The 44,714-nt window shown below is 74.1% G+C and carries 39 protein-coding genes and 1 pseudogene; 14 read left to right on the top strand and 26 right to left on the bottom strand.

Features of this window, described 5'->3' with window-relative positions:
• Both AB0F11_RS28720 and AB0F11_RS28715 read left to right on the top strand, forming a co-directional pair.
• The coding region (locus AB0F11_RS28720) for a CAP domain-containing protein (protein WP_362179650.1) at nt 1-971 on the top strand (971 nt) is incomplete at its 5' end.
• A gap of 148 nt (nt 972-1,119) precedes the next feature.
• Nucleotides 1,120-3,636, top strand: coding sequence for a Helicase associated domain protein (locus AB0F11_RS28715; protein ID WP_362179647.1), 2,517 nt, complete (start codon nt 1,120-1,122; stop codon nt 3,634-3,636).
• A 33-nt stretch (nt 3,637-3,669) separates the two neighbouring features.
• On the opposite strand, the gene AB0F11_RS28710 is transcribed toward AB0F11_RS28715, so the two are convergent.
• Both AB0F11_RS28710 and AB0F11_RS28705 read right to left on the bottom strand, forming a co-directional pair.
• Nucleotides 3,670-4,512: a hypothetical protein gene (locus AB0F11_RS28710; RefSeq protein ID WP_362179644.1), complete on the bottom strand. Its 843-nt coding sequence runs from the start codon at nt 4,510-4,512 to the stop codon at nt 3,670-3,672.
• Between the two features lie 19 nt (nt 4,513-4,531).
• Nucleotides 4,532-5,923, bottom strand: a complete 1,392-nt coding sequence (locus tag AB0F11_RS28705; RefSeq protein ID WP_362179641.1) for a glutamate decarboxylase — start codon at nt 5,921-5,923, stop codon at nt 4,532-4,534.
• A gap of 258 nt (nt 5,924-6,181) precedes the next feature.
• Between AB0F11_RS28705 and AB0F11_RS28700 the strand changes: the two genes are divergently transcribed.
• Nucleotides 6,182-6,583: a tyrosinase cofactor gene (locus tag AB0F11_RS28700; protein ID WP_362179639.1), complete on the top strand. Its 402-nt coding sequence runs from the start codon at nt 6,182-6,184 to the stop codon at nt 6,581-6,583.
• Nucleotides 6,580-7,431 carry a tyrosinase family protein gene (locus AB0F11_RS28695; RefSeq protein ID WP_362179636.1) on the top strand — a complete coding sequence of 284 codons (852 nt, stop codon included), beginning with the start codon at nt 6,580-6,582 and terminating at the stop codon, nt 7,429-7,431. The genes AB0F11_RS28700 and AB0F11_RS28695 overlap by 4 nt, the downstream gene beginning before the upstream one ends.
• Here AB0F11_RS28695 and AB0F11_RS28690 read toward each other — a convergent pair.
• Both AB0F11_RS28690 and AB0F11_RS28685 read right to left on the bottom strand, forming a co-directional pair.
• Nucleotides 7,383-8,108, bottom strand: a complete 726-nt coding sequence (locus tag AB0F11_RS28690) for a response regulator (protein WP_362179634.1) — start codon at nt 8,106-8,108, stop codon at nt 7,383-7,385. The two genes, AB0F11_RS28695 and AB0F11_RS28690, sit on opposite strands and share 49 nt — an antisense overlap.
• Nucleotides 8,105-9,739 carry a sensor histidine kinase gene (locus AB0F11_RS28685; protein ID WP_362179632.1) on the bottom strand — a complete coding sequence of 545 codons (1,635 nt, stop codon included), beginning with the start codon at nt 9,737-9,739 and terminating at the stop codon, nt 8,105-8,107. Before AB0F11_RS28685 ends, AB0F11_RS28690 begins: the two co-directional genes overlap by 4 nt.
• A 106-nt stretch (nt 9,740-9,845) precedes the next feature.
• Here AB0F11_RS28685 and AB0F11_RS28680 point away from each other — a divergent pair, with 106 nt between their 5' ends.
• Both AB0F11_RS28680 and AB0F11_RS28675 read left to right on the top strand, forming a co-directional pair.
• Complete coding sequence (locus AB0F11_RS28680) at nt 9,846-11,219, top strand: cation:dicarboxylase symporter family transporter (protein WP_362179629.1); 1,374 nt, start codon at nt 9,846-9,848, stop codon at nt 11,217-11,219.
• Between the two features lie 240 nt (nt 11,220-11,459).
• Nucleotides 11,460-13,259, top strand: a complete 1,800-nt coding sequence (locus AB0F11_RS28675; RefSeq protein WP_362179626.1) for a S8 family serine peptidase — start codon at nt 11,460-11,462, stop codon at nt 13,257-13,259.
• Nucleotides 13,260-13,335: 76 nt separating this feature from the next.
• On the opposite strand, the gene AB0F11_RS28670 is transcribed toward AB0F11_RS28675, so the two are convergent.
• Together AB0F11_RS28670 and AB0F11_RS28665 are read right to left on the bottom strand one after the other, a co-directional pair.
• A complete protein-coding gene (locus tag AB0F11_RS28670; RefSeq protein ID WP_362179623.1) occupies nt 13,336-14,016 on the bottom strand; it encodes a (2Fe-2S)-binding protein in 681 nt (226 codons plus the stop codon).
• Nucleotides 14,017-14,029: 13 nt separating this feature from the next.
• A complete protein-coding gene (locus AB0F11_RS28665; protein WP_362179621.1) occupies nt 14,030-15,310 on the bottom strand; it encodes an MFS transporter in 1,281 nt (426 codons plus the stop codon).
• Nucleotides 15,311-15,798: 488 nt separating this feature from the next.
• Here AB0F11_RS28665 and AB0F11_RS28660 point away from each other — a divergent pair, with 488 nt between their 5' ends.
• On the top strand, nt 15,799-16,485 hold the full coding sequence (locus tag AB0F11_RS28660) for a GNAT family protein (protein WP_362179618.1): 687 nt from the start codon (nt 15,799-15,801) through the stop codon (nt 16,483-16,485).
• Between the two features lie 93 nt (nt 16,486-16,578).
• On the opposite strand, the gene AB0F11_RS28655 is transcribed toward AB0F11_RS28660, so the two are convergent.
• The 3 genes from AB0F11_RS28655 to AB0F11_RS28645 all read right to left on the bottom strand — a co-directional run bounded on the left by AB0F11_RS28655 (nt 16,579) and on the right by AB0F11_RS28645 (nt 19,865).
• On the bottom strand, nt 16,579-17,607 hold the full coding sequence (locus AB0F11_RS28655) for a hypothetical protein (RefSeq protein WP_362179616.1): 1,029 nt from the start codon (nt 17,605-17,607) through the stop codon (nt 16,579-16,581).
• Nucleotides 17,608-17,673: 66 nt separating this feature from the next.
• A complete protein-coding gene (locus tag AB0F11_RS28650) occupies nt 17,674-18,981 on the bottom strand; it encodes an MFS transporter (protein WP_362179613.1) in 1,308 nt (435 codons plus the stop codon).
• A 2-nt stretch (nt 18,982-18,983) separates the two neighbouring features.
• The gene (locus AB0F11_RS28645) at nt 18,984-19,865 is read right to left on the bottom strand and encodes an alkaline phosphatase family protein (RefSeq protein ID WP_362179610.1); all 882 of its coding nucleotides are present in this window, start codon (nt 19,863-19,865) and stop codon (nt 18,984-18,986) included.
• Nucleotides 19,866-20,131: 266 nt separating this feature from the next.
• Here AB0F11_RS28645 and AB0F11_RS28640 point away from each other — a divergent pair, with 266 nt between their 5' ends.
• Nucleotides 20,132-21,355: an alpha/beta hydrolase-fold protein gene (locus AB0F11_RS28640; RefSeq protein WP_362179607.1), complete on the top strand. Its 1,224-nt coding sequence runs from the start codon at nt 20,132-20,134 to the stop codon at nt 21,353-21,355.
• On the opposite strand, the gene AB0F11_RS28635 is transcribed toward AB0F11_RS28640, so the two are convergent.
• Entirely contained in the window at nt 21,333-22,826 is a 1,494-nt protein-coding gene (locus AB0F11_RS28635) for a carboxylesterase family protein (protein WP_362179605.1), read from the bottom strand. The genes AB0F11_RS28640 and AB0F11_RS28635 overlap by 23 nt on opposite strands.
• A gap of 161 nt (nt 22,827-22,987) precedes the next feature.
• Here AB0F11_RS28635 and AB0F11_RS28630 point away from each other — a divergent pair, with 161 nt between their 5' ends.
• Nucleotides 22,988-23,377, top strand: coding sequence for a hypothetical protein (locus AB0F11_RS28630; protein WP_362179602.1), 390 nt, complete (start codon nt 22,988-22,990; stop codon nt 23,375-23,377).
• 80 nt (nt 23,378-23,457) lie between these two features.
• Nucleotides 23,458-23,736 carry a chaplin gene (locus AB0F11_RS28625; RefSeq protein ID WP_362179599.1) on the top strand — a complete coding sequence of 93 codons (279 nt, stop codon included), beginning with the start codon at nt 23,458-23,460 and terminating at the stop codon, nt 23,734-23,736.
• Nucleotides 23,737-23,844: 108 nt separating this feature from the next.
• Here AB0F11_RS28625 and AB0F11_RS28620 read toward each other — a convergent pair whose 3' ends face one another.
• The 6 genes from AB0F11_RS28620 to AB0F11_RS28595 form a co-directional block, all read right to left on the bottom strand.
• The gene (locus AB0F11_RS28620; protein WP_362179596.1) at nt 23,845-24,708 is read right to left on the bottom strand and encodes a tyrosinase family protein; all 864 of its coding nucleotides are present in this window, start codon (nt 24,706-24,708) and stop codon (nt 23,845-23,847) included.
• A 25-nt stretch (nt 24,709-24,733) separates the two neighbouring features.
• Nucleotides 24,734-25,111 (bottom strand): tyrosinase family oxidase copper chaperone, encoded by a 378-nt coding sequence (locus tag AB0F11_RS28615; RefSeq protein WP_362179594.1) that lies wholly within the window; start codon nt 25,109-25,111, stop codon nt 24,734-24,736.
• 62 nt (nt 25,112-25,173) lie between these two features.
• Complete coding sequence (locus AB0F11_RS28610) at nt 25,174-25,383, bottom strand: hypothetical protein (RefSeq protein WP_362179591.1); 210 nt, start codon at nt 25,381-25,383, stop codon at nt 25,174-25,176.
• A gap of 668 nt (nt 25,384-26,051) precedes the next feature.
• Nucleotides 26,052-27,161: an acyl-CoA dehydrogenase family protein gene (locus AB0F11_RS28605; protein ID WP_362179588.1), complete on the bottom strand. Its 1,110-nt coding sequence runs from the start codon at nt 27,159-27,161 to the stop codon at nt 26,052-26,054.
• Nucleotides 27,158-28,348: an acyl-CoA dehydrogenase family protein gene (locus AB0F11_RS28600; protein WP_362179585.1), complete on the bottom strand. Its 1,191-nt coding sequence runs from the start codon at nt 28,346-28,348 to the stop codon at nt 27,158-27,160. The genes AB0F11_RS28605 and AB0F11_RS28600 overlap by 4 nt, the downstream gene beginning before the upstream one ends.
• Nucleotides 28,345-29,322: an NADPH:quinone oxidoreductase family protein gene (locus tag AB0F11_RS28595; protein ID WP_362179582.1), complete on the bottom strand. Its 978-nt coding sequence runs from the start codon at nt 29,320-29,322 to the stop codon at nt 28,345-28,347. Before AB0F11_RS28595 ends, AB0F11_RS28600 begins: the two co-directional genes overlap by 4 nt.
• A gap of 172 nt (nt 29,323-29,494) precedes the next feature.
• Here AB0F11_RS28595 and AB0F11_RS28590 point away from each other — a divergent pair.
• Nucleotides 29,495-30,294 (top strand): annotated as a pseudogene (locus AB0F11_RS28590) (hypothetical protein).
• Nucleotides 30,295-30,381: 87 nt separating this feature from the next.
• Here AB0F11_RS28590 and AB0F11_RS28585 read toward each other — a convergent pair.
• The gene (locus AB0F11_RS28585) at nt 30,382-31,146 is read right to left on the bottom strand and encodes a PIG-L family deacetylase (RefSeq protein WP_362179579.1); all 765 of its coding nucleotides are present in this window, start codon (nt 31,144-31,146) and stop codon (nt 30,382-30,384) included.
• A gap of 86 nt (nt 31,147-31,232) precedes the next feature.
• Here AB0F11_RS28585 and AB0F11_RS28580 point away from each other — a divergent pair, with 86 nt between their 5' ends.
• A complete protein-coding gene (locus tag AB0F11_RS28580; RefSeq protein ID WP_362179577.1) occupies nt 31,233-31,751 on the top strand; it encodes an NUDIX domain-containing protein in 519 nt (172 codons plus the stop codon).
• A 9-nt stretch (nt 31,752-31,760) separates the two neighbouring features.
• On the opposite strand, the gene AB0F11_RS28575 is transcribed toward AB0F11_RS28580, so the two are convergent.
• The 3 genes from AB0F11_RS28575 to AB0F11_RS28565 all read right to left on the bottom strand — a co-directional run bounded on the left by AB0F11_RS28575 (nt 31,761) and on the right by AB0F11_RS28565 (nt 35,414).
• Complete coding sequence (locus tag AB0F11_RS28575) at nt 31,761-33,071, bottom strand: alpha/beta fold hydrolase (protein ID WP_362179575.1); 1,311 nt, start codon at nt 33,069-33,071, stop codon at nt 31,761-31,763.
• A 173-nt stretch (nt 33,072-33,244) separates the two neighbouring features.
• A complete protein-coding gene (locus AB0F11_RS28570; protein ID WP_362179572.1) occupies nt 33,245-34,330 on the bottom strand; it encodes an S-(hydroxymethyl)mycothiol dehydrogenase in 1,086 nt (361 codons plus the stop codon).
• Nucleotides 34,331-34,403: 73 nt separating this feature from the next.
• Complete coding sequence (locus tag AB0F11_RS28565; RefSeq protein ID WP_362179570.1) at nt 34,404-35,414, bottom strand: LysR substrate-binding domain-containing protein; 1,011 nt, start codon at nt 35,412-35,414, stop codon at nt 34,404-34,406.
• A 70-nt stretch (nt 35,415-35,484) separates the two neighbouring features.
• On the opposite strand from AB0F11_RS28565, the gene AB0F11_RS28560 reads away from it, so the two are divergent.
• Together AB0F11_RS28560 and AB0F11_RS28555 are read left to right on the top strand one after the other, a co-directional pair.
• Nucleotides 35,485-36,387, top strand: a complete 903-nt coding sequence (locus tag AB0F11_RS28560; RefSeq protein WP_362179567.1) for a dihydrodipicolinate synthase family protein — start codon at nt 35,485-35,487, stop codon at nt 36,385-36,387.
• Nucleotides 36,388-36,792: 405 nt separating this feature from the next.
• Entirely contained in the window at nt 36,793-37,551 is a 759-nt protein-coding gene (locus AB0F11_RS28555; protein ID WP_362179564.1) for a LysM peptidoglycan-binding domain-containing protein, read from the top strand.
• A gap of 30 nt (nt 37,552-37,581) precedes the next feature.
• On the opposite strand, the gene AB0F11_RS28550 is transcribed toward AB0F11_RS28555, so the two are convergent.
• From AB0F11_RS28550 to rraA, 6 genes are all read right to left on the bottom strand, one after another.
• Nucleotides 37,582-38,187 (bottom strand): response regulator transcription factor, encoded by a 606-nt coding sequence (locus AB0F11_RS28550; protein ID WP_362179561.1) that lies wholly within the window; start codon nt 38,185-38,187, stop codon nt 37,582-37,584.
• On the bottom strand, nt 38,184-39,383 hold the full coding sequence (locus AB0F11_RS28545; RefSeq protein ID WP_362179559.1) for a sensor histidine kinase: 1,200 nt from the start codon (nt 39,381-39,383) through the stop codon (nt 38,184-38,186). Before AB0F11_RS28545 ends, AB0F11_RS28550 begins: the two co-directional genes overlap by 4 nt.
• A 69-nt stretch (nt 39,384-39,452) precedes the next feature.
• On the bottom strand, nt 39,453-40,418 hold the full coding sequence (locus tag AB0F11_RS28540) for a squalene/phytoene synthase family protein (protein ID WP_362179556.1): 966 nt from the start codon (nt 40,416-40,418) through the stop codon (nt 39,453-39,455).
• Nucleotides 40,419-40,496: 78 nt separating this feature from the next.
• Nucleotides 40,497-42,290 (bottom strand): serine/threonine-protein kinase, encoded by a 1,794-nt coding sequence (locus AB0F11_RS28535; protein WP_362179553.1) that lies wholly within the window; start codon nt 42,288-42,290, stop codon nt 40,497-40,499.
• Nucleotides 42,291-42,317: 27 nt separating this feature from the next.
• A complete protein-coding gene (locus AB0F11_RS28530; RefSeq protein WP_362179550.1) occupies nt 42,318-43,964 on the bottom strand; it encodes a peptide-N4-asparagine amidase in 1,647 nt (548 codons plus the stop codon).
• A gap of 115 nt (nt 43,965-44,079) precedes the next feature.
• Complete coding sequence (gene rraA / locus AB0F11_RS28525; RefSeq protein WP_362179547.1) at nt 44,080-44,559, bottom strand: ribonuclease E activity regulator RraA; 480 nt, start codon at nt 44,557-44,559, stop codon at nt 44,080-44,082.
• Nucleotides 44,560-44,714 lie beyond the last annotated feature (155 nt).

Raw genomic sequence — 44,714 nt, 5'->3', positions numbered from 1 at the left:
GCGCGGGCTTCGCCGGCGGGGCCAACGGCGGTGCCGGGCACGCCGGCACGGGCCACGGGGGTACGGGCCACGCCGGCACGGGCCACGGGGGTACGGGTCACGGGGGTACGGGCCACGCCGGCACGGCCCACAGCGGTACGGGTCACGGCGACCCCGGCTTCAGCGATGCGGTGACCCAGCTCAGCCCCACCGTCTCCGCGCAGGGCGGCCTGCCTGACGGCGCGTCGGGCGGCGGCCGGAGCGGGCTGCGCAAGCGCCGGCAGAGCCGGCGCCGGGCCGTCGGCGGTGCGGTGATCGCCGCGTGCGTCGCCGGCGGCGGTCTCGCCTACCTCGGCGGGTTCCCCGGTTCGGGCGACAAGGGCGACAGCGCCGCCCCGGCGGCTCCGCTGACCGCGCTGTCGGCGCCGGAGTCCGCCTCCGCCTCGCCCTCGGGCTCGGCTTCCCCGTCCGCGTCCGCCTCCCCGTCCCCCTCCGCCTCCGCCTCCGCCTCGCCGAGCCCGTCCGCCGAGAGCCAGAGCCCGAGCCCGACGCCGACCGCGTCGAAGACGGCACAGCGCCCTGCGGCCCCGGCTCCGGCGCCCGCCCCGCAGGGGGACGCGGGCCAGGTGATCGCCCTGGTCAACGCCGAACGGGCCAAGGCCGGCTGCGGTCCGCTGAAGGAGGACTCGCAGCTGCGCGCCGCGGCCCAGGGCCACTCCGACGACATGGCGGCCCGGAACTTCTTCTCGCACACCAACCCCGACGGAGCCGACCCGGGGAAGCGGACCACGGCCGCCGGGTACCGCTGGTCCACGTACGGCGAGAACATCGCCCGCGGCCAGCAGACGCCGGAGTCGGTGATGGACTCCTGGATGAACAGCTCGGGCCACCGCGCCAACATCCTCAACTGCTCCTTCAAGGACATCGGCGTCGGCATCCACGAGGGCCCGGGCGGCCCCTGGTGGACGCAGAACTTCGGCGCGCGCATGTGACCGGGGGCAGCTGACGCGGGACCGCCCACCCGCCTGCGGCGCCCTCCTCCCTCCCCCCTCTATCCCCGCCTTCATACCCTCCTCCCACCGTTTGCTTCAAAAGCGAGGCAGGATAGGAGCTGGAGCGAAACGAGCAGATCAGGGGAGGGTGAGGTGGCGCGCACGGCACGCAAAGGAGCTGCGACCGCACCAGCGCGAGGCCGTCGACGCCGTGGTGCGCGCGCTGGAGCTGCCCGCGGGAGGCCGGGTCCCCGAGGCCGGGCTGCGCACCCAGGTGATCATGGCGACGGGTTCGGGCAAGTCGCTCGTCGCAGTGCGCTCGGCCGAGGAGCTCCGGGCCCGGCGCGTGCTGGTCCTGGTTCCCTCCCTGGACCTGCTCGTGCAGACCGTCGCGGTCTGGAGGGAGGAGGGCGGCCGGGCCGGGCGCTCCTTCGCGGTGTGCTCGCTGCGCGAAGAGGAGGCGGGCCTGCCGACGACCACCGACCCGGCCCGGCTGGCCCGCTGGGGCGCCGGGCCGGCGGAGCGGCTGACCGTGTTCGCCACGTACGCCTCGCTGGGACTGGGCATCGTCGAACGCGCACACCTCGAAGGGCTGCCGGGCTGGGACCTGATCGTGGTCGACGAGGCGCACCGCACCTCCGGGCGCATCGGCAAGCCGTGGGCCGTGGTGCACGACAACGCCCGCATCCCGTCCGTGCGGCGGCTGTACATGACGGCCACGCCCCGGGTGTGGCAGGACGGCGAGGAGCCGGACGACGAGGAAGCGGGTGAAGGGCGGGGGCGGGGCGCGCTCGTCGCGTCCATGGAGGACGATCCGGACGGCCCGTTCGGGGCGCGCTGCCACACCCTCTCCCTCTCCGAGGCCATCGACCGGGGGATCTGCGCCCCGTACCGGGTGGTGTGCGTCGACGTCAGCGACCCGTCCTTCCAGGCGGCCGTGCTGGTCGGCGCCGACGGGCGGTCGGACGCGGTGCGCGGTGTGCGACTGGCGGCGCTCCAGGCGGCGCTGCTGACGGCCGCCGCCGACCAGGGGTTCCGGCGGACCCTGGTCTTCCACCATCTGACCCGCGAGGCCGAGGCGTTCGCGGCGGGGCTGCCGGCGGTCGCGCAGCGGCTGTGTGCCACGGCCGGGCCCGGACCCAAGCGGGCCCAGCGGGCCAAGCCGGCCAAGCGGGCCACAGGCCGGGTCGGCGCGGCGGCCGAGCCGGAGCACCCCCGTACCGTCTGGGCGGACTGGCTGTGCGGCCAGCACTCGGCGGCGCACCGGCGGCGCGTGCTGGACGAGTTCGCCGCGCACGGGGTGGCCGACAAGGCCTTCCTCGGCAGCGTCCGGGTGCTGGGCGAGGGGGTGGACACCAAGGAGTGCGATTCCGTCTTCTGGGCGGACGTCCGCGGGTCCATGCCCGACCTGGTCCAGGCCGTCGGGCGGGCGCTGCGCATCCGGCCCGGGGAGGGCAAGGTCGCCTCGCTGGTGGTGCCGGTGCTGCTGGGGCCCGGCGAGACCCCCGAGTCGATGCTGACGTCGCGCTCGTACGGGGATCTCGCCCGGCTGCTGGAGGCGCTGCGCGCGCACGACACCCGGCTCGTGGAAGCGCTGGCCGAGCAGCAGGCGCCGAGCCGGCCCCGGATGGCGGAGTCGGTGGCAGGGGCCGGCCTGCGCAGCGGTGCACAGTCGCTGCTGAGCTTCTCCACTCCGCGCGATCCGGCGCTGCTGGCGGCGTTCATCCGGCTGCGCGTACTGCATCCAGAGCACGAGCACTGGCGGCGCGGGGTGGAGGCCGCCCGCCTCTACGCGGCCTCGGCCGGGGACCTGAGGGTGCCGTTCGCGTTCAAGGTGCCCTCGGGCGCCCGCGCCGAGGCCGGGGGCTGGCCGCCCGGGCTGGCCCGGTTCCCGCTCGGCCAGTGGATCGCCGACGCCCGCCGCAACCACCGCCGCGGGCTGCTGGGGCACGAGCGCGTCGCGGAGCTCGACGCACTCGGCATGGTGTGGAGCCACTTCGACGTGGCGTTCGAGGAGGGGCTGGCCGCGGCCCGCGGGTGGGCCGGGGAACACGGCCACCTGCTGCCGCCGGCGGACGCCACCTGGCGCGGGGCGCCGGTCGGGATCTGGGTGAAGAACCAGCGGGCCGCGGCCCGCCGCGAGGGGCCCGGGGCGCTGCCGGAGGAGCGCCGGGAGGCACTGGAGGCCATCGACGCCTCGTGGTGCCCGGCCTGGGACGTCTCCTGGCAGCGCGCCTTCCACCTGACCCGGGTCCACCTGGACGCGGGCGGCCGGCTCCCGCTCGGCCCGGGCGAGGTGATCGTCCAGGGCGAGGACCTGGGCCGGTGGGTCCGCACCCAGCGGCTGGGGTGGGAGCGGCTGGCCTGGTCGCAGCGCTGGCTGCTGGAGCACGTGCTCGGCATGGCGCCGGCCGCCGAGTCCGAACGGCCGCGGCCGCGGCGCTCCCAGGCCGAGAAGTGGGCGGAGCACCTGGCCGCGGCCCGGCAGTTCCACGCCCGCGAACGCCACCTGCGGGTCCCGCGCACGCATGTGGAGCGCGTCGGCGACCGGGAGCTGCGCCTGGGCGCCTGGATCGCCAACCAGCGCTCGCGCGCCTCGACCCTCGCCGCCGAGCGCGTCGCCGCCCTGGACGCCCTCGGCATGCGCTGGCCGACACCCGGCTGAACCGCCGCCGCCTTGGGCCGCCGGACGGGCCCCTCAGGGGCGCTCGTAGGCCTGGAGTACGCCGCCGAGCGAGAAGCACAGGGCGCCGGACAGCGTCCCCCAGTTGGCGATGTCGGCGTTGGCCAGGCTTCCGGTCGCGGGCCGGGTGAACGCGGCCAGCGCCGAGACCATGAAGAGCACCGACCCCAACTGGTTCACGGCGACGACCCACCAGCCGAGGCTGCGGGAGCGCAGGCAGGGCCGGAACCGGTGGCAGATCTCGATGGACGCCAGGTGGCCCGAGATGAGGAACAGGACGCAGCCGATGACGTCGGGGGTCCAGACCAGCCGGTTGACCTGCTGGGCGGTGAGTCCTTGCAGGAAGGAGTCCACGAGGTTGACGCCGAACACGAGCGTCCCGAGGAAGAGGACGAACGTGCTCAGCCAGTCCAGGCGCATCGGCTCGTACCCCCACCACCTCCAGCCGGAGGTGACCAGTCGACCGGTCTCGGTGGAGTGGCGGGGCGCGTTCAGTACCTGCAGGAGCGAGACGTAGCTCCCGGTGTTGAAGAAGAGGCCGCCCGCGAAGTACACCGATGCGCTCTCGACCGCGTCGCCCCAGCCGAACTGGGAGATCGCGGCGCCGAGGGCGAAGAGCGCCCCGCCGATCACGAACGCGCCCGACGCCACGGCGTTGAGCCTGCGGAGGCGGCCGAGGGCCTCGGCGTCGGCCGACGACGACCGGTCGGCCGTGCCCCCGGGGCCGCGGACCGTCAGCGTTCCCCGCCTGCGTGCGGGCCGCGACTCCCACACCACCGTTCGCCCTTCGGGAGGGGTCCAGGTGAGCCGGGTGGTGAACGGTCCCGCACCCTCGGCGCGTTGCTCGGGCTGTGCCACGGGCCGAGCCTGGGGCCGTCTAGTGGTGGAAGCTCGAGCGGGGGGTCTCCGCCAGGGGCGGCGGGGGCGCCGTCTTGAAGTGGTCCACCGACCGGCGCAGGTCCTCCGCGAGCAGGGCGATCTGGTCGCGGGTCACCCCGTGCCGGATCAGGACGCGCTGGATGACGGTGCCGTCCTGGGCGGGGGGCAGCGGGTACGAGGGCACCTGCCATCCCCGCATGCGCAGCCGGTCGGAGAGGTCGTAGAGGGTGAATCCGGCCCCCTGCGGGTCGGTCAGCCGGTAGGAGACGGCGGGCAGGGCCCCCTGACCGTCGTAGAGGAGGGTGAAGGGGCCCATCGCGGCGATCTCCTCGGCCAGGAAGCGGGCGGTGTCGGCGCAGGCCTGCTGGACGCGCCGGTAGCCGCCCCGTCCGAGGCGCAGGAAGAGGTAGTACTGGGCGATGACCTCGCCGCCGGGTCGGGAGAAGTTCAGGGCGAAGGTCGGCATGTCGCCGCCCAGGTAGTCGACGTCGAACACGAGCTCGGCGGGGAGCAGCTCGGCGGTGCGCCAGACGATCCAGCCGACGCCGAGCGGCGCGAGGCCGTACTTGTGCCCGGAGGTGTTGACGGAGGCCACCCGGGGGAGGCGGAAGTCCCAGACCACGTCGGGGTGGAGGAACGGCGCGACGAAGCCGCCGCTGGCCGCGTCCACGTGGATCGGGATGTCCAGGCCGCGCGCCGTCTGGATCCGGTCGAGCTCGGCGGCGATGTCAGCGACGGGCTCGTAGTCGCAGGTGTAGGTGACGCCGAGGATGGCGACGACGCCGATGGTGTTCTCGTCGACGTACGCGTCGATCTGGTGGGGGAGCAGACCGGTGGCGCCCTCCTCCAGCGGGACCTGGCGCAGCTCGACGTCGAAGTAGCGCGCGAACTTCTCCCAGCACACCTGCACCGGCCCGCAGACCAGGTTGGGCCGGTCCACGGGCAGGCCCTGGGCCTGGCGGCGGGTGCGCCAGCGCCATTTGAGGGCGAGGCCGCCGAGCATGGCGGCCTCGCTGGAGCCGGTGGTGGAACAGCCGGTGGCGGCAGCGCCGGGAGGGGCGTTCCACAGGTCGGCCAGGATGTTGACGCAGCGGGACTCGATCTCCGCGGTCTGCGGGTACTCGTCCTTGTCGATCATGTTCTTGTCGAGGCACACGTTCATCAGACGGTGCACGCCGTCGTCGGACCAGGTCGTGCAGAAGGTGGCCAGGTTCTGGGCCGCGTTGCCGTCGAGGAGGAGCTCGTTGCGGATCAGCTCGTAGACCACGTCGGAAGGCGAATGCTCCTCGGGGATCCGGTCCTTGGGGAGGATGTGGCCGCTCAGGGGGGATGCGAACACGTCCGTGTCGGCGTCGTCGGCGCGGTTGTCCTTCGTCTCATGAAGAGCCATACCGGGACTATAGGTGACGGAATGTTAGGAATCGGGCTTTGAGTTCCGGCCGACTCTGCCGTGTGAGCCCCTCCATAGCCGCTCCCCCATCACAGAAGAAATTACTGTCCAATAAGCAGATCGCCGGACATTTTCCCGTTCGAATCCTCCGATCCACCCAGGGAGGGGGATATTCCGCCAACTTGTTCTATGGGCAACTTATCCGGTGATGTCCGGATAAGAGTCAACGCTGTGTGACCTGCTGATAACTCTTCGGCCATGAACAAGATCACCCGCCGGCAGGCCCTGGGCACCACCGCCGGCGCTCTCACCGCCCTCGGCATCGCCGGCGCCACCGCGCACGCAGCCGCCACCGACTCCCGCGCCACCACACCCTCCGGCACGGTCGACGAGGTGTACCAGGGCCGCCGCATCCAGATCACCCCCGCCTCCGGCGGCGGCCACCACGGCGGCCACCACGGCGGCGGGCACTCCGACCTGCCGACCGTCCGAATAGACGGCCGCGAGCTCCACGTGATGCGCAACGCCGACGGCACCTGGATCAGCCTGGTCAACCACTACGAGACCTTCGCCGACCCGCTCTCCCTCGCCCGCGCCGCCGTGCGCGAGCTGCAGGGCGCCGTCCTCGCCCCGTTCGCGCCCATGGGAGGCACGGCATGACCGTCCGCAAGAACCAGGCCACGCTGACCGCCGAGGAGAAGCGCGCCTTCACCAATGCGGTGCTCGAGCTCAAGCGCACCGGCGCCTACGACCGGTTCGTCTCGACCCACAACGGCTTCATCATGAACGACACCGACTCCGGGGACCGCGTCGGCCACCGCTCGCCCTCCTTCCTGCCCTGGCACCGCCGCTTCCTGCTGGAGTTCGAGGCCGCCCTGCAGAAGGTGGACCCGAAGGTCTCGCTCCCCTACTGGGACTGGACCGCCGACCGCACCGCCCGCTCCTCCCTGTGGGCCGCGGACTTCCTCGGCGGCACCGGCCGGGCCCGCGACGGCCAGGTCATGGACGGGCCCTTCGCGTACGCGGCCGGGAAGTTCCCCGTCAACGTCCGCGTGGACGGCCGCACCTACCTGCGGCGCGCGCTCGGCGAAGGCGTCGCCGAGCTGCCCACCAAGGCCGAGGTCGACGCCGTCCTCGCCATGCCCGTCTACGACATGGCGCCCTGGAACAGCTCCTCCAACGGCTTCCGCAACCACCTCGAGGGCTGGCGCGGCGCCAACCTGCACAACCGGGTGCACGTATGGGTCGGCGGCCAGATGGCCACCGGCGTCTCCCCCAACGACCCGGTGTTCTGGATGCACCACGCCTTCGTCGACAAGCTGTGGGCCGAGTGGCAGGCCCGCAACCCGAAGTCGGCGTACCTGCCCGGCGGCGGCACCGCCAACGTGGTGGACCTGAACGACACCATGCGCCCGTGGAACGACGTCACCCCGGCCCACATGCTGGACCACCGCAAGTTCTACACCTTCGACACCGAGCCCGCCGCGGCCGCCGCCAGCCAGCGGTAGTGCAGCTCGGGACGGCCGACCTGGCCGTACCGGGGAGTCCGGTCCGCGCGGCCGGTGTCCACCAGGTGCTCCAGGTAGCGGCGGGCGGTGATCCGCGAGATCCCGGCCGCCGCGGCCGCCCCGGCCGCGGTCAGCCCGTCGGGCGCCGACCGCAGCAGCGCGGCGACCCGGTCCAGGGTCGGCGCGCTCAGCCCCTTCGGGAGCTGGGCGGGCAGCGGGGTGCGCAGGGCGGCGAGCGCCCGGTCCACGTCGTCCTGCCCCGCCGCCTCCCCGGCCGCCGAGCGGAACTCGGCGTAGCGCAGCAGCCGTTCGCGCAGCGTCGGGAAGGCGAAGGGCTTCAGTACGTACTGGACCACCCCGAGCGAGACGCTCTCGCGGACCACGGCCAGATCGCGCGCCGAGGTCACCACGATCACGTCGACCGGATGCCCTGCGGCCCGCAGCCCGCGCGCGAAGCGCAGCCCGTGGCCGTCGGGCAGCCCCAGATCCAGCAGCAGCAGGTCCACCCCGGTCCGCTCCAGGACCCGGGTGGCCTCGGCCAGCGAGTGGACGGCGCCGACGGCGGTGAAGCCGGGCACCCGTCCCACGTACAGCGCGTGCGCGGCGGCGGCGACCGGGTCGTCCTCCACGACGAGCACCCGCACCGCGGGCGCAGGGCCCGCTCCGGCCGCGGTCATACCGGCAGCTCCCTTCCCCTGGGCAGTCGTACGGTGAACTCCGCTCCCCCGCCCGGCACTGGGGCGGCTTCCGCGCTGCCCCCGTGCCGGTGGGCCACCTGGCGCACCAGGGCCAGACCGAGGCCCCGCCCCTCACCCTTCCCCGACCAGCCGCGCCGGAACACATCCGTCCCGGCGCCCTCGGGCAGCCCGGGGCCGTTGTCGGCGACGCGCAGCAGCAGCCCGTCCGCCTCCCGGCGTACGGTGACCTCGATCCGCGCTCCGGGCACGCCGGTGAGCGCGTCGACGGCGTTGTCGACGAGGTTGCCGAGCACCGTGACCAGGTCGCGCGCCGGGACCGCGGCCGCCCCGCCCTCCTCGGCGCGGCCGCCGGAGGCGGGCCCTCCGACCGCGCGGCTGTCCGGGGTGACGACCAGCTCCACCCCCCGTTCGTGCGCCTGGGCGGCCTTGCCGAGCAGCAGCGCCACCAGCACCGGCTCCCCGACGGCGGTGACCACCTCGTCGGTGAGGGCCTGGGCCAGCTCCAGTTCGGCGGTGGCGAACTCCACTGCCTCCTCGGCGCGGCCGAGTTCGATGAGCGAGACCACCGTGTGCAGCCGGTTGGCGGCCTCGTGGGCCTGGGCGCGCAGCGCCTGCGTGAAGGCCCGCTCGTGGTCCAGCTCCCCGGTGAGCGACTGCAGTTCGGTGTGGTCGCGCAGGGTGACCACGGTGCCGCGGCGGCCGCCGCCCGCGACGGGCGAGCTGTTGAGGACCAGCACCCGGTCGGCGGTCAGGTGCACCTCGTCCACGCGGGGCCGGTCGGCGAGCAGGGCCCCGGTCAGCGGCGGCGGCAGCCCGAGGTCGGCGGCCGCGGTGCCGCGGACGTCCCCGTCCAAGCCGAGCAGTTCGCGCCCGGCGTCGTTGATCAGGGTGATCCGGCGGCGGCCGTCGAGCATCAGCAGCCCCTCGCGGACGGCGTGCAGGGTCGCCTGGTGGTAGTCGTACACGCCGCTGAGCTCGGCGGCGTTCATGCCGTGCGTGTGCCGGCGCAGCCGAGCGTTGGCGACGTACGTGCCCACCGCGCCGAGGGCGAGCGCCCCGGCCGCCACCCAGGCGAGGGCGGTGAGCTGCCGGGCGAGGCGGGCGCTGATGGCCCGCACGGTGATCCCGGAGGCGACCATGCCGACGACGCGGCCGCCGTCCCCGATCGGCGTGACCACGCGGATCGAGGGCCCCAGGGTGCCGGTGTAGGTTTCGCTGAAGGTCTCTCCGCGCAGGGCGCGGGCGGTGTTGCCCATGAAGGGCTCGCCGATGCGGCGCGGGTCGGGGTGGGTCCAGCGCCTGCCGTCGGGGGCCATGATCGTCACGAAGTCCACGCCGGAGTCGATGCGGACCCGCTCGGCGTAGGGCTGGAGCACGGCCGAGGGGGCGCCGCCGCGCCCCGCGCTCCGTACGGCATCGAGGACGGACGGCGAATCGGCGACGGCGCGGGCCACGGCCCCGGCCTGGCGGCGGGCCGCCTCCTCGGCCTGGCCGCGGGCGGTGGCGTACGCGAAGACCGCACAGCCGACGACGACCACGGCGACCAGCAGCACCTGCATGGCGAAGAGCTGGCCGGCGAGGCTGCGGGGAGGCCGGGGGAAGCGGAACATGACGGTCAGTGTGCACCGGTCCGTGAACTCAATGAACGCAAGGGTGACCGGGGTCACAGGGCTGAGCGATGGTCTCCCGGAACGACTTCACCACCAGGAGGCGAACGTGGCCGCCAGACCCGCCAGACCCGCTGGACGCGACAGGACCCACTATCTCTACATCGCGGTGATCGCCGCGGTGCTGCTCGGCATCGCCGTCGGCTTCGCCGCGCCCGGCACGGCCGTGGAGCTCAAGCCGCTGGGCACCGGCTTCGTGAACCTCATCAAGATGATGATCTCGCCGGTGATCTTCTGCACGATCGTGCTGGGCATCGGGTCGGTGCGCAAGGCCGCCAAGGTGGGCGCGGTCGGCGGTCTCGCCCTCGGCTACTTCATGGTGATGTCCACGGTGGCGCTGGCCATCGGCCTGGTCGTCGGGAACCTGTTGGAGCCGGGCAGCGGGCTGCACCTGACCGAGGCCGTCAAGCACGCGGGCGAGGCACAGGCCAAGGCCGGCGGGGCGCAGAGCACGCCCGAGTTCCTGCTCGGGATCATCCCGACCACGCTGGTGTCGGCCTTCACCGGCGGGCAGGTGCTCCAGACGCTGCTGGTGGCGCTGCTGTGCGGGTTCGCGCTGCAGGCGATGGGGAGTGCGGGCGAGCCGCTGCTGCGCGGTATCGGGCACGTGCAGAAGCTGGTGTTCCGGGTGCTGGCGATGATCATGTGGGCGGCGCCGGTGGGCGCGTTCGGCGCGATCGCGGCGGTGGTCGGCGCGACCGGGATCGATGCGCTGAAGTCCCTCGCCGTCATCATGATCGGCTTCTACACCACCTGCCTGCTGTTCGTGTTCCTCGTCCTCGGCACGCTGCTGCGGGTGTGCACCGGCGTCAGCGTCTTCGCCCTGCTGCGCTATCTGGGACGGGAGTTCCTGCTGATCCTGTCGACCTCCTCCTCCGAGTCGGCCCTGCCGCGGCTGATCGCGAAGATGGAGCACCTGGGGGTCTCCAAGCCGGTGGTCGGGATCACGGTGCCGACGGGCTACTCGTTCAACCTGGACGGGACGGCCATCTACCTGACGATGTCCTCGCTGTTCGTCGCGGAGGCGATGGGCAAGCCGCTCGCCCTCGGCGAGCAGGTCTCGCTGCTGCTGTTCATGATCGTGGCCTCGAAGGGCGCCGCCGGGGTCACCGGCGCGGGACTCGCCACGCTGGCGGGCGGACTCCAGTCGCACCGGCCCGAACTCGTCGACGGTGTCGGCCTGATCGTGGGCATCGACCGGTTCATGAGCGAGGCGCGGGCGCTGACGAACTTCGCGGGCAACGCGGTGGCGACGGTGCTGATCGGCACCTGGACGAAGGAGTTCGACCGCGAGCGGGCCGCCGAGGTCCTCGCGGGACGGCTGGAGTTCGACGAGACCTCGCTGGTCGACGACGGTCACGGGACGGCGGGCCTCCCCGTTCCCGGCCAGTCGGTCGGCGACAAGGACGGCGTACCGGCTTAGGCCTTACTGCCGGTACGCCGCCCACGGCCGGCCGGGCAGGGCTCGCCCCCACGGTGCCCCGCCCGGCCGGCCCTTCCCTGCCCGCGGACCCGACCGAATGTTTTCGGCCATTCGACCGACAACTTGCGTGCGGTAAAACTTACTTCCGCACCGGGGCACGGGTCTGACATCTTGCGTCCACCACTCGTTTCGTACGGCCCGGTAGCTGCCATCCGCACCACCGGGTCATCGGAGGACGCATTGATACCCCACATATCCAGCCGACCTCGCCGTACCCTCGTTCTGGGCGCCGCCCTCGGCGCCGCCCTGGCCTTCGGGGCCCCTTCGGCCATCGCCGGCACCCTGCCGGTCGTGCCGTCCGCCCCCCTGGCCGCCGCCAAGGCCCCGGCCGCGGCGTCGGCTTCCCAGAGTGCGACCTGGGTTGCCGGCACCCGTGCCTACCTCGTGATCACCGCTCCCGGTGACAGCTCGGCCGTGCGCGCGGCCGTCGCCGCCAACGGCGGCACCGTCTTCTCGAACTTCGACGCCATCGGCGTGATCGTCGCCCACTCGGCCTCCGCCGGCTTCGCCGACACGATGCGCGGCGTCAGCGGGGTCCAGCAGGTCGGCGCCACCCGTACCTCGGACGTGCCGGCCGACGCCTACAACCCGGCGCTGCCCGCCAACCCGGCCCAGGCGACGACCCCGGCCGGCGAGCCGGTCCGCGCCGACATGAGCCAGATCAAGGCGGACCAGGCCTGGGCCGTCACGACCGGCTCCCCCTCGGTGAAGGTCGGCATCCTCGACACCGGCGTGGACGACCAGCACCAGGACCTGGCGCCGAACTTCAACGCGGCCGACTCGGTCTCCTGCGCCTACGGCAAGCCCGACACCCGGGCCGGCGCGTGGCGTGACGTGGACACCCACGGCACGCACGTCGCGGGCACCATCGCGGCCGCCAAGAACGGCAAGGGCGTCGTCGGCGTCGCGCCCGGCGTGAAGATCTCCGCGGTCCGCGTCGCCGAGCCGGGCAACGCGTTCTTCTTCGCCGAGAACACCATCTGCGGCTTCGTGTGGGCCGGCGACCACGGCTTCAAGGTCACCAACAACAGCTACTACACGGACCCGTGGCAGTTCAACTGCCCGGACAACGCCGACCAGGCCGCCATCATCGAGGGCGTCAAGCGCGCCCAGGAGTACGCGGAGAGCAAGGGCTCGCTCCAGGTCGCCGCGGCGGGCAACGAGAACTACGACCTCGCCCACAAGACCACCGACAGCGCGAGCCCGAACGACTCGACGCCGGTCACCCGCACCATCACCAACGCCTGCCTGGACATCCCGACCGAGCTCCCCGGCGTGGTCACGGTCGCGGCCAACGGCACCGGAACCACCAAGGCCTCCTTCTCCAACTTCGGCCAGGGCGTGATCGACGTCGCCGCACCCGGCAGCGACGTCTACTCCACCCTCCCGGGCGGCAAGTACGGCTCCAAGAGCGGCACGTCGATGGCCACCCCGCACGTGGTGGGCGTCGCCGCGCTGATCGCCAGCGCCAACCCCGGCATCACCCCGGCGCAGATCCGCGACAAGCTGGCCACCCAGGCCAACGACATCGCCTGCCCCTCGGACAGCCGCTGCACGGGCACCACGGCCAACAACTCGTTCTTCGGCGAGGGCCAGGTCGACGCCCTGAAGGCGGTCGGCACCACCAACCCGCCCACCGGCAAGTACTTCGAGAACCTCGGCGACTTCGCCATCAACGACAACACGACGGTGGAGAGCCCGATCACCGTCAGCGGGGTCACCGGCAACGCGCCCGCCACGCTGAAGGTCGGCGTCGACATCAAGCACACCTACATCGGTGACCTGAAGGTCGACCTCGTCGCCCCCGACGGCTCCGTCTACACCCTGCACAACCGGGCCGGCGGCAGCGCCGACAACATCCTCCAGACCTACACCGTGAACGCCTCCTCCGAGGTCGCGGGCGGCACCTGGAAGCTCCGGGTCAACGACAACGCCGGCGGCGACACCGGCAAGATCGACGCCTGGAACCTCACCTTCTGAACCCGGGCACGGCACGCATGAGGCGCAGGCCGTCGGGGAGCGGACCCTTCCGCACCCCGGCGGCCTGCGCCGCGTACTACCGCGTGCGCAGCACGCAGTCCCCGCACAGCCCGCCGCCCGGCACCTTGTAGTACAGGCAGCAGCTGCGCCGGACGAAGGCGACCCCGAGCCCCTCCTCGTGGATGAACCGGCCCGTCCCGCCCAGCGCCCCGCCCTCGCCCAGCAGACCGGCCGCGAGCTCCACCGCCGCACCGCCCGGCACCCGGTCGAGCAGCACCCGCAGCGCCCCGACCAGCCCGGACGCCGCGTTCCCGCGCAGCACCTTCGGCGAGAGCCCGTAGCGCTCGCGCAGGGCCGCCCCGAGGCCGTCGAGGTTCCCGAGGACGCATCCGCCGAGCTCCGCCGCCGGCAGTGCCCCCTCACCGGGGTCGGGCAGCCACAGCTCCAGCGAGCCCGCGGCGGGCAGCCGCCACCACACCCGCGCGGCCGACAGGTCCGGCACCCGGCCGGACAGGGCGGCGCAGCCCAGCCCCAGCGACCACAGCCGCGAGGCGATCCCGAACTGCGCGGTCGACGCCGCGACACGGCCGGGGCCGCTGCCGATCCGCCGGCCGATCTCGGCGACGTACGGCCCGAGCAGCTCCCCGTACAGCTCCGCCAGCGGGCGGAAGCCCTCCCCCGGCGGCTCCTTGCCGTACGGCACGGTGAAGAACGGCCCCACCTGCGCCAGCCGGCCCAGTACGTCGTCCATGTCCATGTCGAGGATGATCTCAGGCGGCGGCCGCCCCACCGACCGGCCCTGCCCCCTCCGCGGCCCGTAGGCCGGCCCCCGCGGGCCGGGCGCCTCCACGGCCCGCCCGCTGCGCCCACCGGACCGCCGGGCCCATCGCGTACGAGGCGGCCAGCAGCACCGCGCCGAGCAGCAGCCAGCCCGGGATCCCCCACAGCAGGAGCAGCGAGGTCAGCACCGTCGGCCCCAGGGTCCGGGCGATGGGCACCCCGGTACCGAAGAACCCCTGGTACTGGCCCATGTGCGCGGCGGGCGCCAGCGCGAAGCCGATCTGCCAGGACCCGGCGGACTGCCGCATCTCCGCGTCCACCTGGAGCAGGGCGCCCGCCACGAGCAGGGCCGCGGCCGCCCAGCCCGCACCGGGCAGCGCCGAGAGGGCGAACACGGCGCACGAGGCGGCCATGACCAGCCCGGAGATCCGCAGGGCCCGCCGCGCCCGGTCCAGGTCGGTCACCGGCCCGGCCATGCGCACCTGGAACAGCATCACGGCGCCGGTGTTGAGCACGAACAGCGCCGAGGCCAGCCAGCCGGGGGCGCTGGTCCGCTCCACGATCCACAGGGGGATCCCCAGGCTCAGCAGCGGCATCCGCAGCAGCAGGACCGCGTTCAGCAGGGTGACGAGCGCGTACGGCCGGTCGCGCAACACCGCCAGCCGTGGCTCCCCCGCCGCCCGCTGCGGTACGGGGGTGACCGCGGGCAGCGAGAGCAGGAGGGCCGCGCAGACCAGGAAGCTCACCGCGTCCAGGGCGAGGGCCGCCAGGTAGGCCCGCTCGGTGCCGGCGCCCAGGGCGATCCCGCCCAGCGCCGCGCCGAGCGCGAGGCCCGCGTTGAGCACCGACTGCAGGTGGGCCAGGACGCCGGTGCGCTGTCCGGGGGCGACGAGCCCGGCGAGGAGGGCCTGCCGGGCGGCGGCCAGCCCGCACTGGGCGGTGGCGTAGGCGGTGACGGCGAGCAGGAAGGCCCCGTAGGAGCGGATCACCAGGAAGGAGGCGACGGAGGCGGCGGTGGCCAGGGCCAGCAGCACGGAGGTGCCGCGGGGGCCGCGCCGGTCGGCCAGGGCCCCGAGCGGCACGCCGGCGACCGATCCGACGGCCCAGGCGAGGGTCAGGCCCAGGCCGATCCGGGCGGGTGAGAGCCCGACCACACCGGTGAAGTACAGGGCCGAGCACACGTAGTAGGCGCCGTCTCCGACGGAGTTGCTCAGCTGGGCGGCAGCCAGGCGGCGGGGCGCTCCGGGCGGGGGCAGGATGCGTGTCGTCACCCGCTCATGAGATCACTGGAATGGCCCATTCCAGGGGTCCAATCACCCCTCTCGGGCATGGGCCACTTGAGGACGCGGACCGGTCCGGACGGGGCAGTCGCCTCCCCCGCCGAACCGACCCGCCGGGGCCGCCCCGCCGGCGCCCGCACGTTCGATGCTTAAGGCTCCCGAGTCGGACCACCGGATCGGCTGCGCAACCGGCCGGCGGGGGCGCGTACGGGCCCATGCGGGTCGGGTCGCATTGTCGCAGGTCAGAGGTGATCGCGAGGTAAACGGAAGCCGTCGGGACCGCCGTCCGGGGCGTCGTCGGAAAACATGGCCGCGGCGTTGCCATTCAGGGGGTTCAAGAGAGGACATTAAGGGGCTACATTGAGGCACTCGCGCTTCACCTGACAGCCCGTTGCCTTTCACCCGCGTTTTGCGCGGGGGGTGACCTCGGAAGCGCACACTGTGCAACCACCCCACCGCCCAGAAGGACCGAAGGCTCCGTGCCCGTACCCGTACTTCTCGCCGGCCGCTCCGTGCGGCTCGAGCCCCTCGCCCCGCACCACGTCGAGGCCTTGGCCACGGCCGGGGCCGAGGATCGTACGACTTACGCCTTCACCCCCGTACCCCATGGGGTGCAGGCGTCCCACGAGTACATCGAACGCGCCCTCGCCGACCAGGCGGCGGGCCGATCGCTCCCGTTCGCGGTGGTCAGAGCCGCGGACGGCCTGGTTGTCGGTTCGACCCGGTTCCTGGAGCTGGACTACTGGCAGGGGCCGCTGGTGTGGCCCGCCGTGCCGGGCGTCCCCTTCGGCGATCCGGCGACGGCGATCCCCGATGCCGCCGAGATCGGCAACACCTGGCTGTCCCCGAGCGCCCAGGGCACCGGCATCAACACCGAGGCGAAGCTGCTCATGCTGCGCCATGCCTTCGAGACCTGGGGCGTGCGGCGGATCTCGCTGCGCGCGGACGCCCGCAACGTGCGTTCACGGGCCGCGATGGAGCGGCTCGGGTTCACTCCCGAAGGGGTCCGCCGGGCCCATTCGCGGGGGCTGGACGGAGCCGTGCGGAGCACCGCCTTCTACTCGATCCTGGACGAGGAGTGGCCGGCCGTGCGGTCGATCATCGAGCTGCGGCTCTCGGCGCGGGCGCCGCGCAAGCGGCGGCGCAAGACGCTCATCCCGGCGTAACGGTCCTGCGCAGGTCCGACGGAACGGTCCTGCGCAGGTCAGGCGTACCGGGTGGGACACATGACGCACGGCCCTCGGGCCGGCCCCGCGGCATCAGCCGAGGAAGGCCGGGGCGAGGGCCGATGTCATCAGCCGCGCCGGCGCGCCGCTGCCGTCGGCCGGGACGGTGTACAGGTCGGCGCCGAAGTCTCCGGGCAGGGAGTAGACGACGTTCCTTTCGTCCGTCCACACCACCTGGTCGTCCACGCTGCGCTCCTCGGCGAGCGGGGTCTCCTGCATGGAGGCCAGGTCCAGGGCGTACAGCCGCCAGGGGGCGTCGTCCGGCAGGCCCTGCACCCGCTTCTTGAACACCAGCCGGGTCCCGTCGGGCGACAGCGAGGGGCATTCGAGGTTCTCGCGCAGGGTGGTCACCGTGCGCTCGGCGAGGTCGCCGCGGACCAGGTGGGTGCGGCCGCCGGTGGCGAGCGTGGCGTAGAAGGTCCGCTCGTCGGAGGCGAAGGTCACACCCCAGAAGTTCACGTCGGCGTTGCGGTAGGTCTTGCCGTCCTTGCGGATCGTGAAGTCCTCCAGCGAGCCCTCCAGCCGGCCGGTGCGCAGGTCGAGCAGCGAGGTGCGGGTGGAGAAGTTCGTCCCCGCATAGCTGTCCCCGCCGACGAAGACCGTCCAGGCGGCGAGGTGCCCGCCGGGCGAGACCCGGGCCCGGGTGGGGATGCCGGCCAGCGGGTAGGCGGCAGTCTCCTTCAGGGCGGCGTCGAGGACGACGGCCCGGTAGCCCTCCTGGACCCCGCCCTTGTCGGCCTGGAGGCAGATCCCGGTGCCGGCCGCGGAGTGGAAGCGCAGGCAGCTCACCCCCGAGGCGGTCCGGGGGCCGCCCGGCGCGTCCGCGGGGACGGTGGCGAGCTCGTCGCGGTGCGGGCCCCAGGCCATGTTGCGGAAGACGATGCGCCGCCCGCCGCCGCCTGAGGCGAGGGAGACCGTGCCCCGGCTGACCTGCGGGCCGCCGGCCTGGGGCTGGTTCTTCTCCTCGGCCCGGGAAGAGGCCCGTACGACGGCGAGCACACCCACGGCGGCGAGCAGGACGACGGCGCAGACGAGGATCAGGATGCGGCGTGGGAGGGTCATGGGGGCCTTTCGGGGACGGGGGGAGCTTCGAACGCCCGGACGCCGCGCGGCTCGGCGTCCGGGGTCTCAGGTACCGGAGCCGGCGGCGGCGTCTGCGGCGGCTTCGGCGGCTTGGCCGTCCGCCGGGCGCAGCCGCAGGCAGAGCGCGACGACCACGGCCAGCAGGACGGCCGCGGTGGCGAGTGCGGGGCGGGCGCCCCACACGGTCCAGGCGGCGCCGAAGCCGAGGGAGGCGGCGAAGCGCGCGAGGGCCTGCCCGGTCTGGACGAGGGCGAGGCCGCCGCCGCGGTGTTCCTCGGGCACGGCTCCGGCGGCCGCGGCCATCAGGACGCCGTCGGTGGCGGCGTAGAAACCGCCGTGCAGCAGGAGCACCGCGTACGGCAGCGCCGGGTGGTGCCCCCCGGCCAGGAGGAGTCCGTACGCGGCGAGCAGCGCGAGGTGGCCGCCGAGGAAGACCCGCCAGCGGCCGATCCGGTCGGCGAGCCGGCCGAGCGGCAGGGCGAGCAGGAAGAAGGCGGCGGCCGTGCCGAGCGGGAGCAGGGCGAACCAGCGGTCGGCGATCCCGGTGGCGCGCTGCAGCAGCAGGAAGACGAATGCATCGCTCACGGTGCACAGCCCGAGCAGCAGGGCGCACAGGGCGGTGCGGCGCAGGTCGTGCAGGCCCAGCAGGCCGAGGGCGGCCCGCAGCGAGACGGGTTCGGCGGCGGCCGAGGGCGCGGTGCGCCGGCCCGGGACGAACAGCACCAGGACGAGCACGCCGAGGGCGGCGACGCAGGCGCTGACGGTGAAGACGGCGTCGTACCCGTCGGCGGTGCCGCGCAGGATCAGGAAGGCCAGGAGCGGCCCGATCAGGGCGCCGGCGGTGTCCATGGCCCGGTGGACGCCGAAGGCCCGGCCGCGGTCCTGCGGGGTGGAGGCCAGCGAGATCAGCGCGTCGCGCGGGGCGGTGCGCAGGCCCTTGCCGGTGCGGTCGAGCGCGAGCACGGCGCCGATGGCGGGCAGGGTGTGCGCGAGCAGCAGCAGCGGTTTGCAGGCGGCGGAGAGGCCGTAGCCCAGGCCGGCGAGGGTCTTGTGGCGGCCGAACCGGTCGCCGAGGTGGCCGCCGGTGAGCCGGACGAGGGCGCTGATGCCGTTGTAGAGCCCGTCGAGCAGGCCGAAGCCGAGCGGGGACAGGCCGAGCCCTGCGACGAGGTAGAGCGGGAGCACGGCCGTGACCATCTCGGAGGAGACGTCGGTGATGAGGCTGACCGTGCCGAGGGCGAGCACCGTGGGGGCGAGCGCGGCGCGCCGCCCCGGGCTGGTGCCCGGGGCGACGGCCGGCGGCTCGGGGGTCACGGCGGGCGCGGGGGTGCCGCGACTGTCCGCAACGTACATGGTCAGGACGCCCAGATCCCCGTGATGTCCTTGGCGGTGGCGGCGTTCCCGGCGTGGGTGGTCAGACCGGCCAGGCCCTCGAGGGTGCGCAGCATGTCGTAGTGGTTGTAGGTGGTGGCCGACGTGCTGCCGGGGGTGACGGGCTGGCCGTACAGGACGGTCGGGATCTTGTTGCCGGAGAGGCGGTTGTCCTCGTCGAAGGTGACGACGAGGAGGCTGTTGTGGGTCTTGGCCCAGTCCGCGTAGGCCTTGAGGTTGTTCTTGAGCCAGGTGTCGCCGGTGCCGACGGAGCAGTCGTGCATGTCGTTGCACAGGTCCGGGACGACGAAGGACACCTTGGGCAGGGTGGTGAAGTCCGTCGGGAACTGGCCCATGGTCTTGGCCGAGCTCGTCGGCACGTTGGAGAACGCGAACCAGGGGTTGTGCTTGCGGGCGTACTTGCCGCTGCTGCAGGTGGTGGAGCCCTGGCTCGGCAGGCCCTCGTTGTAGCTGGCCCAGGTCTTGCCGGCGGCGATCAGCTCGGAGGCGAGGTTGGGGGCGGAGCTGAAGCCGGGGGTGTAGCAGCTGTCGTCGGTGCGGCCCTGGTTGGAGCCCGAGAAGAGCTGGAGGTAGTTGGGCTGGCTGGGGTGGGTGATGCCGAAGGAGTTGGTGAGGTTGGCTCCCCCGCTCTTGAGGGAGTTGATGTACGGGGCGCTGGAGCTGCCGATGACCTGGCTGTAGGCGTGGTTCTCGAAGACCACGACGACGACGTGGTCGGGGGCGGGGAGTCCGGCCGCGTGTGCGGGCTGGGCATTGCCGAGGGCGGCCCACAGGGCGGTGCCGGCGGCGGTGAGGCCGAAGGCGGTGGCGAGGGCGGTCTTGCGGCGGGACCATGAAGAGGTCATGCCAAACACGGGGGTACCTCCGGGCAGGGGGAAACAGGTTCTGGGCGGCGGCGCGCAGGCACCATACGCCGGGCCATGTGCATGGGCCAGGGACGGCGGGCCAACACCTCGGGAACTCCGGTCGGCCTCCGGGTGTTCGGCAACGGCCACCCCCAGAGCTGGCCAAGAGGTGGAAAAGAGGGAACCGCGGACCGCGTAGGCTCATCCTTCAAACGGAAAAGAGACCACCCCCCGACGGGGCAGCACCAGCCGGAGAGCAACCGCACATGTCGTACTCACCCGAACGACAGCACCAGCCGTACCGGTCGGAAGGGCAGTACCAGCAGCAGCCCTACGGCAACTCGTACGCGCAGACGTACGAGCCCCAGCAGCAGTACGAGCCCCCGTACGGGCCACCGCAGCCCCGGTACGACGGATTCGAGCCCGAGGACGAACCGCGCCGCCCCCGCCGGGGCCGGCGCTGGCTCATAGCCATCGTCTCCGTGCTGGCTCTCCTCGGCATAGCCGCCGGCGTGATGTGGCACTTCGAGATACCCCCCTTCACCGACAAGGGCAAGGACGTCTCCTTCGGCAAGCCCGCCGGCGGCAAGGCGGCCGAGGCCCCCAAGCAGAACCCGAACTCCAAGGCCCTGATGCCCACGGGCCCGAAGGCCGAGTTCAAGAACTCGATGACCCTGAACGACGGCACGCACGTGGCCGTCACCACACTGGACGGCAAGAAGTCCGGCTTCAAGGGCAAGGTCTGGGTCTGGGCGCCCAAGGAGTACGACGACCCCAAGTTCGCCAAGAGCGGGTTCCCGGTCATGATCGCCCTGCCGGGCGGCGCCGGCTACCCCAGCAACTACTGGATGGGCACCGACCTGGGCCTGCAGACCAGCATCAGCAAGTGGTACGCGGAGGGCAAGAGCAAGCCCTTCCTCCTGGCGATGCCGGTGCTCAACCCCTCCGGTGACGAGAAGGGCATCTACTGGGACGGCTCCGACATCCCCAACCAGCCCAAGATGGGGACCTGGCTGACCGAGGACGTCCCGGACCTGATGAAGGCGAACTTCCGCACCATCAAGTCCCGTGACGGCTGGGCCTTCATGGGCTCCTCCACCGGCGGCTTCGCGAGCCTGAAGGCCGTCCTGAAGCACCCGGACAAGTTCAAGGCCGCCATCTGCTCCGGCCCGGACGTCGTGCCCGACTCCTCGCTGTGGAAGGGCTTCGAGAAGGAGAAGGCCGAGAACAACCCGGAGGTGCTGGCGAAGGCCCTCATCGACAAGAAGGGCCCGGACGTCTACCTCGCCTTCCAGGTCGGCGACAACGAGAGCAACAAGAAGACCCTGCCCGACGTGCAGAAGTGGATCGCCACCTACGGCAAGGGCCCGGTCCACACCAGCATGAGGGTCATCCCCGGCGGCCAGCACAACGCCAAGACCTACGTCCCCAACATGGGCGAGGGTCCGATCCAGTTCATCAGCAAGGTCATGGAAGGACCGGTGGAGTGACCTCCACCTCCACCTCCGCCTCCGCCTCTGCCTTCGCATCCTGAGCGCCAGCACGAGCACGCAGCGGCCCGCCGAACACCATCGGCGGGCCGTCGCCGTTCCAGGCGGGCCAGCCCGGGTCCCCGGCCACGGCGAAGCGCACCCACGCCGCGTGCATCCGGTCGGCGAGCTCCTGCGGGGCGTCCGGGCCGGCCAGCCACGCCGACTCCGGTACGGAGAGGGTGTCGAACACGAAGCCCAGCTCCAGGGCGTGGCAGGAGCCCAGGCCCGGCACCCCGGAGGGCCACGCGAACTCGTACACGAAGCTGGGGGCCGAGCGGCGCGCCCCGGCGAGCCGGCGCAGCGGGTCGCGCAGCAGCCGCTCGGTCAGCAGCTGGCCCGCGAGCTCGGCCGGGCCCGCGCCCGGCAGTGCGGCGCGCAGCGCCCGTACCGCGGCCCGGTCCTTGCCGCTGCGGGCCCGGGCGAGCACCACGGTGAGTGGGCCGAACCGGTCCAGCAGCCGCAGCGCGCCGGTGGGGGCGAGCCAGAGCCGGTACTCCTCGCTGGTCCAGCCCAGCAGCAGCGGCACGTCGTCGCGGGCGGCCGCCGCCTCCAGCGGGTCGGCGGGCAGCGTGTCCGGGTCGGCCACCAGGCCGAAGGCGGGCCCGGCGACCAGAGGGCTGGAGCGGCGCAGCACGGCGCCCTGCGCGGCGAGCAGGTCGGGCAGGGGAACCTGCGCGAAGGCCCCGGCGGTCGCGGGCACCTTCAGCAGGGAGGCCATCCGCCGGACCACGGCGCGCACCCGCTCGCGCGGCAGTACCTCGGGGGCGCCGCTCTGCAGGGCGGCCTGCGCGAACAGGCCGGTCGCGCGGGGGGCGGCCAGCAGGGCGCCGGTGCTGATGGCGCCGGCGGACTCGCCGAAGACCGTGACGCGGGCGGGGTCCCCGCCGAAGGCCTCGATGTTCTCCCGCACCCAGGTCAGGGCGGCGATCTGGTCGAGGAGGCCCCGGTTGGCGGGGGCGTCGGGGAAGAGCCCGTAGCCGAGGACCCCGAGCCGGTAGTTGGCCGAGACGAGCACGACGCCGTCGCGGGCGAAGGCGGTGCCGTCGTAGACGGGGACGGCCGAGGAGCCCCGGGTGAGGGCGCCGCCGTGCAGCCACACCATGACGGGCAGCCGGGCGCCGGGAGCGGGGGCCGGGGTCCACACGTTGAGGTTGAGGCAGTCCTCCCCGGGGACCTCCGGGTCGGGCAGCAGCGCGGCGAAGGTCGGCGGGTAGGGCACCTTGGGCGCGGTGGGCCCGTAGGCGCCGGCGTCGCGCACGCCGTCCCAGGCGGCCGGGGGCTGCGGCGCGGCGAACCGCAGCGCGCCGACGGGCGCGGCGGCATACGGGATGCCCAGGAAGACCGCGGTCCCGCCCGGGCCGGTGCGGCCCTCGACCACCCCGTGTCCGGTCCTGACCCGGGGCCGGCCGCTGCCGCCCGCTGCGCTCATGGTGTCGTGCTCCCGCCGGTCGCCGGTTGCGGCTGCGGGCCCCTGGGCCGCGTGTGCCGCGTGTGTCGCGCGTGTCGCGTCGTCTCTGTGCGCACGGTCGCACAGCCCTGCGAGGGGTGACAAGGCGTGACCCGGTCCCGGCGGGTCCGGGTTGGACCGGCATGCGACCTCCCACGTACGACCTCCCCCGCCGGGCCCGCTCCCTCCTGTCGGCCGGTCCGGGCCCCCTGCTGTCCGTACCCCTGCTCCTGCTCGCGGCCGCCGCCGGCCCGGCGCAAGCCGCCTCGGGGGCCGATTCCGGAGCCGACTTCCAGTACGTCAACCAGCGCGACAGGGTCGAGGTGCTGAGCTCGCCGCGGGGCTGCGTGGAGGCCAGGGGCGGCGGCGCCCGGGGCGTGGCCAACCGGACCACCGGCACGGCGACCCTCTACCCGCTGGCGGGCTGCAAGGGCACCCCGCTGGCGGTGCTCCCGCCCGGCGGAGGCGGCCAGATCACGCCGCGGTTCGCCTCGGTGCGATTCGACTTCACCACGACGGCCCAGCGGCCGTGACCCCTGGGCTCCGGTGGCGTTGTACGCCATGTCAAATGCCGCAGATCTTGCGGCGCCCCCCATCTCACGAGGAGATCTTGATGTTGCGTATCGCGAAGGCAGTCGCCGTCACCGCTGCCGCCGGTAGCGCCCTGGCCGCCGGTGCGGGTCTGGCCGTCGCCGATGCCGGAGCCACTGGTGCGGCCATCGGCTCGCCCGGTGTCGTGTCGGGCAACGTCGTCCAGGTTCCGGTGCACATCCCGATCAACGTGTGCGGCAACACCGTGAACGTCACCGGGCTGCTGAACCCCGCGTTCGGCAACGTCTGCATCAACCAGTCCGGTGGCGAGAAGCACTACACCGAGGGCTACGGCGACTGATCCGGATCGCCTGACGAGCCGGCTGCCGGCCCGCTGCTGACGGGCTGAAGCGAGGGCCCCCGCCACACGGCGGGGGCCCTTCGCGCAGCAGCCGGTCGTACGCAGGTGTCATTCGTAGCGGTACAGCCCCTGGTGGCCGAGCATCTCGCGCGGGGTGATGTCCCACGGCGGCATCGGCTCGTCCAGGGAGAGCACCCGGCCGTGCTGGAGGTCGCCCAGGGGCAGCGGTGCGGCGGGCAGGTAGCCGGAGCCGGGGTGCTGCCGCTGCCAGCGGTCCCACAGCAGGTCCACGAACGCGTGGTGCAGCCAGAACGCGGGGTCATTGGGCGCGGCCCCGCCCGTCATGTGGCCGCCGATCCACTGGTGGACCTTGTTGTGGTTGCGCCAGCGCTCGCTCTTCGGCGCGGCCCAGCCCTCCAGCTTGTTGCGGAACCCGCCGTCGCGCGCCGTGGAGTTCCAGGGGTTGGTGTCGTACACCGGGTCGTCCAGGGCCCACTGGAGTTCGGCCGCGGTGGGCAGCTTGACCGGGCTCTGCGGCCGGCCGAGGTTGCGGGTGAGGAAGCGGGCCTCCGAGAAGCCGACCCGGATCTCCCAGTTGCCCTGGCGGTGGGCGAACGGGCCGGTCATCACCTGGCGGTCGCCCTCTCGGCCGGTGCCGCCGAGGAAGTCCTCCGCCCACAGGGAGGAGGCCGGGCTGTTGTCCGTGGTCCAGTCCCAGTACGGGACGCTCACGCCCGGGGCGACGTCCTGGAGCAGCCGTTCGAACTCCAGCAGGTAGCGGCGGTGCCAGGGGAAAAACGACGGCGCCATGTGCCCGACGCGGAGTTTGGTCTCCTTGTCGGGCACGAAGTACTTCTCGTGTGTGCGCACCAGGTCGTCGTACGCGCCGGTGCGCTTGAGCTCCAGCACCGCTGCCGTGAACCGCCTCTTCTGGGCGCTGGTCAGGTTCCGCTGGTTCTGCCTGGTGTACAACGCGGGGCTCCTCCCGTTCCGTGCGTCAGCCGTGGTGCGGGGCGGCGAGTGCGAGCTGGGTGGTGCCGAGTTCGTCGACGGCGGCGCGGGCGAGTTCCAGCGGGGTGGCGAAGGACTCGAAGTGGTTGATGCCGCTCAGGTAGCTGCCGTCGGCGCGCTGCATCACGTGCAGCGGGCGGCCGTCGATGCGCACGCCGGCCGCGCTGACGGAGATGTGCCGGCCGCGGTAGGTCTCCTCGGCGAGGGGGGCCGGGGTGACGGTCTGGCGGGGGCGGCGGGCGCGCAGTACGGGTGCCAGGGCCGCGGCGGTGCCGGCGAGCACCGCCGCGGTGAAGGCCGTACGCAGGACCGCGCGGCGGGTGGGTGGTGCCCAGGCGGATGCGGATGCGGATGCGGCGTGCATACGTTCTCTCCCTCGCTCGGTGGTGGTGCGCTACGGGGTCTAACGCGGCGCGGCGGGGGAGGTCACCTCGGCGGGGCGGGGTGCTTCCGGAAGAGCGTGGTGGGGTGGAGCCGGCCCTGCGGTTCGGTGGCGTGGTCCGGGATCGTCCCCGCCCCGGTCCGGCCGGCGCAGCGGTGGACGTGCTCGGCGCCGCTGCCGGCCTGGGTGTCGAGGACCCCGGCCCGGGCGACCGCCGCCTCGCCCGCGGCGACTGGGACCAGGGTCCGGCGCATCCAGCCCGCCGACTCCCGCCGACGCCTGGGACCGGGGTCCCGCACATCCAGCTCGCCGACTCCCGCCGACGCCCTGGGACGGGGTCCGGCAAATTCAGCCTCGCCGGCGCTTCAGGCGCGGGGTCTGGGGCAGCGCCCCAGAAGCCCAGCCGACTCCCGCCGACACCCTGAGGCCGGCACCTGGCCATCCCGACTCCCGCCGACACCTGGGACCGGGGTCCCGCACATCCAGCCTCGCCGGCGTTTGAGTGGGGGTCCCCCCGGACGAAGTCTGGGGGAGGGTCCGGGCAGAGCCCGGTGCCCGGCGGAGCCGGGTTTCTCCCCCAGCTACCGCTGGGAGGTGCCCCCAGGGGCTCCGCTCCAGACCCCGCGCCTCAAACGCCGGCGAGGCTGGAATGTGCCGGACCCCCGCTTCGAAAGGGCGGGGGACGGGATGCTCCCACCACGGGCGAAAGCGGCGGGCCGGGATGCCCCGCCCGGGTGAAAGCGGGGGCCGGAATAGCCCGCCTGCGCGAAAGCGAGGGTGGCAATGCCCCGCCGGGCGCGAAAGCTGGGGCCGGGATGCCCCGCCCGGGGTGAAGGCTGGATGGGATGGCCCGGGCCGCGCGCCACCCTGCCGGGGCTGGGGGCGGTGGCCCTCGAAGGCGGGGTCGGTGGTGGAAGGCAGGTTACGGGGCCGGGAGTTCGGCGAAGTCGGCGACCAAGGCATGGTGGTGGCCCGTGGTGCCGAGGGCGAGGGCGTCGGCCTTGGCCCGCTTGAGGTAGAGGTGCGCCGGGTGCTCCCACGTCATCCCGATGCCGCCGTGCAGCTGGACGCACTCCTCGGCCGCCCTCACCGCCACCCCCGAGCAGTACGCCTGGGCCACGGCCACCGTGAGCGGCGCGTCCGGCGAGGCGGTGGCGAGGGCGTCGGCCGCGGCCCGCGCCGCCGCCCGCGCGGAGGCGACGTCCAGCCACAGCCGGGCGAGCCGGTGCTTGATGGCCTGGAAGGAGCCGACGGGCCGGTTGAACTGGTGCCGGGTCCGCAGGTACGACACCGTCTCCGTCAGGCACCACTCGGCCAGCCCCAGCTGCTCCGAGGCGAGCAGCCCCGCCCCCGACAGCAGGGCCCCGGCCACGGCCGCCCGGGCCGTGGCCGGGTCGGCGAGCCGGATGCCCTGCGCCCGGTCCAGGGTGACGTCGGCGAGCGGCCGGGTCAGGTCCAGCGGCACGAGCGGGTCGAGCGAGACGGCGGAGGCCTCGACGGCGTGGAGCCCGGTGTCGGCGAGGACCAGCAGCACGTCGGCGGCCACGGCGTCCGCCACGGAGGTCACCTGCCCGGTCAGGATCCCGCCGCCCGCGTCCCGTACGGCGGCGGGCAGCGGCGCCCCCGGCGCGAGCGTCAGCGGCACCGCCGGCACGCACACCCGCCGCCCCGCGGCCAGTTCCCGTACCAGCGCGGCGGCTTCGGCCCCGTCGCAGCCCAGCAGCACCTCGGTCGCCAGGACCGCGCTGGTCAGGTAGGGGGCGGGGGCGACGGCCCGCCCCAGCTCCTCCAGGACCACGGCCGCCTCCCGGTGGCCGGCGCCCTGGCCGCCGAGCTTCTCCGGCACGAGCAGCCCGGCCGTGCCGATGCCGGCGGCGAGGGTGTGCCACAGGGCCGGGTCGTGGGGCCGGCCGGTCTCGACGCGGGCGAGCACGGCGGCGGGCGGGCACCGGTCGGCGAGCAGGTCCCGGACGGAGGCGCGCAGGTCGTCCTCGGTGTCGGAGTACAGCAGGCCGAGCGAGGCATTTGTCATCGGGCCAGGTCCTTCCAGGCGAGGTCCTTGTCGTCGCGCGGTTCGGCGGGCAGCCCGAGGACGCGTTCGGCGACGATGTTGAGCAGGATTTCGCTGGTGCCGCCCTCGATGCTGTTGCCCTTGGCGCGCAGGTAGCGGTAGCCGGCGTCGCGCCCCGTGAAGTCGACGAGCTCGGGCCGGCGCATCGTCCAGTCCTCGTACACCAGGCCCTCCTCGCCGAGGAGTTCCACCTCCAGGCCGCTGATCTCCTGGTTGAGGCGGGCGAAGGCGAGCTTCATCCCTGAGCCCTCGGGGCCGGGCTGCCCGGCGGCCAGCTGCTGGCGCAGCCGCTCGCCGGTGAGCCGGGCGACCTCGGCCTCGACCCACAGGTGCAGCAGCCGCTGGTGCAGGGCGTGCGTGCGCAGCCCGGGGCGTTCGCGCCAGGCGGCGGCGACCGGGGCGATCATGCCGCCCTCGCGGGGGATGCGCATGCCGCCGATCGAGACGCGCTCGTTCATGAGGGTGGTCCGGGCGACCTCCCACCCCTGGCCGACGGCGCCGAGCCGGTGGCTGTCGGGGATGCGGACGCCGGTGAGGAAGACCTCGTTGAACTCGGCCTCGCCGGTGATCTGGCGCAGCGGCCGGACCTCGACGCCGGGGGCGTCCATGTCGCACAGGAAGTAGGTGATGCCCCGGTGCTTGGGCAGGGCCGGGTCGGTGCGGGCGATGAGGATGGCCCAGCGGGCGGTGTGGGCGCTGGAGGTCCACACCTTCTGTCCGTCCACCACCCACTCCCCCGCCGCCTCGTCGAGGACGGCCCGGGTGCCGAGGGCGGCGAGGTCGGATCCGGCTCCGGGCTCGCTGAAGAGCTGGCACCAGACCTCCTCGCCGACCCACAGGGGGCGCAGGAAGCGCTGCTTCTGCTCCTCCGTGCCGTAGGCGAGGATCGTGGGCGCTGCCATCCCGAGGCCGATGCCGATGCGGCGCGGGTCGTTGTCGGGGGCGCCGGCGGCCTCCAGTTCGGCGTCGACCACGGCCTGCAGGGAGCGGGGCGCGCCGAGCCCGCCGAGGCCCTCGGGGTAGTGGACCCAGGCGAGGCCGGCGTCGAAGCGGGCCCGCAGGAAGGCGGTGCGGGGGGTATCGGCGGGCGGGTGCGCGGCGAGGAGGTCGCGGACCCGGGCGCGCAGGGCGTCGGCGGTGGCGGTCACCGTCGGGCACCTCCGTCCAGGGCCGGTACGACGACCAGCCGGCCGCTGGTGGTGCCGTCGGCCACGCGCTGCACGGCGTCGGCGGCCGCGGCGAGCGGGAGGCGTTCGCTGACCAGCGGGGTGACGGCGCCTTCGGCGGCGAGCCGGGTGAGCTCGGTGTGGCAGGCGAGGATCGCGGCGGGGTCCTTGGCGGCGTACAGGCCCCAGTGCAGGCCGAGGATGGAGTAGTTCTTGACGAGGGCGTGGTTGAGGGCGGGGGTGGGCACGGTGCCGCCGGCGAAGCCGACGACGACGATCCGGCCCTCGAACGCCACGCACTTGGTGGAGGCGGCGTAGGCGTCGCCGCCGACGGGGTCGTAGACGACGTCGGCGCCGCGGCCGCCGGTGAACTCCTTGACCCGCGCCGCGATGTCCTCGGTCGTGCGGTCGAGGACCAGGTCGCAGCCGAGCTCCTCGGCGGTGCGGGCCTTGGCCTTGCCGCCGACGACCCCGATGACGGTGGCCCCGGCGGCCTTGCCGAGCTGGACGGCGGCGCTGCCGACGCCGCCGGAGGCCGCGTGGACGAGCAGGGTCTCGCCCGGCTGGATGCGGGCCCGGCGGTGCAGGCCGAACCAGCCGGTCTGGTAGCCGATGTGCAGGGCGGCGGCCTCGGCGTCGTCGAGGCTGTCGGGGGCCGGCAGCAGGGCGCGGGCCGGGGCGGTGACGTACTCGGCGAAACCGCCGTGCGGCAGGCTCGGGTTGGCGATGACGCGGCGGCCGTCCTCGGTCTCGCCGCAGATCTCCACCCCGGGGGTGAAGGGCAGCGGCGGCCGGATCTGGTACTGGCCGCGGGCCAGCAGCGCGTCGGGGAAGTTGACGTTCGCCGCGAGGACCTTCAGCCGCACCTCCCCCTCACCGGGGACGGGTTCGGGAACCTCCTCGAGGCGCATGGCCTCGCGGGGTTCGCCGGGGGTGTGCACTCGCCAAGCCTGCATCCGGGGCCTCCAGCCGCCGTCGAGGAACCACGCTCCGCGGGCATACTAAGCAGTCGCTTGCCCATCTGTGAACCGCCCCCGGACGCGAAGGCCGCCCCCGCTCGCCCCGCCCGAACGAATCCGGACACCGGCGGCGGCGTCCGATGTCAGTACCCGGTGCGAGCATCTCCCCATGTCTTTCGCCGATCTGACGCTCGCCCACTGGCGCACCCTCGACCTGCCGGCCGCCCGGCGCCTCGCCGACGACGCGGCCGCGCGGGTGGGCGGCCGGGTCACCCATGCCGGGACCGTGGCCGCCTCGGGCGGACCGCTGCACCGGGTGCGCATCGAGCGCGGCGGACAGGAGTTCGCCCTGGTCCCCGGCGGGACGGTGCGGCTCGGCTTCGACCCGGACGCCTGGCGGCCCACGGCCGAACAGGCCGTGTCGTACGCCGAGAGCCTGGAGGAGGGCTTCGCGTACGAGCCGGACCTCAGGGCCCATCTTGCCGGGCAGCTCAGCCCCGTACGGCAGGTGGCGCTCGCGGCGGTGCTGGTGGCCGTGGAGGACGAGCCGCTGGAGGGACCGCCCGCCGAGGTGCCGGCCCTGCTGGCGCGGCGGGGGCTGCGGATGCCGAGCGCCGACGAGTGGGAGCACGCCTGCGGGGCCGGGGCGGGGACGCTGTTCCGGTGGGGCGACACCTGCCCGCTCGACGAGGCCCCGTACGGCACCGCCGGCCCCGCCGGGCCGCGGCGAACGCGTTCGGGCTGCGCATCGCGTACGACGCGTACGGCGCCGAGCTGAGCGCGGGCACCGGAGCCGTCCACGGCGGCGACGGCGGCGAGGCCGTCTGCGGCGGCTACGGGAGCCTGCTGGCCTGGCTGCCGCTGGCCACGGCCCAGCGCAACCCCGCGATGGCCGAGTTCGTGCACGGCCCGGACGGCGAGGACCTGTGGCCGGACTTCTCCACCCGGCCTGTGCTCGACCTGCGGTGAGGGGCGGACGCGGGGCGCGGGCCCCGGCCGCGGCTCAGCGGACCGGTCCCGCGCACCCGGGGTCCCATTCCTTACGGAAAGGCGCGATCAGCGCTGGAAGAGTTCGAAGGTTATTGCCGGGCGGCCGCCGAAGCGGGTGCCCGCCTGCTCGGCGAGTCCGCTCAGGAAGTTGCGGCAGTACTCCTCCGGGTCCTGGTCGGTGAGGACCTCGATGTACGCCTTGTGCTCCATCAGCGACTTGATCGAGCGCTCCATGCCCGGCCCGGCGTCCGCCGCGTGCGTCGGGGTCGAGGAGCCCGCCACCGCGACCCAGCGCACCCCGTTCCACGGCTCCAGGCCCTGCTCCGTGCGCAGCTCGGGGAAGATCCACCGGTTGCCGGCGTCGGCGGCCGCGTCCAGGACGGCCCGGCCCACGGCCTTGTGGTCGGGGGTGTTCCAGAAGCCGCCGCCTCCCTGGCCGCCCCAGGTGTCGCGGTGGTTGAGCGTGATGACCAGCTCGGGGCGGTGGCGCCGGATGGCGGCCGCGATGTCCCGGCGCAGGTCCAGGCCGTACTCGATGACGCCGTCGCGGTAGTCGAGGAACTCCACCTCGGACACGCCGACCACGGCCGCGCTGGCCCGCTGCTCGGCCTCGCGCAGCGGGCCGCACTCCTCCGGGGCGATGGTGTCGATGCCGGCCTCGCCGCGCGTGGCCAGCAGGTAGACGACCTCGCGGCCGCCGTCGGTCCAGTCGGCGATGGCCGCGGCGCAGCCGTATTCCAGGTCGTCGGGGTGGGCCACCACCGCCAGGGCGCGCTGCCAGTCGGTGGGCATGGACTCCAGGCGCGCGGGCTGATCCTTCTGTTCGGTCATGTCCGCACCCTAGCCAACCAACTCCGTGGCGTGGGAGGTCCGGTGGAGCCGTCTCCGCTGTCAGTGCCGCGTGCCATGGTGGCCGCATGGACGAACGGACGGAACGGATCGAGCGGATCGAGCGGGTGGACGGGCTGGACCGGGTGGTGGGCGTGGTGGAGCGGGCCGAGGCGATACGCCGCGGCTGGCTGCACCGCATCGCGACGGTCGTGGTCCGCGACCCCGCCGGGCGGATCCTCGTCCACCGGCGCCCCGCGGAGGCCTCCCGCTTCCCGGGGCAGCTCAACTGGCTGGCCGGCGGCGCCACCGAGGTCGGGGAGACGTACGAGGATGCCGCGGCGCGGGAGCTGGCGGAGGAGCTCGGTGTCACCGGGGCCCGCCCGCACCCCGTCCTGAAGTTCCTCTGCACCGGGGTGATCAGCCCGTACTGGCTGGCCGTGCACGAGGCCACCGTCGCGGAGCCGATACACCCGGACCCTGCGGAGCTGGCCTGGTGGGCGTGGGTGGACGAGGCGGAACTCGACACCCTCGCCGCCGGGCCGGATTTCGTGCCGGACGGGCGGGAGGCGTGGGCGCGGTACAGGGAGGGCACCGCGACCCGGTGACGGGTCCGGTCAGGCCTCGTCGTGGGTCAGGGACAGGAGGCGGTCCAGGACGCGGGGGCCGCCGGCTCGGATGCCGTCGTGTTCGAACTCGTCCGTCACCCAGGTGCGCAGGCCCCGGACGGCGGCGGCGGTGGCCAGGGAGTGGGCGGTGTCCACGTACATGTCGTCGTGGTAAACGGCGGCGGCCACCGGCACCTCGTTGGCGGCGAGCCGCTCTGGGTCGTAGAGGGGGCCCCAGCCGGTCCTGGCGGCCAGCAGTTCGGCGGTCTCCCGCAGCGGGGCCAGCGCCGGGTCGACGGTGAAGTGCCAGGGGTGGATGGTCTCGCCGGTGAACAGCAGCGGCTCCTCGCCCGCGAGGGCCTTGGCGGCGTCGAAGCCGGTGTGGTCCGCGCGGACCCGCTCGGCGGCCCAGGCGGTGGGCGCGGCCGGGTCCTGGGCGTAGATGGCCTCGTGGAGGACCGCGTACAGGGGGTGGCCGGCGAAGGAGAGCCGCGCGTGCACCGCCTCCAGGAAGGCGTCGGAGAGGACGGGTCCGGACGTGGACGGCACGAAGGCGTCCTCCAGCAGGTAGTGCAGCTGGTGGCTGCCGTCGCCGCCGCCGAGCATGATGCCGAGGGACTGGAAGGCCTCGACGGTCAGCAGGTATCCGCCGGGGAGTTCGGCCGGACGCTCGGCGAGGTGGGCGGCGATGCGGCGGGCCCGCTCGACGTCCATCGGGTAGCGGGCGTAGTGGGCGAGGTTCTTGCGCCGCATGCGGGGGTAGGCCGCCGCGTACACCTCGTCGGCGGTCGCGTCGAGGGAGGGCAGGCCGCCGGCGATCAGGGCCGCGGTCAGCCCCTCGGGGGCGGTGGACAGGTAGTGGGTGGTGCAGAAACCGCCGAAGCTCTGCCCGAGGACGGTCCAGGGGGCGCCGCCGGTCAGGCCGGGTCGGACGGCCTCGGCGTCGCGGACGATGGAGTCGGCGCGGAAGTGCGCCAGGTACGCGGCCTGCTGCTCGGGGGTGCCGCGCAGGGGCAGGGTCTGCCGGTTCAGCGGGGTGGAGCGGCCCGTGCCGCGCTGGTCGAGGAGGAGGACCCGGTGGTCGGTGAGGGCCCGGCCCAGCCAGGCCTGCCGGCCGGTGAAGCGGCGGGCGCCGAAGCCGGGGCCGCCCTCGAGGTAGAGCATCCAGGGCAGCGCCTCGGGGTCCTTGCCGGCCGCGACGACCTCGCGCGCGTACAGCTCGATCTGCTCGCCGTCGGGCCTGCTGTGGTCGAGCGGGACGGTGAAGCGGTGGTCGGTGAGGACGACCCCGGGCTGGCGGTAGGTGCGTTCGGCGGTCACGGACGGCCCCTGGGTGTACGGGTACGGGTGCGGACGGGCGCGGTGTCCCCGCGGCCGGTGGGCCGCACGGGCATACGGGACGTGGCGGTGCGGCCGAGTCTAGTACGGGCCCACCCGGCCCCCCGCGGGGCGTCGGCGCCGCCCCGCGGGGGATGGGAATGGCCGGAACTCGGCTAGAACTCGACCACCGAGCGGAGGACCTCGCCGCGTTCCATGCGGGCGAAGGCGGCCTCGACGCCGTCGAGCGGGATGGTCTCGGAGACGAAGGCGTCGAGGTCGAGCCGGCCCTGCAGGTAGAGGTCGATCAGGAGCGGGAAGTCGCGCTCGGGCAGGCAGTCGCCGTACCAGGAGGACTTCAGGGAGCCGCCGCGGCCGAAGACGTCCAGCAGGGGCAGTTCGAGCTTCATGTCGGGGGTCGGGACGCCGACCAGGACCACGGTGCCGGCCAGGTCGCGGGCGTAGAAGGCCTGGCTGTAGGTCTCGGGGCGGCCGACCGCGTCGATGACGACGTCGGCGCCGTTGCCGCCGGTGAGGTTCTGGATCGCCTTGACCACGTCCTCGGTGCGGCCGTTGACGGTGTGGGTGGCGCCCAGGCCCCGGGCCCACTCCAGCTTGCGGTCGTCGAGGTCGACGGCGATGATCCGGGCCGCTCCGGCGAGCCGGGCGCCCGCGACGGCCGCGTTGCCCACGCCGCCGCAGCCGATGACGGCGACGGAGTCGCCGCGTCCGACGCCCCCTGTGTTGAGGGCGGCGCCGAGGCCGGCCATCACGCCGCATCCGAGGAGCCCGGCGGCGGCCGGCGCCGCGGACGGGTCCACCTTGGTGCACTGCCCGGCGGCGACCAGGGTCTTCTCGGCGAAGGCGCCGATGCCGAGGGCCGGCGACAGCGGAGTGCCGTCCTCCAGGGTCATGGGCTGGGTGGCGTTGTGCGTGGCGAAGCAGTACCAGGGGCGCCCGCGCTTGCAGGCCCGACAGGTGCCGCACACCGCGCGCCAGTTCAGGACCACGAAGTCGCCGGGCGCCACGGAGGTGACGTCCGGGCCGACGGATTCCACGATTCCGGCGGCTTCATGGCCGAGGAGGAACGGGAACTCGTCGTTGATGCCGCCTTCGCGGTAGTGCAGGTCGGTGTGGCAGACCCCGCAGGCCTGGACGCGGACCAGCGCCTCGCCGGGGCCGGGGTCCGCCACGAGGATCGTCGTCGTCTCCACCGGTGCGCCCTTGCTCCGCGCGATGACCCCTCGTACGCGATGCGTCACGTCATACCCCGCTCTGTTCGGATCTGTCTGGATCAACGAACGTACACGGGCCGGACGGTGTACGGGAGTTGTGTCACGCGCCGGTGTCCGACGTGGCGAGTTCCCGCGGTACGGCGGCGCGCAGTGCCGCTGCGAACGCGGCCACGGCGGGGTGGGCCGCGGCGCCGCTGCGGAAGGCCACCTTGGTGCGCCGCTCCATCAGCAGCCGGGTGAGGACCACGACGGGGTCCGGCTGCGCCGGGATGCCGAGCTGCGGTACGACGGCCACGCCCTGGCCGGCCGCGACCAGGGCCAGCACGGTGGCGAACTCGTCCACCCGGTGGCGCACGCGCGGGGCGAAGCCGGCGGCCTGGCAGGCCCGTACGGTCATGGCGTGGCAGAGGGTGCCGGGCGTGGCGGTGATCCAGGGGGATTCCGCGTGGGCGCGCAGGACGGAGCCCTGGTCGGGCGGCACGGGCACGGTGTCCGCGGCCTGCGCGGGGACCGGTACGGGTACGGGGTCGGGGTCCGAAACCGGGGCCGGCCGCGTACCCGGTGCCGCGGCCGGCGTGCCCGCCGGGGCGGCGAGGTACATGGCCTCGCGGTAGAGGGGCGCGGTGGCGAGGCCCGGCTCGGGCGGCGCGGGCACGAAGTCGTACTCGTGGACCAGCGCCACGTCGAGGTCGCCGGCCCGCAGCGCGTGCGCCACGGCCGCCGGATCGGTCTCCGACACCATCGGCTCCAGCGCCGGGTGGCGCCGGGCCAGGGTGACCAGGGCGGCCGGGACGATGGCCCGGGTGGCGGTGGGGAAGGCCCCGATGCGCAGGGCCCCGGCCAGGCCGCTGCGTGCCTCGGCGAGGTCGGCGGCCGCCTCCTCCAGCCGCTCCAGCACGGCTTCGGCGTGCCGGACCAGGTTCTGGCCCGCCGGGGTGAGGCGGACCCGGCGGCCGGTGCGTTCGAGCAGCGGCAGGCCCGCCTCGCGTTCGAGGACGCCGAGTTGCTGGGACACGGCCGAAGGGCTGAAGGAGAGCGCCTCGGCCACGGCGGCGATGGTCCCGCGGCGGGCGAGTTCGCGCAGCAGGCGCAGGCGTCGTACGTCGAGCATCGGCTCAGCTTACGGTTCGGGTAAGAAATGCGAACTGGATTCGGCGGTCGGGGCGGGCGAGGCTCGTCGCATGGCACAGGACACCACCCTTCACGGGATTCACGTACCGCTCGTCACCCCCTTCACTCGCGCCGGCGGCATCGCCGCCGAGGCCCTGGAGGCGCTCGCCCACGAGGTGCTCGACGAGGGCGCCACCGGGATCGTCGCCCTCGGCACCACCGGCGAGGCCGCCGCACTCGACGAGGCGGAGCGCGACCTCGTCACGGACGTCTGCGCCCGGGTCTGCCGGGAGCGGGGGGCGGTGCTGACCGTGGGCGCCGGGGCGACCGGCACCCGGGCCGCCGAGGCCTCGCTGGCCCGGCTGGCCCGGTGGCCGAAGGTGGGGGCCGCGCTCGTGACGGTGCCCTCGTTCGTCCGGCCCGCGGCGGCAGGCGTGTTGGCGCATTTCACGCGGCTGGCCGAGGTGAGCCCCGTACCGCTGATCGTCTACCACATCCCGTACCGGACGGGGCAGCCGCTGGAGGGCGAGGCGCTGCGCCGGCTCGGGGAGATCCCGGGGGTCGCCGGGATGAAGTACGCCGGCGGGGGCATCGACGCCGACACGGTGGCGCTGCTCGGCGCCCTGCCGGAGTCCTTCACGGTGCTGGCGGGCGACGACGTGTACCTGTCGCCGATGCTGGCGCTGGGTGCGACGGGCGGGATCCTCGCCTCGGCGCACCTGGCGACGGCGCGGTTCGCGGAGCTGGCGGCGGCCTGGCGGGCGGGCGACGTGGTGCGGGCCCGGGCGCTGGGCCATGCCCTGGCGGCGCTCTCGGCGGCGGCTTTCCGGGAGCCGAATCCGACCGTGGTGAAGGGTGTGCTGCATGCGCAGGGGCGGATTCCGACGCCCGACGTGCGCCTTCCGCTGCTGCCGGCGAGCCGGGCGTCGGTCGAGGCGGCGCTCGGCGGGCTGGACGGTCTCGCGCGGCTCTGAGGCCCTGGCAAAAACCCTCGAAACGGCAGTGGGCGCGCCGGAAAGCGCCCACTGCGGGCGGTTGGGAAGGAACAGGCCCTGATGCCCTGATCAAGTGCACGAATACAGGGTTTGTCCGTTTTGCGAATCGGGGCCCTATGCCCGTGATGTGAGTCACGTAAACATCGACAACATCAATTCTCCCGGGGAGGCCTTTCCCCTTTCCCGGAAAGGAATTCCGGGCTTTCCCGAAGAGCCGTCCAAGGTCATTTTCCGCGCCGATAGCGGAAAGTCGATCACCGGGTGGAATTCGCGTCTTGTTCCGTCCCCGCGGACTCGCTTACGGTCACGTCGTTCCCGGCGGGCAGCTACCGAATCCGGCCGCCGCCAGGGGTCCCCCCGCACCCGCACGTGAGGATTTCCGCCATGCCCGGACAGGGTAAGCACCGCCGCCCGAAGCAGCGTCCGATCGTCCGCAAGCTGGCCTTCGCCGGCACCGGCGGCGCGGCCCTGGCCCTGCCCCTGATCAGCGCGACGACCGCCGGTGCGGCCGTCGCCCAGCAGCCGGCCACGGCGCCCGCGGCGAGCACGGCGGTCCTGCCCGCCGCGCAGCCGGCCGCGGCCAAGGCGGCGGCGCCCCTGACGTACTCCGTGGCCGTGGGCGACACCCTGTCGAAGATCGCCGCCGAGCACGCCGTCAGCGGCGGCTGGCAGGCCCTCTACGATGCCAACCGCACCGTCATCGGCAGCAACCCCTCGGTCATCCGCCCCGGGACCAAGCTGACCCTCGGCGCCGCGGCCAAGGCCGCCGTCGCGAAGGCGAAGGCGACCGTGAAGGCCGCCGCCAAGCCCGCGAAGAGCTACCCGAACAACCTCGACGGCTGGATCCGCGAGTCGCTGGACATCATGGCCAAGCACGGAATCCCCGGCTCGTACAACGGAATTCACCGCAACGTGATGCGCGAGTCCTCGGGCAATCCCCTCGCCATCAACAACTGGGACTCCAACGCCGCGATGGGCATTCCCTCCAAGGGCCTGCTCCAGGTCATCGACCCGACCTTCCGCGCCTACCACGTGCCCGGCACCTCGATGGACTCCTACGACCCCGTCGCCAACATCACGGCCGCCTGCAACTACGCGGCCGCCCGCTACGGCTCCATCGACAACGTCAACGGACCGTACTAGTCCGACCGGTCCGTGCCCGCGGGCCCGCCGTCACAGCCACCCCTGGCGGCGGGCCGCACGGACGGCCTCCATCCGGTTGCGGGTGCCGGTCTTGCCGATGGCCGACGACAGGTAGTTGCGCACCGTCGACTCCGACAGGTGCAGCCGCGCCGCGATGTCGGCGACGGTCGCCCCGTCGACCGCGGCGTTCAGCGCATCGGCCTCCCGCGGCGTCAGCGGGTTCGGCCCGGCGCTCAGCGCGGCGGCGGCCAGCGCGGGGTCGATGACCTTCTCCCCCGCCAGCACCCGCCGTATCGCGGCGGCCAGTTCCTCCACCGGCCCGTCCTTGACCAGGAAGCCCGCGGCCCCCGCCTCCATCGCCCGGCGCAGGTAGCCCGGCCGCCCGAAGGTGGTCAGGATCAGCACCCGGCATCCGGGCAGGCGCGTGCGCAGCTCGGCGGCCGCGTCGAGGCCGCTGCAGCCCGGCAGTTCGATGTCGAGCAGCGCCACGTCCGGACGCGCGTCCAGGGCGGCGGGCACGATCCGGTCCCCCGCGCCGACCTGCGCGACGACCTCGATGTCCTCCTCCAGCCCCAGCAGCAGGGCCAGGGCCCCGCGCATCATGCCCTGGTCCTCCGCCAGCAGGACCCTGATCATCGGCTCACTCCTGGCGTTGCAGGGTCGTCAGGTCCGTCCGCTTCCACCGGGAGTTCGGCCGTGACCCGGAAGCCGCGCCCGGGGGCGGGTCCGCCCACCAGGGTGCCCCCCGCCGCCGCGAGGCGTTCGGCCAGGCCGGTCAGGCCGCTGCCCGGCGGGGTCGAGCCCACGCCGTTGCCGTCGTCGGTGATCATCAGGGTGGCCCGCTCCGCCGAGCTGCGCAGTTCGATCGTGCAGCCTGCGGCCCCGCTGTGCCGGATCACGTTGGTCACGGCCTCCCGGACCACCCAGCCGAGCAGGGCGGCCGCCTGCGGCGGCAGCGGGGGCCCGGACTGCCGTACGACGGGCTCGATGCCGGCGGCGGTCAGCGCGCCGCGGGCCCGGTCCAGCTCCGCGGCGAGGCTGGCCTCGCGGTAGCCGGTGACGGCCTCCCGGATCTCGGTCAGCGCCTGCCGGCCGATGGACTCGATGTCGCCGACCTGGGCGAGGGCCGCGTCCATGTCCCGGGCGGCGATGCGGCGGGCCGCCTCCGACTTCACCACGATCACCGAGAGGGTGTGGCCCAGCAGGTCGTGCAGGTCGCGGGAGAAGCGCAGCCGCTCCTGGTCGACCGCGGCGCGCGCCAGCTCCTGCCGGGTCTCGCGCAGGGTGCGGACGGTCTCGGCCAGGGCGAGGATGGCCGCGGTGACCAACCCGGACAGCAGGGTCGCGTAGACGACGCCGAGCGCGTCCCAGCCCTCCTGCCATCCCCCGACCGCCCCGGCGAGGCCGGTGACGGCCAGCATCACGGGCCCGAGCCTGCGGCGGCGGACCACCGCTCCGGTGGCCAGCCCCCACAGCGGGAAGAACAGCAGCCAGCTGCCGCCGTACACCAGGGCCAGGGTGCAGGTGGTCACGCCCAGGGCGGCCAGGCACCAGCGGGTGCTTGCCGCTTCCCGGGCCCGCTCGTCGAAGGCGCGGAAGACCAGGGTGACGTAGAGGGAGTTGAAGACGAGGAGGCCGAGGGCGCCGATCCAGGGGTTCGGGGTCTCCCCGTGGACGACGTTGGAGACCGCGCCCATGCCGAGCAGCAACCAGGGCAGCAGGGTGTAGGGGTTGGGGGCCTTCACGGTGTCCCCCTCGTCACAGGCGTCCGTGGAGCACGGGCGGCGGTACGAGAGGGGCTCGGCGGGCGGTGGTGCGGTCGTCTTCGGCATGTCCCCCACGCTACGAACCGGCCCGGTCGCCCGGCAGATCCGCCTGTACGGACCCCGGCAGGACAAATGTCACCGTCGCCCGTCCCCGCGCTGCTGCCCGGCGGCCCTCAGGGGCTCCCGCGCTCCGGAGCGGGCCCGGGCACCGGCGCGGGCGCGGGCCAGTGTGCGCAGCGGGGCCACGAGGCCGTAGCCGACGTCCCGGCGCAGGGCGCCCGCGCCGGCCCGCTCGACGGCCGCCAGCTGATGGGCCATGAGCTCGGTCATCGTGGCGACGACCGGCCGCAGGCCCGGCTCGGTCAGGTCGAGGATGCCGTCGGTGGCCTCCAGGGCCGTCCGGGCGCGCCGGGCCTCGGCGGCGAGCAGGGCGCGTACGGCGGGGGTGTCGCGGGCCTGTTCGAGGTCGGAGCGGGTGACGGAGTGCTCGGCGAGGCGGGTGCGCGGCAGGCAGAGCCGGCCGTCGGCGAGGTCGCCCGCGAGGTCGGCGAGGAAGTCGACGCGCTGGGCGGCATCGACGAACCGCCGCCAGGCGGCGGCCTGTTCCGCGTCGGGGCCGCCCCGGTACTGCAGCCCGATGAAGGCCATCAGGCCCGGCCAGGCGTAGGCGTCGAGGTAGGCCTGGAAGTCCTCCTCGGTGTCGAAGCCGTCGAAGCACGCCTCGGCGCGGGCGGCGCCGTCGAGGAAGCGGTCGATCCACGGCTCGGGCAGGCCGCGGGAGGCGACGGCGTGGACGTACGCGCGCAGCAGCGGGTCGGGGCTGTCGCCGGTGCGCAGCGCCGCCTCGACGCGCCCGGAGAGCGCGGCCAGGTTGGCGCGGCGCTGCTGTGCGGTACCGGTCTCGGCGACGTCGTCGACCAGGTTCATGAAGCCGACCCCGGCCGCCAGCCAGGGCACCAGCGGCGGCGCGGCGAGCAGGCGCAGCGTCAGGTAGGGGGCCGGTTCGCGGCGCAGGACCCGGCGCGCGACGTACGTGTAGTCGTCGCGCAGCCGGGGAGTGCGTATGCCGGCCGCCGTGAGGGTGGTGCGCCAGGTGGGCATGGTGGCCGTGCTCCTCGGACGTGTGCGACCCGTACGCGCGTTCGCCGCTCGTACGGCTGGGCGTACGGGTACACGATGTCAGAGGCGGTAGACCTTCTTGACCTTGCCCTCGGTGTCGGCGTGGATGTAGCCGCCCTGGCCGTACTCGTCGGTGAGGTAGGGCCGCATCGAGGGGGTCTGGTCGAAGAGCCAGGGCTCGACGATGACGTAGCGCATGGTCGGCTTGGCGACGCCGAGCTCCTTCTGGGCGGTGTCGAGGAGGCCCGGCAGGGCGTCCCAGCTGACGCCCGCCATGTCGATCAGCGGTGCGTCGGCCTTGACCGTGCCGCCGGGGCCGGTGCGGGTCGCGCCGCCGTCGTCGTAGCGCCAGTGGTCGTAGGTCTTGGCGCCGGCGGCGGTCGGGATGTCCGCGAGGACGTACTCCTCGTAGACGGTCATCTCCACGAAGGTGGTGGTGCCCGTCTTCTGCTTGAACGCCTCGACGGCGGCGCGGACGTTGGCAGGAGTGAGCAGGCTGCCCTTGGGCGCGGCCTTGTTCCCGCTCTGGCGGGAGTCCGCCTTGGCGCCGGAGGCCGGGGCGGAGGGTGTGGTCGCCCCACCGGAGGAGGACGAGGCGCCGCCCCCTCCCTTCGCGGACGAGCCCGAGGAGCCGGCGCCGGACAGCCCCTGGACCATCCAGAACACCCAGCCGGCCAGCGCCAGCGCGAGGCCGGCACTGATCAGGCCCAGGCGACGGCGCGAGGCGCGCAGCGCCGGCGGGACGGCCGCGGTGACGGAGTACGGGGATCCGCCCGCGGGAGTGAACGGCGGGGGCGCGTAGGGCCCGCCGACCGCCGGCCCGGCGGAGTACGGCGGGATGCCGGCGGGCGGCGTGGCGGCCGGGGGTACCGCTCCGTGCGGCACCGCGCCCGAGGGGATCCCCGGCTGCGCGCCCGCCAGTTGGGTGCTCGGCGGTCCGTACTGGCCCGGGGTGGCCTGCGGCGCGGCCGGCGCCGCCGGGCCCGATCCGGCGGCAGCGGCCGCGGCCGCGTCCCGGAGCATCTGCTCCAGCTGCGCCGCGTCCGGCCGCACGGCCAGGTCCCGTACGAGCAGCCGCTCCAGTACGGGCCCCAGCGGGCCGGAGCGCACCGGCGCCGGGATCGGGTCCTCCAGCACGGCGACGACGGTGGCCAGGCTGGTGGCCCGGCGCAGCGGGCTGGTCCCCTCGGCCGCCACGTACAGCAGCATGCCCAGCGACCACAGGTCGGAGGCCGCGAGCCCCTCCTCGCCGCGCGCCCGCTCGGGCGCGATGTACTCCGGGGAGCCGATGAGCACACCGGTGGAGGTGAGCGCGGTCGAGCCGTGCAGGGCGGCGATGCCGAAGTCGGTCAGCACGGCCGAGCCGTCGGGGCGCAGCAGGACGTTGGCCGGTTTCACATCGCGGTGGAGGATCCCCTCGGCGTGCGCGGCGCGCAGCGCGGACAGCACGTCGAGGCCCAGGCGGATCACGTCCGCCACCGGCATCGGCCCGGACTCCAGGAGGTCGCTCAGGGAGCCGCCCTTGACGAGCTCCATCACGATCCACGGGTGGCCGTCCGCGCCGTCGGCCGGCTCGACGATGTGGTGGATCGTCACCACGTTGGGGTGCGCGAGGCGGGCCAGGGCCCGGGCCTCGCGCACCGCCCGCTCCCGCAACTGGACGGTGAGGCCGGGCTGGGCCGCGGCCGTCGCCGGGTCCGGCGGGCGCACCTCCTTCAGGGCGACGTCGCGGTGCAGTGCGATGTCGCGGGCGCGCCACACCGTGCCCATGCCGCCGGCGCCGAGGGGCGCCATCAGTTCGAATCGGCCGTCGACCAGCTGTCTGCCGGATCTGCCGGCCTCACTCATGTCCATGGCGGGTCATCGTAGGCGCCGCCGGTGTCAGCAGCGTCGCCGGTCCTCGGTCACCGTGCCCTGCACGGTGGTGACGGTCCTGTCGTAGCAGCCGCGGCCGGTGGGCGCCCCGTACAGCTGGTAGTGCTCGGTGCTAGTGCCGACGGCGTGGCGCTGGTCGCGGGGCACGTTCGCCGTGTAGCTCGCGTCGCCGGTGTACCGGTCGTCGAGCCGGGTGCGGTCGACGGTGCGGCCGCCGCGCAGGGTGGTGGTCTCGGCGCGGTCGCCGAGGGCGATGACGGTGCGGAGCCGGTCTGCGGCGCCGAGGGTGGTCTCGCCGTCCATCGTGTACGTGCGCGCCGTGCGGGTGGTGGAGTTGCCGCGGGTCACGCTGTCCTCGTCGGTCCAGGTGGCGGTCAGGGCGTCCTGGTTCTCCCCGTCCGTCCAGGTGTGCACGGACGTGGCGCGCACGGAGCGCGTGACGGTGGTGGTGACGCGGCCGTGGGAGGTGTCCAGGCGTCCGGCGACGGTCAGGCGGTGCTCGGCCCCGGTGTCGAGGCGGTGGCGTCCGGTGGGCGTGGCGGGCGTCCAGCGGCTGGAGCCGGCCGGTTCGCTCTCCTCGTGCCGGGTCAGGGCGCCGGTGACGACGGCCCGGCCCTCGTCCTGCCACAGCAGCAGGTTCGCCGGGGTGCTCCAGCCGCCCTGGCCCGCCGGGACGCCGGCGACGGAGACCTCGATGCGGTGCTCGCGGCCGTCGTTGAGCAGGGCGGCGTACGGGGTGAGGTCGTAGACGACCGGCTGGACGTCGAAGGCGCGAGGCGCGGGGGTGACGTACCAGAGGAACGGGTTCGACCAGCCGCCGGTCCACACGGTCGGGAAGGGGGCGGCGATGCCGGCGAGCTGTCCGTCGACGGCGATGCGGACCTCGCGGTGGGGGCCGCCGGCGGCCTTGCAGGAGTACGGGGCCGCGTCGGGGACGGTCATGTACCAGAACTCCTCGCAGCCGCCGCCCGAGCCGGTGGCGTACACCTCGGCGAGAAGCCGTTCGGTGTTGCGCGGGGTGGTGACGGCGGGGGTGGTGAGCGGGAGGACCCGGTCGGGGGTGTCGGGGGCCGCGGAGTGCCGTTCGGCGGCGTGGAAGATGAGGGTGGCCTTGACGTCGATGACGCCGGTGTAGACGTCGTTGACGACGTTCCCGATCAGCATCTCGACGGGCTGCGGCCGGCTGAGGGTGTCGCGGTAGCGGGTCACGTCCTTCTCGACGGACCAGGTGATGCCCTCGGGCGAGGGCTCGGGGGTGGAGGTGCGCAGGATCTCGACGCCGCCCACGGAGAGGTGGCCGAGCCGGTCGTACTGGCGGCCCTTGACCTTGCCGTCGAGGCGCAGGACCACCTTGGCCCAGGGGCCGTTGCCGCAGTCGGCGGGCGGGGTGTAGGTGCCGGTGTACGGGGTGAAGTCGGCGAACTGGGCCTCGGCGAGGGTCAGTTCGCAGGAGCGGGTCGCGGGGCGCTCGACGGGCGGGGCGGCGGTGAGCGGGTCGTGCCAATCGGTGCCGAACTCCGCGGGCGGCGTGTCGGCGGTCGCGGCGGCGGTACGGGCCCCGGTGGTGAGGGCCTGAGCGGGGCCGGCGGCGGCCAGGGTGGCCACCGCGAGCGCTAACGCGCCGAGCAGGCCGGTGATCCTGTGTCGTGTCATGGCCCCGCAGTGAACCGGCCCCGCGCCGCCGCCCGCCAGGCCCGTGGCACCGCTTCTGGCCGGATCCCGTCCCCTGTCGGGGGCGGGACGGGAAGCGGTGGCCGGGCCGGCGGGGTCAGGCCGGGAGGACGACCACGCCGTCGTCGTCGGCGTACACGGTGTCGCCGGGGCGGAAGACGGCTCCGCCGAGGGCGACCGGCCCGTCCACGGCCCCCGCGCCGGTCTTGCCGCTCTTGCGCGGGACGGTGCCCAGGGCCTTGATGCCGAGGTCGAGGCCGCCGAGGGCGACGCTGTCGCGGACCGCGCCGTTGATGATCAGCCCGGCCCAGCCGTTGCGCTGCGCGGCGCCGGCGATGAGGTCGCCGGTGAGCGCGGTGCGCAGCGAGCCGGCGCCGTCCACGACCAGGACGGCGCCCTCGCCGGGGCTGTTGACGAGGTCGCGCAGCAGGGCGTTGTCCTCGTGGCAGGAGAGCGTCCGCACCGGACCGGCGAAGAGCCGGCGACCGCCGAACTGGCGGAAGTCGGTGGCGCAGATCTCCAGGTCCTCGCCGTGCTCGTCGTAGAGGTCGCTGGTGGGGACGGGTGTGACGGTCATGTCGCTCTGGACTCCTCGCAGCCGGTACGTCGCGCCGTGCGGACCCAGCCTAGGCGTGGGCCCCTGCGGCCTCCTGGGGCTCCGCCCCAGCCCCCGCGCCTCAATCGCCGGCGAGGCTGGTTTGGCCGGCCCCTCGCGCCAGCCCTCGGCAATTC

The organism is Streptomyces sp. NPDC032472 (genome assembly GCF_040636955.1).
Classification (GTDB): domain Bacteria; phylum Actinomycetota; class Actinomycetes; order Streptomycetales; family Streptomycetaceae; genus Streptomyces.
The sequence above is the reverse complement of the archived record's forward strand: the minus strand, read 5'-3'. Positions and strand labels throughout refer to the sequence as shown.

Bases quoted from the DNA above. Each gene is read 5' to 3' on its own strand.
- AB0F11_RS28580 (WP_362179577.1), top strand. From the start codon at position 31,233: ATGGACGAACGGACGGAACGGATCGAGCGGATCGAGCGGGTGGACGGG.
- AB0F11_RS28595 (WP_362179582.1), bottom strand. From the start codon at position 29,322: ATGCAGGCTTGGCGAGTGCACACCCCCGGCGAACCCCGCGAGGCCATG.
- AB0F11_RS28610 (WP_362179591.1), bottom strand. From the start codon at position 25,383: ATGCGCCGGACCCTGGTCCCAGTCGCCGCGGGCGAGGCGGCGGTCGCC.
- AB0F11_RS28700 (WP_362179639.1), top strand. From the start codon at position 6,182: ATGAACAAGATCACCCGCCGGCAGGCCCTGGGCACCACCGCCGGCGCT.
- AB0F11_RS28550 (WP_362179561.1), bottom strand. From the start codon at position 38,187: ATGATCAGGGTCCTGCTGGCGGAGGACCAGGGCATGATGCGCGGGGCC.
- AB0F11_RS28540 (WP_362179556.1), bottom strand. From the start codon at position 40,418: ATGCCCACCTGGCGCACCACCCTCACGGCGGCCGGCATACGCACTCCC.
- AB0F11_RS28625 (WP_362179599.1), top strand. From the start codon at position 23,458: ATGTTGCGTATCGCGAAGGCAGTCGCCGTCACCGCTGCCGCCGGTAGC.
- AB0F11_RS28650 (WP_362179613.1), bottom strand. From the start codon at position 18,981: ATGTACGTTGCGGACAGTCGCGGCACCCCCGCGCCCGCCGTGACCCCC.
- AB0F11_RS28605 (WP_362179588.1), bottom strand. From the start codon at position 27,161: ATGACAAATGCCTCGCTCGGCCTGCTGTACTCCGACACCGAGGACGAC.
- AB0F11_RS28635 (WP_362179605.1), bottom strand. From the start codon at position 22,826: ATGAGCGCAGCGGGCGGCAGCGGCCGGCCCCGGGTCAGGACCGGACAC.
- AB0F11_RS28670 (WP_362179623.1), bottom strand. From the start codon at position 14,016: ATGGACATGGACGACGTACTGGGCCGGCTGGCGCAGGTGGGGCCGTTC.
- AB0F11_RS28695 (WP_362179636.1), top strand. From the start codon at position 6,580: ATGACCGTCCGCAAGAACCAGGCCACGCTGACCGCCGAGGAGAAGCGC.
- AB0F11_RS28585 (WP_362179579.1), bottom strand. From the start codon at position 31,146: ATGACCGAACAGAAGGATCAGCCCGCGCGCCTGGAGTCCATGCCCACC.
- AB0F11_RS28615 (WP_362179594.1), bottom strand. From the start codon at position 25,111: ATGCACGCCGCATCCGCATCCGCATCCGCCTGGGCACCACCCACCCGC.
- AB0F11_RS28530 (WP_362179550.1), bottom strand. From the start codon at position 43,964: ATGACACGACACAGGATCACCGGCCTGCTCGGCGCGTTAGCGCTCGCG.
- AB0F11_RS28640 (WP_362179607.1), top strand. From the start codon at position 20,132: ATGTCGTACTCACCCGAACGACAGCACCAGCCGTACCGGTCGGAAGGG.
- AB0F11_RS28705 (WP_362179641.1), bottom strand. From the start codon at position 5,923: ATGGCTCTTCATGAGACGAAGGACAACCGCGCCGACGACGCCGACACG.
- rraA (WP_362179547.1), bottom strand. From the start codon at position 44,559: ATGACCGTCACACCCGTCCCCACCAGCGACCTCTACGACGAGCACGGC.
- AB0F11_RS28655 (WP_362179616.1), bottom strand. From the start codon at position 17,607: ATGACCCTCCCACGCCGCATCCTGATCCTCGTCTGCGCCGTCGTCCTG.
- AB0F11_RS28630 (WP_362179602.1), top strand. From the start codon at position 22,988: ATGCGACCTCCCACGTACGACCTCCCCCGCCGGGCCCGCTCCCTCCTG.
- AB0F11_RS28690 (WP_362179634.1), bottom strand. From the start codon at position 8,108: ATGACCGCGGCCGGAGCGGGCCCTGCGCCCGCGGTGCGGGTGCTCGTC.
- AB0F11_RS28535 (WP_362179553.1), bottom strand. From the start codon at position 42,290: ATGGACATGAGTGAGGCCGGCAGATCCGGCAGACAGCTGGTCGACGGC.
- AB0F11_RS28645 (WP_362179610.1), bottom strand. From the start codon at position 19,865: ATGACCTCTTCATGGTCCCGCCGCAAGACCGCCCTCGCCACCGCCTTC.
- AB0F11_RS28560 (WP_362179567.1), top strand. From the start codon at position 35,485: ATGGCACAGGACACCACCCTTCACGGGATTCACGTACCGCTCGTCACC.
- AB0F11_RS28685 (WP_362179632.1), bottom strand. From the start codon at position 9,739: ATGTTCCGCTTCCCCCGGCCTCCCCGCAGCCTCGCCGGCCAGCTCTTC.
- AB0F11_RS28545 (WP_362179559.1), bottom strand. From the start codon at position 39,383: ATGCCGAAGACGACCGCACCACCGCCCGCCGAGCCCCTCTCGTACCGC.
- AB0F11_RS28555 (WP_362179564.1), top strand. From the start codon at position 36,793: ATGCCCGGACAGGGTAAGCACCGCCGCCCGAAGCAGCGTCCGATCGTC.
- AB0F11_RS28565 (WP_362179570.1), bottom strand. From the start codon at position 35,414: ATGCTCGACGTACGACGCCTGCGCCTGCTGCGCGAACTCGCCCGCCGC.